This window comes from Thermodesulfobium acidiphilum (assembly GCF_003057965.1).
Taxonomy (GTDB): Bacteria; Thermodesulfobiota; Thermodesulfobiia; order Thermodesulfobiales; family Thermodesulfobiaceae; genus Thermodesulfobium; species Thermodesulfobium acidiphilum.
On sequence record NZ_CP020921.1, the window covers coordinates 312,501 to 370,171 of the forward strand.

The window sequence follows — 57,671 nt, forward strand, 5'->3', positions numbered from 1 at the left end:
AGGTGGCTTGACTGTGAGAGAGACATCTCGAGCAGGGACGAAAGTCGGGCTTAGTGATCCGACGGTTCAGTATGGAATGGCCGTCGCTTAACGGATAAAAGTTACTCTGGGGATAACAGGCTTATCTCCCCCAAGAGTCCACATCGACGGGGAGGTTTGGCACCTCGATGTCGGCTCATCGCATCCTGGGGCTGAAGTAGGTCCCAAGGGTTAGGCTGTTCGCCTATTAAAGCGGTACGTGAGCTGGGTTCAGAACGTCGTGAGACAGTTTGGTCCCTATCTTTTGCAAGCGCAAGAAACTTGAGGAGGTCTATCCCTAGTACGAGAGGACCGGGATGGCGGAGCCTCCAGTGCATCGGCTGTGGTGCCAACTGCAAGGTCGAGTAGCTGTGCTCCGTGTGGATAAGCGCTGAAAGCATATAAGCGCGAAGCCCTCTCCAAGATTAGGTTTCTCATCCAGCAATGGAGTAAGACCCCTGGGAGACTACCAGGTTGATAGGCCAGAGGTGTAAGCATGGCAACATGTTCAGCTGACTGGTACTAATAGGTCGAGGACTTGACGGTAACTATTCCTCTAGAAGAAGAGAGGAGAAATCTTCTTCTCCCGGTGACCATAGCAAAGGTGCCCCACCCGTTCCCATTCCGAACACGGAAGTGAAAGCCTTTAGCGCCGACGATACTATTTGGGAAAATAGGACGTTGCCGGGAGATTTTTTTTGTTTTGTTGATAAAAATAAAATGCTATTTGTTTTTAAATTCTTCAATTCTTTTTATTGTTATTTCTTTAGATTGTTCGTGATGATGGTGTTTGTCTAAATACATATTGGAGTCAGCTTCTCTGAAAATTTCTATCTTATTAAATGGTCCTTCTTTAGTAGAATAGCCTATTGATATGCTCAAATAAAGGTCACTTTCTTCTTTGTTAGCTTTTATTATGTTCTCTTTTAACCTTTTTATCAGGTCTTTTACACATTCTTTTGTGCAAAAGGGTAAAAGTACCGCAAACTCGTCTCCTCCAATTCTTGCTACTGTGTCTGTGTTTCTAAAACTTGAACACAGGATCTTTGCTGCTTTTTTTATTAAGAGATCGCCCTTTTCATGACCTAGTTTATCGTTAATCAACTTTAAGTTATCTAAATCTAAGATTATTAGTGATGTTGGGCTAAACCTGCCTGAGGACAGTTTTTCAAGTTCTTCTTCAAAATAACCCCTGTTAAAGAGTCCTGTAAGGCTATCGTGAAAGCTTTGGTATCTAAGTTCTTCTTCAAGTCTTTTTATTTCACTAATGTCGTGTCCGGTGCACTGAAACTCTCTAACGTCGTCTTTATATATGATTCTAAACGTCCAGTCAAAATACCTTTTTATGTTATTCTTTTCGAAGGATAATTCTATGTTTTTATAAGGGTTTTCAACGCTTAGACTCTCTATCAGCCCCTTTATATTATCCTTATTAATACCAAAAATATCAAAAAAATTATATTCTTTTAGATTTTCTATACCGAAAAATTTTTTAAACTCTTCATTTGCAAAGCTAATGGTTCCATCTAAAGTAAACCTGCACAGTAGATCGGTTTGATCTTCTACTACAGCCCTGTATCTTGCTTCGCTTTTTTCAAGGGCTTCGGTCCTTTCGTTTAACATGGAAACATAATTTTCAATTGATGAGCTCATTTGATTGTAGAGCATCAGCAAAGGTTTAAACTCTTCAGGAGAGTTGTCTATGATATTTTTGTCCACTCTTATTTTATAATTGCCGTCCTTTATTTGTTGAGAAAGGTTCTGGAGAAAGATTATTGGTTCATTAAGTTTTTTGATTGTAATTATTGATATTATTAAAGATGTTATAAATATTATTAAGAATGTGAACAATATTATTGCAAAATCCTGCACAAACTCCCTAAGTATATATCCTTCATCAACTTGAGATGCAATAGCAAGGTTTAGATTAGGGATTTTCTTCCAGAACACAATTAAGTTGTTTCCTGAATCGCTTCTATAAGTTACCAATCCATAGCCGCTAGCAAAATTTATTTTTTTATAAAGGTCTTCGGGTATCTTTTTTGCTTTGGTGCTTAGTATCGCTAAATTGTTTGAAAAGAGAAAAGTGTATCTATTGGCAATCGAATTTTGAACGTTCAAAAGGCCTTCTAACTTTGTAAGCTTTATTATCGCCATTACTACACCAGAGATTTGATTCGAATTGTTATAAACGGGTTTTGAGAGATATAGATAACTATTTAGATTGTCAGTTTGTATTAAAAAGTCTTCATTTCCCTTTATAGCCTTTTTAAATAGGCTGTTGTTTTTAAAAGAAACGTGATGAGGGCCGCTAATTTCCACCATACTATAGCCGTTAGGATCAATAAAGAACAAATTTTCTATTTCGTCGTCTGTTGACACCTCCCTAAATAGATAGTTTATTCTCTCATAATTGTTGTTGAGAAGAGAAATATTTGCTGATAGAATATTAAGAAGGTTAGTATATTTTTTTAAATAATTTTGTAACGTAAATTGTTTTAAAGTCGTTTCTTGAATGAGTTCATTAATTGTTCTATTCCTGGTTTCATTGTATAAGTTTATGCCAACTAACGTAAGAATTATTAATGGAGTAATGATTAAAAAAATTATTATTATTTTAAGATAGTTTTTTATGCTCAAACTTTATCTCCATTAAGATTTTTAGTCTATAATACTATAATATATTAAGATCTGTAAAATAAGGGGGATCTAATGCTTCGATCTCTTGAGCCTTCTAATATTGTAATTGAACGGAAGGGTTCTCATATAATCTCTTCCGATGGGAGGGCTTATGCTCTTAAGGACAATATTTCTCATATAGAATGGGTCGAAGAGATATTTGAAAGGGAGAAGCATTTTCTGCCATTTTTGAAAAAGAACATTAAGACCTTTGTGTTTAGGGTTTACTTCCTGGATCAAACAAGTATGCTCCTTCAGGCTGATGAGAAATCTTATCTAGACATACTTGCCTTTGCGCCGTATGTAACTAAATCAGGCATAGATATTTCTGAAATAAAGAAAGTTAATGAGAACTTAGAAGAAAAAGCGTCGTTTATCGAAACGCCACAAACTGTCGTAGAAAAAAGTGCTGAAGAAGATGCATCAGAGAAGCTGGCCAGTGAAGAAAAGATTTTAGAGACAAAATCAGAGCCCTCTCAAATTGAAAGCGAACTTCATGAAGAAGTGAAAAAGAGATCGCGCACCTGGATTAGGAAGGTTTATGAGTCAAAAATTATTATAAGACTTCCTGCTTTATTCCAAAAGTTTAAAGAAATTCCTGGATCTTTTAGGAAGATTAATCCTTTAAGTCTTCTTTCATTTCTAAAATTTAAGAAAGTTAAATCTAAAGAGCCAAAGATTGAAAGCCTTCACCCATCAAAGGCTGTTAGTTATGTAATACCTCTTGGGGCCTTTTTTGTTTCTCTAATGTTAACCTTTGGAACATTTGTGTTCTTTCAGATTACCACAGCCCATGAACCACCTGATACTACTCCTCCAAGGGTTACAATTCTGAGTCCACCAAATAACACTTTAATAAAAGGTTTAAATAATCCTATTGAAATAAGAGTTGAGGCAGTTGATAAAGGGGGCCTGGATAAGGTAAGACTCCTTTTGAATAACCTTACTCTGAGGGTATGGTATCCCGGAGAAGACACTGTTTATAGATGGTATCCAGAAAAGATTGGAACTTTTATATTTCAGGCAATTGCAATAAATAAAGCAGGAAATTATGCCGAGTCTACTCCTGTAAAAGTGATTGTTGAACCAGGGAATTCAAGCGAAAAGCCAGGTGACAATCAAGACAATATAGATACGTATGGGAAGGCTTTTGTAATAAGATATCAGGTGCATCTGAAAAAAGCTCCTTATGAATCGGCAAGAAATGTTTCTAATTTGTCATATGGGGATGAGGTTGAAGTTTTAGAAAAGATAGACCCATCACAGGTCAAAGAGGGAGTAATTATGAGAGATACTACTGTTAAGAGCGTCGATGGGAGCAAAGAAATAAGGGTTTATGCAGGTGATGGGTTTTCAATTAAGGATAGCGTAGGATTGATGTACCAAGCAAAGCTTAATAGAGAAAATGTAGAAGTTTATATACCTAAATCAGATACGCGTCTTGCTAATGATAGCGTTTGGTACAAAGTAAAGACCCAGGATGGTGTTGAGGGATATATTTCATCGCAGTATATAAGGTTCTATTAGATATTTACCACTTCTCCAATTTTGTTCAACCAGTATCTTACTTCCTCATTTGCCCCAAATTTGGTGATAAGAGATCTTGTTTCTGTTAGAATCTGGGTTATAGAATTATGATTTTTGCCTGATGCAAGGGTGGTTATTATTATATAGTAAATTAATCTCATATGTGTGCCTAAAATCTTTGAGTTATCTGAATTCAGTAATTCTCTAGACTTTGAAAGTGCTACGTTAAAGTTGTATGCGGATTCGAAGAATTTTTCTTCTTCCATTAGAAAAAGTCCCTTTTCGATTAAGGCATTAATAAGCGCAAAAGCATGTTTTGGGCTGTTTTCTTTGTTTAGCTGGGAAATTGCGCTGTTTATATCTTCTAGTGATTTATTCTTTAGGCCTTGTTTTTTAAACAAAACGCTTCTGTTCAAAAAAGTTTGAGATAGCTTGATTGATTTATCATCGCTTTGTAAATTTTGTAAGATCTCAATGGCTGAGTTAAAGTCTTTTAAGGAAGAGTCAAAGTTTTCAAGATAAAAATAATTTAATCCTCTGTGAATTAAAAGTTTAGCCATTTGATCGTCATTGTTGGTTGATGTGCTGTTTTTTTCTTCAATAGCTCTATTTATGTTTTCCAGTGCCTCTGCATTTCTCCCCATGACAGTTAGTATAAAACTTTTTGTATCTAGTAGGTCTATCAGAAAATTTGAAGTAACTTCGATCTGATTAGCATCTATTAGATTAAAGATATAGTTAATTTTGTCCAGCGCTTCTTGAAATTTGCTGGATTCAATGTCTTTACTAATTTCCTTGAAGGAATCTTCTAAATTGAATTCCATTTTAAACCTCAGTTAAGAATAAATATAGTCAACCACCATCCAGGCACATAACCTTTCATCATCTGACGAGGATATTAAAAATCTGTCGTCTTCTGATATATATACCTTTCTAATAATATCGTAATGTCCATTAAAAATTTTTACGATCTTGTTCTTTCTAAGGTCTAGAACATATATCTTTTCATTAGATCCGCCAAAGAAGAGATGTGTGCCGTTTGAGCTTATGCACATATCGTTTATGTCAACAAATTCTGTTTGATATGAAAATACAAGATTTCCAGTATCAATTGAGTATGCTCTTATTACAGGGTCCTTTTTTGTTGATCCCACGAACAAGAATTTGCTATTCGGAGAAAATATCAGAGAATTTATGTAATTTAAGTCTTCAAACTTTCTCTTTATTTCTTTCGAATCTATATCCATCACTTTTAATATCAGGCTATCTTTAACTCTTTGAGTGAACGCTATTAATTTGCTATTAGGAGATAGTGCAACGCGATCTACAATCAATTCGGGCGAAACTGACTTTACAAATGACTGTTTATCAATTGACCATAGTTTCAAAGTATTACCGCCCAATACAAGATATCTTTGATCTGGTGAGATGGCAAGAGTATTAATCGAATCGTCTTTAATTGCGAATTCCTGTATTAAACTATTAGATTGTGTGTTAATAATTTTTATTTTATTTCTATCCTTTAAGATAGCTAAAAGTTTAGAATTGGTTGATAGTGTTCCAGAATTTATCAAGGACTCTTTAAAGGTGTTTTCATAAGTTATGCTCATTCTGTTATATAAATCAAACTTTATTAACTTTGACTCCCATCTTGGCTTTACAAGCAGACAAACTGCTTCATTTTTTTCTGTAAAAGAAACAGAACTTAGAGAATATCCGTTATGTGAGAAAGAATCTTTTTCATCTGATTTGAAGCTTGTAGAAATATTAATTCTATCCGGCTTGGAGACAGGAAGCCAGATTTTTAAAAAGCTGTTCTTATATGTGATTAAAGAAGAGACGTTTCCGTTGTTGCTAAAAGTTAGATTAGCTAAACTTCCACAAATTTTTTGCTTGAAAATAGGTTCATTGCTTGCGTTAAGCTCTTTGTTTGTCCACCAAAAACTTATGTATTCGTCGAGGTCTTCTATTACTAGAAGAGTCTTATCTTTGGAAAAGAAAGCACTTTTGGCTTTCGAATCTATGAGAGGTATGTTGCAGGACTTTGATGGATCCAGTGTATTTATTATTCCAACTCCTAAGTTTTCGAATCTAAGAGCTAAATATTCTAGATCGTCAGAAGAGCCTATAATCTTGCTGTTTGCAGGGAGAATCTTGGGAGATGGTAGAGCGTTTGAATAAAATGAAAATATCATAAAACAAGGACGATCTTCTAATTTGCCTGCTAAAAGAACGTCATTTTTTAATATGATATCTTCTAAGATAAAATTTTCTGGAAGAGGTATATCTAAAGCTGTATCTTTCTTTTCAAGACTAAAGATCGATAATTTGTTTGAAAAATAATTACTAACCATAAATTTATCGTTAAATTCAGCTAAATTTATGTCAGATGCAATAGTTATTGGGATTGATTTATCAAAATCGATAATTTTTACTTGATTGGATAGGGTTTTGTAAATAACAAAATTTTTAGAACTAATGTATATTTTTGTAGAAGGACTATCTTGCCATGTTTTTAACGTTGTTTCTTCATATGTGGAAAATATACTATAATAACTCTTTAACGAAAAACAAACAAACCTGTTGTCTTCGGAGCAGGATAATGAATCTACTTTACCAATGTCAAATTTACTGGATAGAAACAGAGATCTTTGATTTGATAGTTTCAAAAAATATGAAGCTGCGTCCATAAATAATTACTCGATAAAAAATCTTGCCTGCTCTTTGAACTTTTTCCATTGCTTTTCCAGGTCGCTTTTCAGGCTTTGATCGCTATGAAGTCTGTAACCTAATAACCAGCCACTTTCTTTGTGTATTTCAGGCTCGTCTGAGGATGAGATAAGGTTTTCTAAATAAACAGAGAAGGTTTGGGTGTCATGAATGTAGCCTAAAATATCCTGAATCCTTTTTAACCTTGAAATCATCTCTTTTGTACTGGGTTTTAATGTAAAAGAAAAGGTTTCAAGAGAGTATCTTAGATCTTTTGACGCTATTCTTAATTTGTGTAGGTCATTTTCATTATTAAAATCAGTTTTCTTCAGTCTTTTTAGAGTCTTTCTAAGCCATGTACTCAATCTTTCTTTTACAAATTTTTTCAACTTTAAATTTACCGAATCGTCTACCAGGAAGGCTCCTTCTAACAACCAATACCAAAAACCTAAAAATAAACTGGTAAATTTGCCTTCTGAGAAAAATGGATATATTTGATTTAATTTATTTTGTCTTTCTTCGAGAAGTTTTAGAGTAAGGGTTGAACTTTTTAAATTCTCCTGTTTCGTTGTGGAGAGAAAACTTCTCCACTCTTCTATTAATACATCTGTCTCTCTAAGAGAATTGGTAAGTTCTGTAATGTGATCGAATTCATCCAGCCAATGATCCAGATGTTCTTGCTCTATTAAAGGTTTGCCAAACTTTAACAAGGTCCTTATTTTTCTAAGAGACACCCTAAAGTCGTGAAGGTTGTCAAAGTTTTCAGGATTCTCGACGAATTTATTGTGATATGAGATTAGAGTTTGAAGTTTCTCTATTAATTCGTTTTGCAATCCTTCTTCGGCTATTATATCTGGATCTCTTTCTTTTTGAAATTCGAATTTTGGTTCAAGATTTGCAAGCATTATTCCTCTATAAAATTTGCTTCTTGGTTCCAATAAGAAATTAAATGATTTTGATAATTCTTCTGCGAGTTTTAAAATACAGGATATATTCCCTTCTTTAAGTTCTATTTCCACTTCACAGAAATCTTCTGTCTTTTCTTTCGCAATAATCTTGCCTACATCAACTGCTACCTCAAGTACGCTTCTTTTTTCATAGGGATAAATGAGCAAGCTCCTGTCAAAAATTGTCTCAAAGATTGGCAGTAATTCAAATTTCGATTTTGTATCCTTGATAAAACTTTTTAAATGTGAGTCTTTAAGAACTGCAAGATCTGGTTTTTCGTTTTGTAGCTCAACGTTATATTCTTTTCTTCTTGAAAAACCTCCATTGGAGTTTCCTGTTATTTTTACTGTCTGAACCCAAACTCCATTTTCCGATCTTATTCTAAAAATTATTCCTGAATTTAGGAAAGTATTATCTTTAGTATCGTAATATATTGAGTGAATTCTCTTTTTCTGCCATTCGTTTTTCAGAGAACTAAATATTGGGAGGGAATATATTTCATCTAATTTTTCTGGGAAAATGCATCTTAACTTCAACTCAATTTCTATGTTTGTATTCATTTTTCCTCCTTTTGAACTCAGTATTAAACTATCGGCACAATTAATTGACATTTAAAAGTTTGACTAATCATTTTATTATACATTATCGAAAGTTGGTTAAGCTTATATTGCTATTTTAAGTTCCTTTCCAAATAGTTTTTTAAATAATTTTGCAGATTTTAAGAGCTCTATTATTTCGGTTTCTAAATTGTAATTCTGATCGTTACTAATTATTTTAAAAGTTACATCACTATTTTTTATTTTTATTTTTACAGAATCTATAGCAAAACACTCACAGGTTTCTAACTGTTCGGCCAGTCTTAAAAACATCGAAAGCTTTATTAAATCCTTGAATTGCTTATTGGTTATAAAGGATTCATTTGGTAGTTGTTGGAACTTTACTTTGTTTTCGTGAAAGAGACAGATGTACGAACATCTTACAAGGTCTTTTGGGGTTACCCCGTATATTGGTAAATTCTGAATTAGATATGCACCGTGTTTGGCGTGGTTATATGGATCCACATACTTTCCAATATCGTGTAAAAACGAGGCAATTTCTAATATTTTTCTGTCTTTGTCTTCAAAGTTATGGAGAACCCTTAGTTGATCGAATATTGAAAGGCTGTGCTCAGTTACTTTTTTTGCGTGATTTACATCTAAAAAGTACAGGTTTGCAATATTTTCTAAGCTAGCCTTTAAAATGTCATCATATATTAGGGGAAAGGCTTTGAAATCGTTGTGCAGTGAACTAAATATTATACCTTCTTTCAGGCCATTTCCGCTGACTATAAACTTATTAGAATCTGTAATTTCAAAAAGAACCTTTAAAGGAGTCATACCAGCTAAAATTATGTCAGATCTTTGTTTCGAAAGTCCTTCAATATTTTTTCTACTTTTTGAACTTAAGCCTGATATATATGCGTAAATCTGAAAGACTTCATTTTTAGTAAGCTCGTAGTGGTGTAGTTTTAGTGAAAACCATTTGTGAAGAGCTCTGTGTACTTTTGCAAAGGTTCTGTTTGAACCGCCAATACCTACGATAGGCAGCTTAGACGTTTTAAGGTTGGTAAGCCAAGGAATATTTTGAAATTCCTTTTTTAGAAAGTTTTCTATTTTTTTTGTATCGCAAATTTCCTTCGTTTCAGGAAAGATGTCTGTAAGGTTTACGCTTCCATATGGAAGTGAAACAAAGTTTTCGATCTTTCTATCTAAAACGTAGGTTATTTCTGTACTTGCTCCTCCTGTGTCTATAAGGATAAAATTCTTCAAGTCTACTGTATTTAGAACTCCAAGATAACCGTAATATGACTCTTCTCTTTCAGATATAGTCTTGAAGGGTATAAGGGTTTCTTTAAAGATCAGATCCAGAACCTCTTTGCCATTTTTAGAGTTTCTTATACAAGCGGTAGCTACAGCTATAATTCTCTTTACTTTATAAAATTCTATAATCTTTTTAAAGGTTTTAAGAGTTTGAATAGCTCTTTTTATAGGTTTTTCCTGTATTATATTGTTTTTATTAAAGCCTTCTGATAGCCTGACCTGTTCCTTTTTTTCTTCGATTATCCTAAAGCTTCTGTTTTCGTTAACTTCTATAATTCCAAGCCTTATAGAGTTTGATCCAAGGTCTATGACAGATAATTTTTCACCCATTTTTATATTGCTATTTCATCGTCAAAATTCTGAATCGGGACAAATTCTAGATTCTTTATTGCTTTAATCTCTTTATTTTTTAATTCAGCACTCTTTAATATGGTTTCGTATAGAAGTATCTGGCTGTCAATTTTATTTTGTGAACTTTGTGTAACTCTTACGTATGTTCCATCTTCCCTGAGTTCTCTGGCTTTTGTGTTATCTTTGAGCATAATGTTTAGACATCTTTTTATTCGCTCTTTTATTCGCTCGTTTTCAATAGGAAATATTATTTCAATTCTCCTATCAAGATTTCTGGGCATCCAATCAGCACTGGAAAGATACACCTCTTCGTTCGAATTGTTTTTGAAATAAAATATTCTGCTGTGTTCTAAAAATCTTCCCACTATACTGATTACCCTTATGTTTTCGCTAATGCCCTTAATGCCTGGCCTTAAGCAACATATTCCTCTTATAATGAGGTCTATTTTAACGCCCTTTGAGGAAGCATCATATAATTCATCTATAATTTCGTCGTCTACTAAAGCGTTCATTTTGGCAATAATATGACCGTTTGATTTGTGTTTTGCCTCTCTTCTTATCAGTCTAACTAGCTTTTCTCTTAAATTAATGGGGGATACACCTATTTTGTACCAATGGCTTGGTTGCGAAAGACCTGTCAAGGTGTTAAAGAGGTTTGATACGTCTGTTCCAAAGTAGACGTTACTGGTAAATAGGCTGATATCTGTATATAGTCTTGCAGTATTTTCGTTATAGTTTCCGGTTGAAAGGTGCACATATCTTCTTATTGTACCCTCCTCTTTTCTTACTACAAGTATTGCCTTTGAGTGGACTTTTAGATGAACCAGTCCATATACCACATGACATCCCGCTTTTTCCAATTTTTTTGCCCAATTAATATTGTTTTCTTCGTCAAAACGTGCCTTTAGTTCAATTACTACAGTGACCTGTTTGCCGTTGTCTGCAGCTTCTTCTAAGGCCTTTACTATAGGAGAGTTTTTTGTAACCCTGTATAAAGTCATCTTTATTGCTAAGACGTCCGGATCTGTAGCTGCACTGCGGACAAATTCTATGATCTTTTCAAAACTTTCAAATGGTGTATGTATTAAAATGTCTTTTTCTTTAATAAGGTCAAATATTGATTTTTCTTCAGCGACTAAAAAATCAGCGGGTTTTACCGGTGGCAGAGGTCTGTCTTTTAGGTGCTTAAAGGCAGGATTTTCTTGACTGACAAATTTCATTAAGAAAGTATAGTCTAAAGGCCCGTCTATCTTGTACACGTCTTCTTCGTCAAGCTCAAAATTTTCTTTTAAAAAATCTTCTAAAATTTCTGGACAATCTTTGCTGATTTCAAGCCTTACCACTTCACCGTATCTTCTTCTTTTTAAAGATTTTTCTATTTCCTCTAAGATATCTTCAGCTATTTGTTCGTCAATAGTCAAATCTGCATCCCTTGTAATCCTGAACACAGAACTGTGGATTATTTCTTGATTGTTAAATAGATTGCTTAAGTGATGAATTATAATATCTTCCAACATTATGAAGCAATATTTATCTCTTTCAGATGGCAAAGCGATAAATCTTTCTAAGACACCAGGAACCTGGATTATTGCAAAAACGTCATCTTTTTTTATTCTTTGATTTTTATTTTTTACTAAATAATTAGCATTTGTTCTTAGTAGAACAAATATATTTAGCGTTCTATTCTGAATAAAAGGGAAAGGTCTTGAATTATCTACTGCCATAGGGGTAAGAACTGGATAGATAATGTTTTTATAATACTTTTGGACAAAGTTTAGCTGATTTGAATTTAGTTCGTTAATTTTTAGTATGTGTATATTGTTTTGTTTTAAAAGCGGCATAAGCTCTTCTAAAAAGAGTTTTTGTTGTTCTTTTGAAATCGTGTGTGCCTTTAGAGTTATCTCCTTATAAAGTTCTTTTGGCGTTAGCCCTGATGAATCCTGAAATACAAAGTCATCCAGTACCTTGTCTATAATTGAACTGACCCTGATCATAAAGAATTCATCCATATTAGAGCTAACTATGGAAAGAAATTTTAACCTTTCAAAAAGCTTGTTGCTAGGATCCTGTGCCTCTTCTAAAACTCTTCTGTTGAATTCTAAAAGAGACAACTCACGATTTATATTATAAATTCTTTCTCTAACCAATTTCTAAACCACCTTAAGGATAGGGATGAGACCAAAAATTCTTCTAAAGAATATTGCTTCATTATTGAAATGCCACTTTTCAAGTAATATATCGTCCTGAGTTATGGCTCTAAATATTAAATAATGGTCCTCAATGTCAAGTTTTATGTCTTGAATCTTTCCTTTTTGTGAAGAATCGAGGGCGTTTGAAAGTTTCAAGATGGCAGCGATCTTAGTAATTGTTAGTCTATCTTTAATTGTTTTACAATTAAACGAACAATCCTTTTCATCCGGGTCCTTCTTTTGGTATATTTTTACTGAATTTGCAATGATATCTCTTTCTTCTATGCTTAATCCTGGAATTTTTACAGAATTTATAATGCTGTATGAATGTTCTCCTGGATCGTTTACGTCAATTACCTTGCCCACATCGTGCAAGATACATGCTACCTTTAAAAGAATTTTTTCTTTTTTCCCCATTGCATGGTAACATTTAGTGTGATCAAATATTGATATAGCAAACTTTAACATCCTTTTTGATATATTAATATTTCTTGAATATTTTTTTGCAATGCTTTCTGAAACGCTTAAGATATCGTCTTCATATAGATCGTCTTCATCTATTAATATTGAATATGCTACTGCGCTTCTGAAAGAAAACCCCATTATTCCAACTTCTTCAAGGTCTAAGATGTCGATTATCTTTTTGAATATTATTGTTGAGGGTAAGAGCACATTTGCTACAGGGGGTATCAGGTTATAATCCTCTACAAGATTAATTGTAGTTTTATCTTTTATTTCGTCATAAAACTTTAAAAGTTTATCCTTGCTTATGTTGCTGATATCTCTTGGTGGTTCCTCTTTGAAAATTAAATTGTAAATTACTTTGCTTTCTCCTCCAAGTCCAATAGCAAAGTCTATCTTGAAGTTTTTGATTTCCTGAGAAATTGTGTGCATCTTGCTTTCAATGAATTCATCCAATATATCAGCAAAATCGAGTGTCTCTCTTTCGAGATTGGAAAGCAACGCTCTTAGTTTAAGAGATCCGATTTCAAGATTAGAGGCATATTTTAACCTGTCTCCTTCAACTATCATCAAAGACAAACCGCCAGAACCAATATCGAAAATTAAAACTGATTTATTCCCAAATAGCCTTAGATAACAGTCATGCCTTTTCATATACTGATATTTATAAAAGGATTCTTCGATTGTTTCGACTAATTTGATGTCTAAATCTGTGGCTATTTTAATTCTTTCAATTACCAGATCACAATTTTTTGCCTCCCTTATAGCTGTGGAAGCAAAGACCAGTGTATCCTGTACTTCATAGGTTTTAAATACTTCTTTTAATTCTTTGAGAATTTTTGCTAATTGAAGCAGTATTGTGTTGGAGATTCTGCCTATTGAGAACGTATCTTTCCCGATTGGAAGAGGCTTCTTTATATCTTCTATAGTTTCAAAAAATCTGTCTTCTTTTCTTTGAGCTATATGTGCCTTAACAAAGTTTGCTCCTATGTCAATAACTCCAATTATCCTTTTTTCTCTTTTCGATTCTTCTGCAAGACATAAATGGCTGTTATCATTGTTGTACATAAGATTATAGTTTTTCTTTTTCAAGTTCCTTTAATTTTGAATCAATATTTTTCAGTAAATCCTGTGGATCTTTGTTCTTTTTGGTTATCTTTTCAAGCGCTACATTTGCATTAAATTGTTCAGGATAAAGCATATAAAAGATGATTAAGAAAGCTAAGCTCCCTGTAAGAGTTCCTAATAAAAAATATCCAATGCTTTTACTCTGTTTCAAGAACAACACCTCTTGTTATATTTTTTGGCGGAGAGGGTGGGATTCGAACCCACGAGCCAAAATTAATCAGCTAACCGCTTTCGAGGCGGTCTCCTTCGGCCACTCGGACACCTCTCCAAAATTAGATTTAAAAGGTAAAAAACAAGAATCTCTTTTTCTTCTTATTGGACTTCTTTGGTATGGGTACAAGATCAAATGAGTCAATCTGATTATAAGTTCCTGCTTTAACCTCGATAGTCCTTTTCTGCGGCTTATATCCAGGTGCGCTCACATAGAGCTTGTATTTGCCAGGCTTAATACCCTGTATAGTGAAAAAACCTCTATCCGAAGAGAATATCTCTTCGTTATCAAATTTTATAGTTGCGTTTGGTATAGGGTCAAAGGTTTCCTTACTAAGAACAAAACCGAAAAACCCGGTTTCAGAAAGTTGAGCGGGCGTGATCTTTTCTACCTTTTTATGGCTCTTTTTAAAAAAGGGCAATTCAAATGCTCTTACATCAGATATAAATAAAGAAGAAAGGAATATAAATATCATTGCTATTGAAATTAATTTTTTCATTAAATTTCCTCCTAAAAAAATTCGGATTTATGGTTTAGTTTACACTAGTTCCAGTATAACAGTCACATTATAACATTAAGATATAGCAAAATATGATTCACCTGTTTTTTATAATTGTATCATCTTTTTATTATCAGTATTTTACCAATTGTTTTTAAAAAAAGGTTTAAGAGAATGTTAGAGGATAAAAACCTAGATATAAGAAATGATGTAATTGGGAGAGTTACAAAAAGAGCTATTATTGCCACAAAAGATCTTGCAATTTCTGTGGCCACTACTTCAAGACTAAAAACCCTAAACCATGAAAGAGTTGGTCCCTGTATGGATACTAAAAGTATCAAGGGCAAGTAACAGCCGATATATGCAAAATAAAGAGTTTGTAATAATTCTGGCAGGTTTTCTTTGCCAGAATTAAAGGAAGAGCTAAAGATCTCTTTCCAGCCTGAAGTAGGAAAGAGCATTTTATATTGTTGTGCTGTTGACACTATGCTTGTTGACAATTTTATTGCGGCTCCAGTAGAACCAATTAACATTGCGGATGATAGAAGGTCTGTGAAATTGATATTTAAGTTTATGTCTTTTAAGAATAATCCTTCCTCGTTTATTATGCCTGTAACGTTTAAGAAGCTGTTAAGATAGTAAGAACATATAGATGCGATTATGATACCGGACAATGTGCCTATAATTGCGGCTAAAGCTTTTTGTGAGAAGCCGCACATTAGAACTGTTTGAATTATAACTCCTATAAACAAAACTACAATTGTTATAAAAAGGATGTTTAAGTTTGTTATTAAAGCAGGGATAAGCCACAGCCATAAAAAGAAGATAAAGACCATAAGGCCCAGCATCAAATATATTCCTCTTAGCCCGCTTGCAATAAAAATTAACAGAAAGAATGCCAGCAAAAGCCATGGGTATTTGTTGCATCTTGCTATATCTGAAATGAAAAAAGTTGGTTCTTTGTTTGGGGTTATTTGTTGGTAGACTATGACATTTTCTCCAGGAGAGAGCTTCAAATCGTAAGGGGAGTTGATCTGGTGGATGTAGTTAGTTATAAACTCTTTGTCTTTAAATATTCCTGTTAACAGTCTGATTTTAGTTTTTAAGATCTCAATATTGGGATTTTCCTTGCTTGTTTCCTTTGAAACAGAAATTATTTTTGCTTCTTCGTAAGATTGATTTTGTGGATCGGACATGGCATTGCTAACAAAAAATATTGAAAGACAAAAAAACATAAAACAAAAAATTAATAAGGTCTTTTTCATTGGAAGTTATAAAATTTTATTTATATTTCTTGAAGAAAATGTTTTTGTTATATCTTTCATTCTCATAAGGCAGTTTACAATTTGATGTGCTCTGATTTTCCCAACTCCTTCAATTTTATCTAATTCTTCTTCTTTAGCTCCCAAAAGTTCATTTAGGTTCTTATAATTTCCAACTATCTTTTCTACTATAGGAGAGGGTAGTCTTGGTATGTTATCCAACACCCTGTAACCTCTTGGTACGAGGGGTTGGTCGGGATTATTGAATCCAAGGTATTTCATAACAATAATCTGATCTAATATCTCTTGTTCTGATTTGAGCTGTTTTAGGTTTTCGAGCAATTTTGGTATATCTCTTAACTTTTCTTCGCTAAGATAGTCTTTTAAAATTAGAGCCTCTATTTCTTCTACTCCAGACATAAGTTCTAAAAGCTGCCACTTCGTTAGCAGGCCGTCCTTACCAAGCTGGATGATGTATGTGTTTATTTCTTCTTCTATGAACTTAAGCATCTCAGCTCTTGTAATAATATTTGCAATATCTGATGCAGTAACGCTGTCAGTAAATTCTAAAACAGATAAATGTTCAAGAGATCTATTGAACACCTGTTTGTAACTATCAAGGGTGGTCAGAGCTTGATTAGCTCGACTCATAATGGATGCGCTACTTTTCAAAAGATAGGAAAGATCACCTTTATAAAGCGTTACTGCGCCTCTCCTCTCTGAAATTGCAATTATCAATTCTCCAGTTTGTTTTGCAAATCTTTCGGCTGCCTGATGTCTTGAGCCTGTGTTTACAGTGGGTATATTTGGATTGGGTATTAATAGCGCATTCGCTCTTAATATTGTTTTTGCATCGGCATTTAATATTATTGCACCATCCATCTTTGATAGTTCAAACAATCTTGCTGGTGTAAATTCTATATCAAGGGGAAACCCTCCTACTGTAATTGGAAGAGTTTTGTCAGGATTTCCTACAACAATAAGCGCTCCACCTCTTGCGTCTAAAATTAGGTCAACGCCATCTCTAAGCGGATTCCCAGGAGAAATTAATTTTAAGCATTTTATCCAATCTTTTCTTTTGAATATTGAATTTTCCATTTTTTTATCCAATCCATTAAATTTTTTAGATTTTTAATCTTATAAAGATTAATATTCTTAAAATTCATCTCTACACTACTAATAAAGGCATTTTCTATGCCAAGTTTTACTGCTTCGTTAAGACGTTTTTCGATTTGATAAACGTTTCTGATTTCACCAGACAAAGAGCATTCGCCTATAAAAATAGTACTCTTAGGTATCATAATATCATAATAAGACGAAATTAACGAAGCTGCAATTGCAAGATCAATTCCTCTATCTTCAGTGGTTATGCCACCTGTAATGTTTAAATAAATATCTTTATCATACATTTTTATGCTCAGGTGTTTTTCTAATATTGCAATTATAAGCATAAAGTGATTAAAGTTAATTCCATGAGAGAGCCTGGTAGGGCTCGTTTTGAAGGATTGATTGACCAGGGATTCAACCTGTACCAGAAGAGGCCTTGACCCCTCGATTGTAATACAAAAGGTTGTGCCAGATAGATCGCTATTTTGTAAAATTAGTTGTGATAGGTTTTTAGGTTTTATTAAGCCCTCTTCTTTCATTTCGAAGATAACTAACTCGTTTGTAGATCCGAATCGATTTTTTAGAGATCTTAGGGTTCTAATTGCACTAGATCTATCTCCCTGGAAAAATAAGACGCTATCAACCAGATGTTCTATAAATTTTGGTCCAGCAATTGAGCCTTCTTTATTTATGTGACCAATTAACAAAAAGGGTATATTTGATTCTTTGGAAAATAGATTTATTTTTGATGCACATTGTTTTATCTGTGATAAGGAACCTAAAGTAGAGTTACCTTCGGAATCGTAAAGCATTTGTATTGAGTCTATTACGATCATAGAAAAATTATGATTCTTTAGAGCTTTAAGGATTTTTTTTAGGTCTGAACAGGATATGATTTTGATCTTTTTTTCGTTGAGTTTTAATCTTTTTGCTCTTGATGCCACTTGGTTTGCAGATTCTTCGCTCGAAATGTATAAGACATCCTGATATTTGCTAGCTATTTGATCTGCCATTTGAAGGGCTAATGTCGATTTTCCTATGCCTGGCTCTCCAGAAAGCAAGGTGACAGAGCCTTTTACGACTCCGCCACCAAAAATATCATTCAGGTCTTTAAGATCGAACAGTAGCCTTTCTTCTTCAACATAAGTTAAGTTTTCTAGATCTAAAATATCCTTTTTTTCTAAAATATCCTTTTTGCTCTGGAAACTGTTCCAGGAGTTACAATTCGGACACTGCCCTCTCCAGACAGAGCTTTCATACCCACACTCTATACATATAAAGTTATCCTTACTTTTATTTGCTATTGCTACTCCTCGTTGATACAAGCTCTTGAGTATTTTTGAATACAAATTCACATGAATCGTAATCAACTTCTATAGAATCGCACTGCTTGATTGAACCCTCTATAATTTTGTCAGCGATTGGGTCCTCTATTTTCTTTTGAATCAATCTTTTTAGAGGTCTAGCACCGAACTTTGGATCATATCCTTCCTTTGCCAGTTGATTAATAACTCTTTCGGAGAACGTTATATCTATCAGGTTGGATTTTAGTTTTTCTTTTACGTTTTCTAACATCTTTTTTGTAATGTTCACCATGTCTTCTTGTGTTAAAGAATTGAAAATAATTATCTCGTCTATCCTGTTTAAGAATTCTGGCCTGAAGGTATCTTTTAATTCTCTTTGAATCTGGCTTTTTAGTTTTTCATAGTCAAGCGAATTTGAGCTTGCTAGAAAACCAGGAGAACCTTCCTTTAGCATGTGCGTTCCTAAATTTGAAGTCATTATAAGTATGGTATTCTTGAAGTTTACCGTTCTGCCCTTACCGTCAGTTAATCTTCCGTCGTCCAAAATTTGTAACAAGAGATTAAAAACATCTGGATGTGCCTTTTCTATTTCATCAAACAATATAACTGACGAAGGTCTCCTTCTGACGGCATCTGTTAGCTGGCCTCCCTCCGTATATCCTACATAACCAGGAGGTGCGCCAATTAATCTTGATACGGTATGCTTTTCCATATATTCAGACATATCGAATCTCAAAAGAGATTCTTCGCTACCAAATAAATATTCTGCCAGCGTTTTTGCAAGTTCTGTTTTTCCAACGCCCGTTGGTCCTAAAAACAAGAAAGAACCGAGTGGCTTTTTGGGATCTTGAAGCCCAGCTCTTGTTCTTCTTAACGTCTTTGCAATTGAGACTACAGCCTCATCTTGTGAAACAATTCTTGTGTGCAAGGCTGCCTCCAGGTTTAATAACTTTTTCATTTCTGATTCTGTAAGTTTTTTTAACTCGATGCCAGTCCACTCGCTAACCACTTCAGCTATGTCCTCTTCTGTTACTACTTTGACCTCAAGAGCGTTAACTTCTTCTTGATTGGTAAAATCAGATATTTCGTTTCTTATCTTTTGTTCATTATCTCTCAGGGTTGCGGCTTTCTCAAAATCTTGCATCTTTATAACATTTTCTTTTTCTTCAATAACGTTTTCCAACTTTTTATAAAGCTCTTTCCATGATTCTGATGTCACTGGTTCTTTGAGTTTAACCTTTGCTGAGGCCTCATCAAGAATGTCAATTGCCTTATCCGGGAGAAACCTATCGGAGATGTATCTTTTGGCAAGCTTAACGGACGAAGTAATTGCATCCTCAGTAATTTTTACTCCATGGTGTGCTTCATACTTTTCTTTTAAGCCAAAGAGTATCTGAATAGCCTCTTCTTGGGTGGGTTCTTCTACGTGTATGGGATGAAATCTTCTTTCAAGACCTGCATCCTTTTCAAGATGCTTTCTGTAGTCCTCTACCGTGGTTGCTCCAATACACTGGATTTCACCTCTCGCAAGGGCGGGTTTAAGTATATTTGCTGCATCTACCGCACCTTCTGCTGCTCCTGCTCCAACAATTGTGTGTAATTCGTCTATAAAGAGTATTATATTTCCAGCATTTTTTATCTCTTCAGTTATCTTTTTTAATCTATCTTCAAATTCACCGCGATACTTTGTGCCGGCTATTAATAATCCTAAATCAAGAGAAATCAGACGCTTCTTCCTTAATATTGGTGGAACGCTGTTGTCTACAATTGCTTGTGCAAGCCCCTCTACTATAGCTGTTTTTCCTACGCCTGGATCTCCTATTAGAACAGGATTATTTTTTGTCCTTCTGCACATTATCTGGATTAGCCTTCTTATCTCTTTATTTCTACCTATTACGGGATCAAGCTTTTTTTCACGAGCTAATGCTGTAAGATCTCTTCCGAATTCATTCAAAAGTGGAGTTCGCCCTGATTCTTTGCTCTTTATTACAGAACCTCCAGATATTATTTGAATAATCTGGCTTCTAACCTTTCCAATGTCCATGTTAAAAGATTTTAAAACTCTTGCGCCTATTCCTTCTCCTTCTCGAAGCAACCCCAGAAGGATATGTTCAGTACCGATGTGATTGTGCCCCAGGAGCCTTGCCTCTTCCCAGGAGAGTTCAAGTACTCTTTTTGCCCTTGGCGTGAAAGGAATTTCTGATATAAGCGTGCCGCCGCCACGGCCTATAAGCCTTTCTACTTCACGTCTTATATCTTGAGGTTCAATGTCCATTGAAGTAATAACTTTGTTAGCTATTCCTGTACCTTCAGCCAAGAGACCTAAAAGTATATGTTCAGTACCGACAAAATTATGGCCTAAGCGCTTGGCTTCTTCCTGGGCAAGGATTATAGCCTTGGCTGCCTTTTCGGTAAACTTTTCAAACATTTTAGACCTCCAGAGTGAAATTAAATTTTTCTTAATATATCATATATTATACTATGTTTATTAACATTTAGTTAGAAAATTGCCTTTATTTTTATTAGATAATTTTAAAATTTTGCCAACAATTTTTATTTTTTATTTTGAGGCTAACTTTAATTGCAGGTTTTTTATGATATATAATATTCTTTAAAAAATTAAATTTTTACTAAAAAATTGAAAAGAGGTTGATACTTTGAGAATTTTAGTTACTGGAGCAGCGGGCTTTATAGGTTCTAATTTAGTTAAGGCTCTTGAAAATCACTTTCCTACTTATGAAATATATGCTTTAGATGACTTTTCTTCTGGAGGTCATTTTAAAAATCTTCTGGGTTTTAAAGGAGAAGTGATAACTGCCGACATTTCTCTCAAAGAAGTCTGGGAAAGGTTAAAGAGCTATAGATTTGACGTTATTTTCCACGAAGGTGCTATATCTGACACAAGGGTCTTAGATCAAGGTTTAGTTATGAGAGTAAATGCAGAGTCATTTAAATATTTGCTTGATCTAGCAAAGTGTTCTAAATCAAAGGTGATCTATGCATCAAGCGCTGCAGTTTATGGAAATTCACCTGCGCCGCAAAAAGAAGATGAAGGCCTGGTGCCAGAAAACGTTTATGGTTTTTCAAAATATGCAATGGATATGATTGCGCTTAAGTTTATGAAAATAAATCCTGATATCCAGGTTTGCGGTATGAGGTACTTTAACGTGTATGGTCCAGGTGAGGATTTTAAAGGTGAATATGCAAGTATGATAAGGCAAATGTTTATGAGAATTAAAAAGGGGCAAAACCCAAGATTGTTTAAATATGGTGAGCAAAAAAGGGATTTTGTGTATATAAAAGACGTAGTAAATGCAAACATAAAAGCCATGGAAAGTGACGTATCTGGTATATTTAATATAGCTACAGGAATAGCAAGGTCATTTAACGATATTGTAAAGATTATTTCTGATGTTACGAAAAAGGATATCAATGTAGAATATTTTGATTGCCCATATGACTTTTATCAGAATTTGACCCAGGCTGATATTTCAAGAGCAAGGTCTTTTCTTGGGTATATTCCAGAATATGATCTTGAGACAGGCATAAAAGAATATATAAATTATCTAGATAAATTCTAAGCTTTTAAAGGCTTAAAACACAACTTAGTCAAGTTTTTAGAAAGTGATTCTGGGTTTGAATAAAGTGATATTTTACTTGTAAAGTATATTAATTCTATTTATTCCGGATATAAAAGCTCAAGTATTATAAAAAGAAAAAATATTTGAATTATCTGAATTTATAAAAAATTCAAATTTTGTTATATAATATCTAATCAAGGTAATTACTCTTGGGTAAGTCTTATGAAGGGATTTGCCTTACAGGATTTTATCAACAACTCTCATAAAAAGAGAGGAGGGGTAACAGGAAAACAACGTTTTTGTTATTTGCTCCAAGAATTTTTACCTTCATGAAGGGGGTGTTGTTTTTTGTTATCTAATTTGGCTAAGAATAAGGTTAGTAGAAGGGATTTTATGAAAGCCTGTGCGGCGATGGCCGTATATTTAGGTTTGAGTGAATCTTTTGCTCCAAAGATTGCTGATGCAGTCGAAAACGCAAGTAAAAAAGCTCCTGTAATATGGTTAGAGGCTCAAGACTGTGCTGGTTGTTCAGAAGCTTTCCTTAATTTAACAGAACCTACTCCTGCACAGATTATTCTTGATACCATAAGTTTGAAGTATCACGAGACCCTTATGTTTGGTAGTGGATATGTTGCCGACAAGGCTTTGGATGAAGCTATGAAGACTCCAGGATACGTTTTGGTGGTTGAGGGTTCGATACCAACTGCAGATCCTCTTTTTTGCACGGCAGGGACTATGAGCGATACTAATCCTGCCAGAAGGCCAGTAGTCGAGACACTTAAAGAAGCTTATAAAAACGCTGCCGTAGTCATAGCGCTAGGCTCCTGTGCTAGCTGGGGCGGTGTAGTGCAAGCAACTCCTTCAAAGGGCAGAGGAGTAAGCGATATTGTTGGAAAGGAAAAGGTTATAAACCTTCCAATGTGCCCATGTAATCCAGATCATCTTGCGGGGACCCTTGTTTATTATCTTACTTTTAAGAAAGCTCCGCCGCTTGACATTCACCAGAGACCTCTAATGTTTTTCGGGACCCTCATTCATGACAATTGTCCAAGAAGGGGACACTTTGAGAGAGGCGAATTCGTAACTAATTATGGTGATCCAAGTCAGGCTGAATACTGTTTGTATCTAAAGGGTTGTAAGGGACCATTCACTTTTAGCGATTGTCCCTCAAGAGGTTTTAATGACAACGTAAACTGGTGTATAAAAGCTGGTGCTCCTTGTGCTGGATGTTCTCAGCCCGAATTTTATGCTGGGTTCTCTCCTCTTTATGAGAAGTCAAATGACGTTAATTTGCCAGGTATTGGTGGAGTGCCATCTGAAACAGTAGGCACGGTAGCTGCAGCTGTGACTGCGCTAGGAGTTGCTGCCCACCTTGTTGGCCGCTCTGTATTTGGCAAGAAGAAGGAGGGAGATAAGTAACTATGGCGAACAAAATTGTTATAGATCCAGTTACAAGAATTGAAGGGCATTTGAGGATAGAAGTTGAGGTTGAAAATGGCGTAGTTAAGGACGCATGGTCGTCAGGCACAATGGCAAGAGGGTTTGAAGCCATGCTTATTGGTAGACAGCCAATGGATGCTATTTACGTCACAGAGAGATCTTGTGGCGTTTGCACTATGGTACATGGGCTATGTTCTTCAAGGGCTTTAGATATGGCATATGGCTGTAAAGTTCCAGAGGCAGGTATACTTCTTAGGAATCTTATGCTTGCAGCTTTATATATGGGAGATCATATCCAGATCTTTTATAACCTAAATGCACCTGATTATATCGATATTACAGCAGTTGCAGGTTATAAAGGGAATGATCCAAAGCTACTGGCTATAAAGGATAAGATTGTAGCGCTTGTCAAGGCGAACGATACTTCGCCATTTACGCCTACATATAAAAACGATCAATATACTCTTACAGATCCAGAAATAGTTACAACGCTTGTTCACCACTACCTGCAGGCTATTGAGGCAAGAGCTATTGCCCAAAAGTGCATAGCAATATTTGGCGGGAAATCACCTCACCAAGCAGGAGTAATCCAGGGCGGAGTTACATATCATCCGAATCTTGAAGATCTGGTAAAGTATAAAGAGTATATTGCAAAGGTAATTGATTTCGTGCAAAACGTTTACTGGAAAGACATACTCTTCCTTGGATCAGGACCTCTTCTTCCTGTAGGTCAGGCAGGACTTGGAGGTGGATATAACAATTATCTTTCAGGACCAGAATTTCCTCTAGACAATAGCGGTAAGGATTTCTTGTGGAAGGGCGGCGTAGTTACAGATGGCAATCTAGGTGCAGTACAACCTCTTGATGGTCAGAAGATTGCTGAATCAGTAGCCCACTCCTGGTATGATTATTCGAATAATCAACCACTTCTCCAACCATTTGAGGGCGAGACCAAGTTCAACCTCAAGAAAGAGGGTGCATACAGCTTCTTAAAGGCTCCACGTTACGACGGAAAGCCTTATGAAGTGGGCCCACTTGCCTGGGCTATGACGGTTCAGCCGAAAGAGTTTATGGATATTGTTACAAAACTAAATATCAAACCAGGATTTTTAGCTCGCCATGCTGCAAGAGCTTATCAAGCCGTAGACGTGTCAAAGAACGTTATGAAGTGGGTAGATCAACTTGCCTCGTTAATGGGTAAGGGACCACTGATTGTTAATGATGACAAGCCCACACCAGATAATGCGAGGGGTTTTGGCTTTGTTGAGGCACCAAGGGGATTTTTGAGTCACTGGGCGATAATTGAGGGGAAGAAGTTAAAGAATTATCAGCAGGTAGTTCCTACTACATGGAACGCTTCTCCCAGAGATGCCAACAACGTTCGTGGCCAATATGAGCAATCCCTGATAGGAATTCCCGTGCCAGACCCAGAAAACCCAATAAATGTTGTAAGAAACATCAGGTCATTTGACCCGTGTCTTGCATGTGCAGTTCACATTATCCATCCAGAGAGTAACCGCATCTTGAAGTTTGTTGTGGAGTAGGGAGGTATACTATGGCGCGTTTAGAAGATCATCCACTGCCACAAAGAGTTATGCACTGGATTAATTTGCTGTGCATGTTAGGCCTTATTATATCTGGATGGTATATTCATAGCCCATTTGCACCAGGATGGATGGGCGCTCTTAGATGGCTTCACTTTTCGCTGGCATATATTTGGATCTTAAATGCAATATTTAGGATTTACTTTGCTTTTGCTGGTTCAGATAGGGATTGGAGAGAGTTTGCGTATACGAAGGAAGATTTTAAAAACATCATTCCACAAATCAAGTATTATCTTTTCTTAGGTCCTCATCCCCATACAGGAAAGTATAACCCACTTCAGAAAGTAGCTTATAGTTGGCTTTTGATTGTACTTTTTATTTTCCAGGCAACTACTGGCTTTGCTCTTTTGTGGCCAACAGGCGCTTTTTCTGGTGTAGTACACTTCTTTGGAGGTTTGTATTATTTAAGACTGTGGCACTATTTTGGTATGTTTGCGTTCATTATATTTATAATTGGTCACGTTTATCTTTCTGTTACAGAAGCATGGGATCAGGTACCGCTCATGTTTTTTGGTATTGCTAAAAAGGATTAAGTTTAAATTTAGTTTTTTGCCCCGGATGTGTTTTATAAATCCGGGGCTTTTTAGTATAATATAATTAGTTTTTAGGTATGATACTCACTTCTTTGGAGGAGTAAGATGTCGGAGGCGAGTAACGTTTCAATGCCTGGTGTTATTAGTTCCTCTGGAAATAGCAGTGTATCTAACATAGCTAATTTGAATAATAGTTCAGGTTCCAGTCTGGTCTCGTCGCTAAAACAGAAATTTTCTGCCCAGGTTGAACTAGAAATAGAGCAATTGAGAAAAAGGGATCAAGAAGTTAGGGCTCATGAACAAGCCCACATTGCTGCTTCTGGAGGGTTAGCTGCATCTGGCCCTAATTACGTGTACGTTACTGGACCTGATGGCAAGCTGTATGCTGTTGGCGGCGATGTGACAATTGACGTTTCTCCCGTGCCAAACAATCCAGATGCTACAATACAAAAGATGCAAACGGTTATTAGAGCTGCCCTAGCACCTGCTGAGCCTTCTAGTCAGGATTATACTGTGGCATCTCAAGCACAGATGATTATTATGCAGGCCCAGGAACAAAAGGCTATTATAGAGAGTCATAAATTGCAATCAGCTATTTCAGGAAATCACAATAAAAAAAATATAAATGCCATTTTATAAGTACCAAGCACACAATATATTCGAACTTATTTATAATTTTTTTTACATTTAATTAAAGCTGTTAATTTAATTTATTTGACAAAAATAAAAAACCAATTCATAATAAATTTGTTTTCATTTATTAGGGGTTAAATCTTGATTTGAGGGGAATGTATGAAAATATTGGTAATAGGAATTGGAAATGAGTTGCAGGGAGATGATGGATTAGGAGTACATGTGATAAAAGAATTAAAAAAGGTTTCTTTGCCAGATGAGGTTGATCTTTTGGCAGGAGGTACAAGCGGTCCTGATTTGATAGTTTATTTTGAAGGGGTAGATTTCGCAATATTTGTTGATGCCGTTAGGGGAGGGAATAAACCTGGCACAATTTATAAGTATAAACCTGAAGAGATGAAATATCAAAAGAGTATTGCGTTGTCTCCTCACCAAATAGGGATTCCAGAAACGCTGAGTTTAGCTGAGTTCGTTGGCAAAAAGCCAAAAAGGAGCATATTTTTCGGTATGGAGCCAATGAACCTGGAGTTTTCAATGGAGCTTAGTGAACCAGTAAAAGAAAAACTACCAAGATTAGTTAAGCTTATTGTAGAGGAAATCGATAACTTTTTAGCTTCTAACAAAGATCAAAATTCACTGTAAGAGAGGAAGTGAACGCTTTAGTGTACCCATCAAGTGAAAACATAGAGAAAAACTTAGAACTTGATTTTTTCTTTAATCCAAGAAATGTAGCTGTATTGGGGGCTTCAAGGAAGCCTGGATCGGTAGGTTACACTATCCTTGAAAATCTTCTGGACTTTAAGGGTCAGGTTTTTCCAATCAATCCCAATGCAACAGAAATTTTGGGAATGAGAACTTATGCTAGTCTTCAAGATCTGTTTGAACCCATAGATCTTGCAATAATTTCTGTGCCAAGAGACATTGTACCAATCGTTCTAGAAGATGCTGGTAGGGCTGGCTGTTTAGGTGTTGTTATTGTAACCTCGGGCTTTAAAGAAGTCGGGAGGAAGGATTTAGAAGATAAATTATTGGAAATTGCAAGAAAATATTCGATGAGAATTATTGGCCCAAATTGTCTGGGCATTTATGATGCCAAATCCAGACTTGACACTTCATTTCTTTCTAAACAGAAACAGGCAAGACCTGGTCCAGGAAGTATAGCTTTTTTGTCACAAAGCGGTGCTTTTCTTGCAGCTATAATGGACTGGGCTGCGTCAGAAAAGATTGGCATTTCTAAAGGCGTTTCCTATGGAAATAAGGTAGACGTAAACGAACTTGACCTGATTGACTATCTTATTGAAGATGACGATACAGAGGTAATTTGTCTTTATATAGAAGGTGTAGATAATCCTAGAGCTTTTTTTGAAAAGGCAAGTAAGGCATCTAAGAGAAAGCCAATTTTAATTATGAAATCAGGCCTTACTGAAGAGGGAACAAAGGCTGCAGCGTCTCATACTGGAAGCATGGCAGGAAGTGGTCTGCTTTTCAAGAGCGCCTGCAAACAAGCAGGATTGATTTTGGTTAAAGACTATAGAGAACTATTTAACGCAGCTAAAGCTTTAGTAAAGTCTGGTCCTGTAACGGGTAACAGAATAGCTATTTTAACAAATGGCGGCGGTGCAGGTGTTATGACAACGGACTATGCTATTGAAAAATCCTTTAAGATGGCTAATTTGTCAGATTCCACGAAAAAAAAATTAAAAAGCTTTTTGCCAGCTTTTGCCAGTGTCAACAATCCAGTAGATATTACAGGTTCGGGAACAGAAGATGATTTCGTTAAATCTCTAAAGATTATTCAAGCAGATGAAAATGTTGATGCTGTATTGGGGATAAATCTCATACAGGTTCCTGGTATGGACGAAAAGATAGTAAATGTTCTTCCGGCGGAAATCATAACAAGTTCCAAACCTTATTATTCAATTATGATTGGTGGAAATTATACCAATAGAGTAAAGTTAAAGTTAGAAAAAAAAGGGATGTTGGTTTATAACAATATTATTGATTGTGTTGATTCGTTGTACATATCTTCGTTATATACAAAGTTGAAGGAAAAGGACAGTTGGAACGCTTCGGATTTATCTTTAAAAGTTTCCAGGAAGGCAAATGTTATAATTTCAAAAGCTCTAAAGTCGAAAAAAATTTCTTTAATAGAACCTAACCTTTCTGAATTTTTAAATAATTATAAAATGCCTTTATCTAAGAGTTATTTTTTTGCCAGTATTGATGATATTCTTAATTCTAAAAACATTGTATTTCCTGGCGTTGCCAAAGTAGTATCTCATGAGATAATCCACAAAACTGATGCTGGAGGAGTAATTCTAGGGATAAAATCAAAAGATGAATTAGTTGATGCATACAAAAAAATTGTTGAGAATGCAAAAAAATACGATCCGGCTGCAAAGGTGATGGGAATATCGTACCAAAAGATGGAAAAGAAAGGCATAGAGCTTATTGTTGGCGGCTTTAATGATAAATACTTTGGTCCTGTAGTAATGTTTGGTTTAGGCGGCATTTATGTTGAAGTCTTAAAAGACGTGGTTTTTGCAATCGCTCCGATAACAAAACAAATTGCTATGTCTATGATAAAAGAGTTGAAATCGTATAATATTTTAACTGGCTTTAGAGGGGAGGATCCTGTTGATCAGGAAAAGATAGCTGAATTACTTGTAAGGTTTTCACAAATAATGTATTTACATCCTGAAATCAAAGAGATGGAATTTAACCCGGTGTTTGCGTATAAAGACTCTGTGGTTATAGTGGATTCCAGAATGCTTTTGTCAAAATGAACGATTACCCTATTTACGTTCTTTGTGGCGAGGCCGGATCTGGTAAATCAGAAATCGTTTTGAAATTAGGCGAGATTTTTTCAAAGGACAGGCCAGTTTCAGTTATAGACCTTGATAACGTTAAGATTATGAGAACGATTAGACATGTAAGATTCGAAAAGAGACTTGAACTACCTTTTGAGATAATCAGCATTCCTGATGAATTTATCAATATAGATATGCCCATTGTTGCTTATAAAATTAGAAGTATAATTGAAGAAAAAAACAGGTTTTTGGTTATAGATATCGGAGGAAATAGTGATGGAGCTATTGTACTTGGGTCATTGAACGATATTTTAATGAGAAGAAATACTGTTCCTATTTTTGTCTTGAACCCCTTCAGACCCTTTTCGAACTCTTATGAAGCAGTAAAAGAAACTATTAACTCTATTCAGAAATCCAGTAAGCTTATTTTTAAAAAATTGATAATAAATCTTTATTTAGGTGAAGGTTCTACCCTGGAGGAGATGCTTTTAGGAGAGAAGCTAGCAAATGAAATTGCTGAAAAACTGGAATTTGATGTACTTTTTAGGTTTGTTCAAGAAGATTTTATAAAATATTTCAAAGACTATATTCCAATAAGTCCTTTGTTACTTTATCCGTGGGAAGAAGGGAGGTTCTAAATAATGGCAAGGGTGATAATTGACGAGGAGAGATGTAAAGGCTGTGGTCTATGTGTAGCAGCTTGTAATTTTGGAAACTTGAGAATTGGTGAAAAGTTTAATTCAAAGAGCTATAGAGTAAGCGAGTTCGTTGGAGAAGAGTGTAAAGGCTGTGGCTTTTGTTATATGGTATGTCCTGATATTGCAATTACAGTCTATAGAGATGAGAAAGTAGAGGTAGAAAAATAATTTGTTTTGTAAAGGAGGGATATTATGAGAGTTTTAATGAAAGGAACAGAAGCTATGGCTGAGGCTGCAATAAGGGCTGGATGCTACGCTTATTTTGGATATCCTATTACTCCTCAAACAGAGTTAATACACTATATGTCCAGGAGAATGCCAGAAGTTAAAGGAGTCTTTTTGCAAGCTGAAAGTGAAGTATCAGTTATAAATATGGTTTATGGAGCTGCGGCTGCAGGAGTGAGGGTTATGACTTCATCTTCCAGTCCCGGAGTTAGTCTGATGCAAGAAGGTATATCTTATTTAGTAGGAGCTCAACTTCCTGCTGTTTTGATAAACGTGATGAGAGGGGGGCCTGGTCTTGGGAATATCCAGCCTTCTCAGAGTGATTATTTTCAGTCTACAAAGGGTGGAGGGCATGGTGATTATAAATTAATTACCTTTGCTCCTTCGTCTGTTTCGGAGGCTGCATCTTTGGTTTATGGCGCCTTTGATATAGCTGAAAAGTATAGGCATCCGGTGATGATTCTGGCAGATGGAGCGCTTGGGCAGATTATGGAACCGGTAAGTCTTCCAGAGCATGGCTTAAGTAAACCCTCTGTTAAAAGCTGGGCACTTACAGGAGCCAAAGGTAGGAGCGCAAATAAGGTGCTTTCATTTTACCTTGACCCCAAGACCCTGGAGGAACATAATTTAATTTTGCAGGAAAAATTTAAGAATGTTAATGAGGAAATAAAATTTGAAGAGGATATATTTGATGATATGGATGTTCTAGCAGTAGCTTATGGCACTGTGGCAAGGATATTAAGAAGTGCTGTTCAGAGGTTAAGAAATGAAGGGAAAAAAATAGGCTTTTTCAGGCCGATTTCTCTTTGGCCGTTTCCTGAAGATGCCTTGAAGAGTGCGTCCAGGAAGTCAAAACTGGTGTTTGTTAGTGAAATGAGTTATGGTCAGATGCTTGAAGACGTAAGGCGCGTGGTGCCAGATGATATTGAAGTAAAGTTTTATGGAAGGGCTGGTGGAGTAGTCCCATCGCCAAATGAGCTTTATCTTAAACTAAAATCCCTTCTGGAAGGGGGCATGTAGAAATGTCCAATCAAATCCTTGAGAGACCCAGATCTTTAACGGGAAAACAGTTTCACTATTGTCCCGGATGTCACCATGGTATAATTCACAGGTTAATAGCGGAGACAATTGATGAATTTGACCTAAGAGAGAAGACAATTGTTGTACAACCAGTAGGCTGCGCTGTTTATATTTATGAGTATTTTGATACAGACGTTTCAGAAGCTGCACATGGCAGGGCTCCTGCTGTAGCAACGGCAATAAAAAGGGTGTCGAAGGACAAATTTGTTCTTACTTATCAAGGGGATGGGGACCTTGCAGCTATTGGTACAGCTGAAATAGTTCATGCTGCTGCAAGGGGCGAAAATATATGTGTATTTTTTGTTAACAACGCAATTTACGGGATGACTGGAGGCCAGATGGCGCCAACTACCTTGCCTGGAATGAAAACTGCTACTACTCCGTTTGGAAGGGATGTAAAAAAACAGGGTTATCCTATAAGGGTTTCTGAAATGCTTGCGCCTTTTGATGGCGTAGCTTATGTGGAAAGAGTGATGGTATCTTCTTCAAAACACGTTATTAAGGCAAAGAATGCTGTAAGAAAAGCCTTCAAATATCAGCTTCAAGAAAAGGGCTTTTCTCTGGTAGAATTCTTGAGTGCCTGTCCAACGGGTTGGGGGATGCCACCGGTAGAGGCTGCAAAGTGGGTAGAAGAGAACATGGCGAAGCAATTTCCGCTGGGAGTTTATAAGGAGGTAGGTCTGGATGACTGAGGAATTAATCATCGCAGGTTTTGGCGGACAAGGGGTTATGACTATGGGTCAGGTTCTCGCGTATGCAGGGCTCAATTTCGGTAAAGAAGTAAGCTATCTTCCCAGTTATGGGCCTGAGCAAAGAGGCGGTACTGCAAACTGTATGGTAGTCATATCTGACGAAGCAGTATCTTCGCCATATATAGATGAACCTACTTCTTTGATTATTATGAATCAGCCTTCGCTTGAGAAATTTTCTCCAATGTTAAAAGAAAACGGTATATTGATGTATAACGCTTCTTTGATAAAAGAAAAGGTAGTTTCTGATAGGGCTTCGAAGGTAGTTGGGATTGAAATAAACCATCTTGCAAACCAGTTGGGGAAGCCTCAGTTAGCAAATATGATTATGCTTGGAGCTTATATAGGAGTGTCAAACATTATGCCTGTAGATAGTATAAAGGAAGTGCTTCCAAAAGTTTTCTCCAGCAAATATCATCACCTCTTGCCGCTAAATTACCAGGCACTAGATCTTGGAGTGAAAACTGTAAAGGGTTAAAAATTTTGAGCGGCTAAAAACGTTTATTTTGGCCGCTTCTTTTTTCTATAAGCATTCCTACGTTCAACGTTCTTATAAGCCTTTTTGTAGCAGATTTTAGTAGATTTTCTCCTTTTAGTATGCACTCTTCCAGCGAGATTGGTCCTGCTGATATGCTTATTATTGCATCAATGCCACTTTCATAAACTGATTCGTAGCCCTCTGAAAGTCCTCCCGAGATACATATTACTGGTATATTGTACTTTTTAGCTGCTTTTGCAACTCCCACTGGCGCTTTTCCAAAGGCGGTTTGGAAATCTGTATTGCCCTCTCCAGTTATGACAAGATCTGCATCCTTTACAATGTTGTCAAAATGAGTAATTTCCAGAACTAACTTTACTCCAGGGACAAGGGAAGCTCCGGCAAATAACATTAAACCTGCACCAAGTCCTCCTGCTGCTCCCGAACCAGGGACGTCTTTGACGTCTTTTCCTGTTACTTTTCGAGCAATTTTGGCAAAGTTTGAAAGAGCAATGTCTAACTCCTTTACCATTTCAGGAGTTGCACCTTTTTGTGGGCCGTATACAGCCGATGCCCCTCGAGGTCCGCACAGGGGATTATCAACGTCACATGCTACAAGAATCTCAGTATTTTTTATGCGTGGATCTATCTTTGAAATATCTATATTTGATAATTTTTGCAGTGCATATCCCCCTTCTTCTAATTCATTTCCAGAGATGTCGTAGAATTTTACTCCCAGTGCCTTTGCCATTCCAGCCCCGGCATCGTTTGTAGCGCTACCACCTATGCCAATAACAATTTTTTTACAATTTGCATCTAAAGCTGATAATATAAGTTGTCCTGTGCCAAAAGTAGAAGTGATATAAGGATTTCTCTTTTCCCTTGGGAGCAGTGGAAGCCCTGAGGCTGAAGCCATCTCGATAATAGCAGTGGTACCATCTCCTAATATCCCCCATTTTGCAACTATTTTTTGGCCTAAAGGATCTAAAACCTCGCTATACATAAACTTTCCATTCGTAGCAGTTACCAATGCATCGACAGTGCCCTCTCCCCCGTCTGCGATTGGAACTTTAACTATATTTATTTTTGGGTAAAATTCCAGAAAAGCACTTTCAATTGCTTTAGAAACTTCAAGTGCGTTAAGACAACCTTTGTATGAGTCAGGAGCAATTACAATTTTATTCATGCTCTATAAAGAGAAAAAAATTCTCTTTCCTCCCTAATTATAAAGTTTTAATTTTTGTTTAAATAAATCATAACACATGTATTTAACTATGTCCTATTTTGAGTTTGGGTATTTACAGCAGTATTTTTGGTCTGTAGAATAAATTTTATGTTTTTGTGTGCGGATGAATTTATCAGACAGGTTAATTTTTTATCCTTAAAATCAATCCCATTTTTTTTTATTGTGGATTTTGAGGTAGATGATTTCAAACTTTTTTATGGGGATAGACTTTTCTCAAAAGAGATTTATTTTAATATCAATGACTTTAAGAATTATGAAGAATGCTATCAAAACAAACGAAGCAACAAGGAAATAGTATTTGAAAGTAAGCCAATTTCTTTGACAGAATACAAGAAAGCTTTTGAATCAGTTCAAAAGTATGAAATAGATGGGCACTCATACTTGGTAAATCTAACTTTTCAAACTGAGATTAGTACGAATCTTAGCCTATTTGAAATATTTTTGATGAGTAGATCCGCGTTTAAGCTATACGTTGACGATTTATTTACATGTTTCTCGCCTGAGATATTTATTAAAATCAGAGATGGGTTTATATTTGCCTATCCAATGAAGGGGACGATAGATGCAAGGATGCCAAATGCAAGAAAAATTTTAAAGAGTGATGAAAAGGAGCTTGCAGAACATGCTACGATTGTAGATCTGATCAGAAACGATCTGGGAATGGTTGCTGACGAAATCAAGGTTAAAAGATTTAGATTCTTTTCAAAAATAAAAACTATTAAAGGAGAAATTTATCAAACCAGTTCTGAAATACGTGGCTATTTAGGAGATGACTATAAAAAAAGGTTGGGCAATATAATAGTCTCTTTGCTCCCCGCAGGTTCAATCAGTGGGGCTCCAAAAGAGGCTACTGTGAAAAAGATAAAAGAAGTAGAAACATATAAAAGAGGGTATTATACAGGAGTTGGAGGATATTTCGATGGTAGTAATTTAGAAAGTTATGTATTAATAAGGTTTATAGAAAAAACAGAAAATAAGTTGTTTTTTAAGAGTGGCGGTGGAATAACTATATATAGTGACGTTAACAAAGAGTATAAAGAATTGATTGAGAAAATATATGTGCCAATTTATTGAAACAATAAAATTACATAATTCTGATTACTTTAATCTTGAATATCATCAGAGGAGAATTGATATAACACAGAAAAAATTTTTTGGAACTTCTAATATAGATCTTAAAAGAACACTGCCTGATCCAGAAGATTTTGGTAGAGGTATTTATAAGTGTAGGATTATTTATGGTGAAAAAGTGGAAAGTATAGACATTAGCAGGTATAGCGTTAAAAGGCTGGAATCTTTGAGGTTAATATTTTCTAATCAGATAGACTATAGCTATAAATTTTCTGACAGAAGAATCTTTGATAATTTAAAAAAGTGTTGTAAAGGTTTTGAAGAGATCTTGATAGTTAAAAATAATTTTGTAACTGATACCTCCTATTCTAATATTGCATTTTACAAAAATGGTGTATGGTATACGCCTGAAAGCTACTTACTAAATGGGACTAAAAGACAGTTTTATTTAGACAAAGGTATTTTGAAGGAAGCTGAAATTACAGTTGACAAAATTTTTTTCTTTGAAAAGATTTCTTTGCTAAACTCAATGCTTGATTTAGGAGAGATTTGTATGAATGTGAAAAGCATAACAGTATAGGCTTTGGCGCATATAGAACTGTATTTTGCAGGTTGTTTTTTTAAACTTTTAAATTTGTGTTAAAATGCCTATTATATTCAAAAGATTGTGGGAGAATAGATGCAGCAGATATTACTAATTTTATTTTATGTAAATATAGCGATACTGATTTTTTCTAGATTAAAACTTAGACCTTTTCTTTCACTTGCCCTGTTTGCTTGTATCGTGCTTGCTACTAGAAGCTATCAGGTTCTGCCAATATATTATTTGTTTGATCTAAATTTTTTGCTAGCACTTCTATCCCTGTCCTTTGTGAGAACATGTGTTGAAAATATTGCAAACGGCAAAGAAAATATTCTCTTTTTTGCTAAAATATTTTTAGATATGGGGGAGTCTGATGGTAAAATAACCAGTTTGTTTTCAAAATGGTTATTTCCTTTTTCTTCTATTCCTATTCTGTACTTTTTTTGTGTATCTGGGGTGGATTACCTTTCGTATCTTTATTTCTTCTATCCCTTGATGATTGCAAGTTTGATTTTCTATTTAGTCTACATTTTAAAAGAACATAGATTTGAAGTAATGAAGGCTTTAAAAGAAGGGGAATTCTTGTTTTATATGTTTATTTTTACTACTCTCTCGATTACTTACACCTACGTTGATCAAGTGATTGGTGTGGCAGCTCTAATTTTTGTTATTATTGGATTTTTGAGGTTTAAAATTGATATAAATGCTGTGAAAATTGATATGTATTCTACAAATAGTGGGGTGTTTTATTTCTTACTTCTTTGTGTACTTCTTGGGTATGTGGCACATTATGGCTATATAGAAATGTTTTCTGATTTTGTTATGAATGTGACGGGCGCTTATTATCCATATTTATACATAGCCTTTTCAATTATTTCATTTTTTGTCGGAATTTTTTTTGGAGATTTGTTTTTTTCTGTATCTACCTATCTTATATTTAAATATATTGGAGAAATGTATTTCTTTGATTTTAGGACAGTTTTAGTTTTTTGTTTTCTATTTTACTTTATAGGGGATCTTGTCTATAAAAGATATCTCTATGGAATGAGGTTTATTTGGAAAGAGAAGCTGTTTTAAATTTTCTTCCAATATTCGCTCTTATACTGTTTCTCTCAAAATTGTCTGGAAATATAAGTGCAAGATTTGGTCAGCCTGCAGTGTTTGGTGAGCTTCTGGCAGGACTTATTTTTGGTCCTTCAATGTTAAATATTGTTCATATGAACAATTTTATAGCTTTGTTTTCTGAAATAGGGGTAATATTCTTAATGTTTTTTGCAGGCTTACAGACTGAGTTAAAAGAATTTAGAAGTATTGGGTGGGCTGCGTTTTCTTCTGCAAGTTTTGGGGTTATACTGCCTCTTGTTGCTGGAACTATTTTTTCTTTATATTCGGGTTTTAAGCTTTCGGAATCAATTTTTGTAGGGGCGGTTTTGACTGCTACTTCGGTAAGTATTTCTGCACAGACATTGATGGAGCTTGGAAAATTAAGAAGCAAGGTTGGTATGACGATATTGGGCGCAGCTATCATTGACGATATTTTAGGGATAATTATTTTGTCTTTAGTAATAGCATTTGAACTTGGGAGGGGGAATATTTACTTTTTGCTCTTCAGAATTTTTAGCTATTTATTTGTAGCCACACTTTTAGCAAAACTTTTCCTTAAGCGCTATTTAGATTTTTTTTCAAAACTAAAGGTTTCAAGACCCTTGATTGCTGGTACAATTGTTCTAATAATACTGTATTCCTGGACCGCTGAAGTTTTTGGTTCGCTTGCTGCTATTACAGGATCGTATTTGCTTGGTGTTATGGTTTCTTTTACAGAGTATAACGAGAGGATTTCTGATAGGATTAGCACACTAGCTTATTCAATTTTTGCGCCTATATTTTTTTTCAGTGTAGGCTTATATGTAGAAAGAGGTAGTATGGAAATTGGGCTTTACTTTTATGCTTTTGTAATATTTTTGATTGCTATTTTAACGAAGATAATTGGTTGTGGTTTTGGAGCACTTGTTGCGAGATTTAGCTTTATGGATTCCTTAAGAGTTGGTGTGGGTATGATTTCGAGAGGAGAAGTTGCTATAATAATCGCAACAATTGGCTTAATGAGTGGTGTTCTTTCGAAGTCGGTTTTTTCTGTGTTAATTGTAGTTGCGATACTTACTACCGTAGTAACTCCTATACTATTAAAGGCTTTCTATAGAACAGGATAAAGTTATAATTTATTTAGTAAAACCAAAATAATTTGGAGGTAAAGTTGAGTAAAGTTGCCATGTTTATGGTAGTTGATAATAAAGATTTATTGCCTGACTTCTTAAAAGTTCTTTCAAGATTTGAAATACTGTACGTCACCCTTTTTGATTGTAGTGGTTCTGGAAGAACAACCCTTCTTTCTGAGGAGTCAGCTTTTCAATCAATTGAAAAGATTATGTTTGCAAATGAGATTAAAGAGAAAACATTTTTATTTTTTGTGTCAGATGACTCAAAGCTTGAAGAGATTAAAGATATAGCTGAAAAGATTTTTGGTGAGGCAAATAAACCTGATACCTTTTTTGCTTTTGCTACAGATATAAAGTGGATGGCTTAAATTTTGGAAAAGCGTTTTTGTAGTTCTGGAATTTCTGATCTGATTAGAAGCTATAAAATTGGCATAGTTCCTACAGATACTCTTTTTGCTCTGACTGGGGATGCAAGATCTGAAGAGGTTGCTTCGCGCATCTTTGATGTGAAAAGAAGATTGCCAGATAAAAGTTTTCCAATCTTTATTCCCTCCCTGACCTGGTTGCTTGAAAAGGGTAATTTTAAATATGTTGATATAGAAACGTTTTTAAGGCTTTCTACTATTTTTTGGCCTGGTCCTTTGACCATAGTATCAAGAATTGTTTTTAACTTTAATCTTTCTGAAAAAGTTATACTTGACGGCTTTCTAGCCTTAAGAGTGGTCTCTCATCCAGTAATAACAAAAATTTTTGAAGATATAAATTTTCCTATTATAGGGACAAGTGCGAATATTAGTGGTAAAATCGATCCATTATTACCAAATGAGTTTGATAAAACGCTGTTAAAGAGAATAGACTTTTTTGCAAAGGGAGAACTTATCTACTATGCTCCTTCTACAGTAATAAAGTTAGACAACAAGGTTGAGATTTTAAGAGAAGGGGTTATAAAAAAGCGTGTTTTAGAGAGAGTTCTTTCGAAGAAATAATTTTTAATGGGAGGTTGTTGAGTTGCTTAATTTTTTAAGGATGACAGATGAAGAAGTCTTTAAAGCAGTAATGTGTGAGCTGGGAAGGCAAAGGAACGGTTTAGAGTTAATTGCTTCAGAGAACTTTACTTCAATTGCAGTGCTTGAGGCTATGGGTACTGTTTTGACAAACAAATATGCTGAGGGTCTTCCAGGAAAAAGATATTATGGCGGTTGTGAGTGTGTGGATATTGTTGAGGATCTCGCAAGGGAAAGAGTTAAGAAACTCTTTGGCGCACAGCATGCAAACGTTCAACCTCATTCTGGAACTCAGGCAAACCTTGCGGTATATTTTGCACTTTTAAATCCTGGAGATACATATATGGGTATGAGGCTCGATCAGGGTGGGCACCTTTCCCACGGGAGTCAGGTAACAGTTTCTGGAAAGTGGTTTAACGTAGTTCACTATGGTGTAAGGGAGGATACTGAGACTATTGATTATGACGAGGTTTTGGACCTTGCAAAGAAAAGCAAGCCCAAACTTATTGTTGCAGGTGCAAGCGCCTATCCTCGTATTATTGATTTTGAAAAATTCTCCTATATAGCAAAAGAAGTAGGAGCTTTCCTTATGGTTGATATGGCACACATTGCAGGACTGATTGCAACAGGCTTTCACCCTTCTCCAGTACCATATGCAGATGTGGTGACGTCTACAACCCACAAGACATTAAGAGGGCCCAGATCAGGTTTTATTCTTTGTAAAGAAGAACTTAAAGATAAAATTGATAAATCAGTTTTTCCAGGGAATCAAGGAGGCCCTTTGATGCACATAATAGCTGCTAAGGCTGTGGCTTTCAAAGAAGCTATGACTCCAGAATTTAAAAAATATGGCGAACAAATAGTAAAAAATGCTAAGGCTTTGGCTGAGACTCTTAATTCAAGAGGGTTGAGATTGGTAAGTGGGGGAACAGACAACCATCTAATATTAATTGACATGAGGGCTTCGAATATTTCTGGAAAGGATGCTGAAGCGCTCTTTGCAAGAATTGGTATTACTGTGAACAAAAACAGCATACCTTTTGATCCCGAACCTCCATGGAAGGCAAGTGGAATTAGAATTGGCACGCCAGCTTTGACTACTAGAGGGATGAAAGAGGCCGAAATGGTAGAAATTGGCAATATAATGTCCGATGCTTTGGATTTTAGAGGTGATGAGAAAAAAATAGACGAGCTTAAGAAGAGGGTGAGTGAACTTTGTCTAAAATTCCCACTTTATCCGGAGCTTGACAGATGAGTGAACGCAATAGAAATATTGAACTATTAAAGAAATATCTTAAAAAGGATTATATGATAAAGCACTCCATTGCGGTTGAAGCTGTAATGGAGGCTATTGCCATAGAATTTGATAAGGATGCAAATCTGTATGCAACTGCAGGTCTAATGCACGATATTGACTACGAGATTACACAAAATGATCCAGAAAATCATGCAATAGTTGGTGCAAAAATATTAAGAGAAAACGGATTTGACGAAGAAGTTTGCAAAATAGTTCAAGCTCACAGGAAAAGTAGGATTGAGGATATAGAATCGTTTGATGAAGCAGCCATCGTTTGTTCGGATGCAATAAGCGGCCTTGTGGTTGCTAGCGCCCTGATACACCCAGATAAGAAACTAAGTTCTATTGACGCTGAGTTTATTTGTAGGAGATTTTATGAGAAAGGTTTTGCAAAGGGTGCAAATAGAGAGAAAATATTAATTTGTAAATATCTACCTCTTGAATTGGAACAATTTGCACAATTAGCACATTCTGGAATGCTAAAGCATTCAGAAGAATTGGGGTTATAAAAAGGGCAGGATAACCTGCCCTGAAATTTATTTTGAGACCTTCTTACTTATGACTTTGTTTAATTCTTCTACCAGAGCATCTGCGTTTATTCCATGGCCATTTGCTCCCTGTTCAACTGTTTCATATTTAGCAACAGCACATCCTATACAACCTAAACCAAACGACATAAAAACCGGGATAGTTTCGGGAAATTCTTTTACGACCTGTAAAAGATTAGAATCTTTTGTTATCTGATCCAAGATAATTCCTCCTTAAAAATTTAATTGGTTGCTAATTATTATAGCATATAAATATACTATTTGATGAAGAAGCACTATCAAAGAATACTAAATTATTCTTTGCTTTGATAATCGCTTATATGATATAAATAAAAATATAAAATTTAAAAAATTATCTTTATATGATAAAATCTAACTATTTTAGCAAAGGGTTCAAAGCCAAGAAAGGATGAACGAATTGAGGATAAAAGAAAGGTATAAAAGCGAAAGAACAGGTTTTTCTCTTGAATTCTTTCCTCCTAAGGAAAGAGATCAAGAAGAGAAGTTTAAGGAAACAATTAAAAAATACATTGAACTTAACCCGCTTTATGTCTCAATAACGTATGGGGCAGGAGGGACTACACAAGACAAAACCTTTGAAATAGTAAAGTTTGTCAATTCTTTTAAAGCTTTTGCCGTTATGCCACATTTGACCTGTATTGGTGCAACTAAAGATTCTGTAAACTTTTTGATAAAAAAATATGATGATCTTGGAGTTTGTAATATTTTGGCTCTGAGAGGCGATCCACCGAAGAATGTTGAAAATTTTGATATTAGTAAAGGTGAGTTTAAACACGCTATTGATTTGGTAAAGTACGTTAGGGAGTATTTTAATCACTTTTCAATAGGAGTAGCTTTCTATCCTGAGGGACACGCTCAGGCAAGTAGCTTTGAAGAGGATTTTGAACACTGCATTGAAAAGATGAGGCTTGCTGATTTTGCAATAAGTCAGATGTTTTTTGAAAATTCATATTTTTTGAGATATAGAGACCTTGTTGCTAAAAGAGGAGTTGATATTACACTTGTTCCGGGTATAATACCTATTGGAAACTTTGAAAAGATAAAGGAATTTTCCAAATTTTGTAAAGTTGAAATTCCAAAAAAATTAGAAGATATAATGTCAAAAGCTTCTTCTCAACTTGACATGAAGAAAGCTGGTATTGATTATGCTACTCAGCAGTGTGCTGAATTGATAAAGGAAGGAGTTAAATTTTTTCACTTTTACACGTTGAACCAATTTGATTTGTGCTCTAAGGTTATAGAGAACTTTTGGTAATCTTTAAAAAGTGATAAAGTAATATGATTAAAGGCATTGAATAGGTCACAAGGAGGTCTTGAATTTGATTGAAATTAGAGAAAGAGACCTTGTCAGAGATATATCGAATGAAGAAGAAATTGGCATTTCAAAAGTAAGAAGGATTATAGCTACCTTTTTAACTTCTATAAAAAATCAGGTTTTGCTTGGCAAAAGAGTTCGAATAAAGGGGCTTGGGACATTTTATTTGCAGCAGGGTTTCGAAGGAAGGCCAAAGATTTTTTTTGTTGATACATCTGATGAATTTGATTTAGATATAGAGCTTTTAAGGTCCGATCTGGTTAATCTTGTATCCCTTAAAGAAAACCTTTCTAAAAACATAGTTGATAGGGTAATAAAATCCTTTATTTACAAACTTCATAAAATTGACAGCTCAAATGAAACCAGGATATCCTTTAAGGATTTTGGATTTTTTATAATTAAAGATCACCATATTCAATACGTGCCTTTTGATCAAAGGTAAAAAATTTTAAATTTGGAGGCAATAGATGTTTCCTCTCTGGGATAACGTTTATTCTTGGTCTTTTCCATGGGTTACGTATATTTTGATTATGATTAACTGTATAGTTTTTGTTATTGATAATATAACCAATCATCAGTTAAACAGCTTATTTTCATATAATCTGGCAAGTGAATCAATAAGTATAAATTTGATTACTTATCAGTTTCTGCACGTTAATTTTTTGCACATCTTTGGAAATATGTGGTTTTTGCACGTGTTTGGCAATAACGTTGAGGACAAGATGGGTCACCTTAAGTTTTTGTTTTTTTACCTTTTGTTTGGTGTCTTTGCTGCTCTTGGCCAGGCTGAAGTTACGAGCACTAATTCAGCTTTAATTGGCGCATCTGGCTCTATTTCTGGAGTTCTAGGCGCTTACTTTGTCTTTTTCCCTCGCGCTAAAATAAAAACTCTTTTGCTATTGGGGATCTTTCCATTTATATTTTCTATGCCTGCATTTATATGGCTTATTCTATGGTTTTTTGGCCAATATATTTCAGCATTATTTGGGCTTTTTGTCCAATCGACAAACGTAGCCTTTTTTGCACACCTTACAGGTTTTTCTTTTGGGATCATTGTTGGTCTTATGTTTAGGAACTTTGAACCTAAAAGAATTAGTAGGGTAGTATAAGCCGTATTTAGAAATTTTTTATGTATGATGGTAAGTGAAGCCAAACTACGTTAATTTTTAATCGCCAAGGTAAGATTTATATATTTGGCCAATCATATTGGCAAGTTCTTTTGAAGAGTGTTTTTCAGGGTAAATTGGTTTTTCAACTATTATCTCAACTGTTCCAGAATTTGGGAAAACGCTTTTTTTTGGATAAATTTTATAACCGTCCTTTATAATTACAGGCACAATAGGAATATTCGAATTCTTTGCTAAGATTATACCCCCCCTCTTTATTGTCCCGATCTTGCCATCAACAGTTCTGGTGCCCTCTGGAAAGATTACAACGTTTACGTTGTTTTTTAATAATTTAGCAGTTTCTTTTAGAGATTCTAGAGCATTTTTCGCATCCTCACGCTTTATTGGGATTGAGCCTATGGTGTCTAAAATAATATTTAAGATTGGCACAGAAAAGAGTTCTTCTTTTGACAGATATGTTACTCCGCCTGGAAGAGAATATGATAGAAGAGGTATGTCCAGATTTCCTCTATGCGTAGCAAAAAATAATACTGGGGCAGGAGGAATTTTTTCTTTTATTACCATTTTAACTTTTATTCCAAGAATTAAAAAAAGAGGCTTGAACCAATATTTTGGTACGCCAATTGCATAAGAAACCATCTTTATTTTTGGGTATCTGTGCAGATACAGAGCGTACAATATTACTAAGAAAGTGCTAATTATCATGTATAAAAATGCAAATATTCCTCTTATGTATTTCATAATAATGAATTATAATATATATCTATAAACCTTGAAAGGAGGTTTTAAAATGAAACGTTCTGACAACGTTGTTAGTTTTTCTTTGGGAATGATTTTTGGTGCTTTAATAGGCTCAGTGGCTATGCTATTTGTTGCTCCAAAATCAGGAGAAGAAACCAGAGCTTATATTGTTGAAGAACTTACAAAGCTAAGAGATCAGGCAGAAGAGGTTATGTCTGACCTTTCTGGAATTTCTGAACAATGGGCTACAAAGGCAAAACAGGTAATTCAGGAGAAAATAGATTCAATAAACGATATTCTTAAGAGTGCAAGAGAAGCACAGGAGGAGCTAAGTTCTGAAATTGATGAGGACTACAGCGAATTTTTAGGAGAAGAAACTACATCTGGTGAAACAAAAGAAGATAAAGCTGAAGAGAAGAAAGAAGATGCTTCTAATCCTCAAGAAGAAAACGCGCCGAAGGTTGAATGATGAGTTTGTTTGAATTCTTTATCTTTCTTCTTGCAGCGATACTTGTAGGCCTGATAGGTTGGTGGATTTATAACGTTGTAGACTTAATTAAAGAGCTGAAAAAGTCGGTTATAACTCTTGATCAGGTTCTGGTTGAAACAAAGGATACTATTGGCTCTTTTAGAAAATTTTCTGATGAGATGTACCCTGAAATCAAAAAGTCTATGGAAGGTTTTTCAGACAATTTTGTATCAATTTTAAAAAAAATAGACAATATTATGGGGGTTTTTTCCGACTTTCTGAACGCCTCTAAAAAATTTACCGACGAGTTAAATAGATATAAGCTTAAGATAGCTCTTTTATCAAAAATTATTGATGCTGTTTTTAGTAAAGGCAGTTCTTCAGAAGCTGATAGTAAACGTTCTAAAGCGAGGAAGGCTGCCTCTCTTATAAACAGTTTATTAAAAAAGCTTGTTTGAAGGCTGCCATATAAAGAGTTAGCTTTTGAAGATTTGTGGGAGCGCATACCTGTGTGTTCCCACAATCACTTCAACACCTGATTTTTCTTTTGCTGTAGCTATTATTTCATCTCTATGCGGGCAGAAGTTCATTATGCATGTAGCTATAAAGAGCGTATCAATGTTTTCCTTTAATGCGTCAAGCTGCATTTTTAATAGAGTAAGCGCACATACTACTCTATCCCCACTGCAACCTCCGCAATCCATTATTCCAAGAAGGTGAACTTCTTCGCCTTTGTACCTGTCAAACCAGCCCTCTCTTCTCATAAGGGCTGTTAGGCACTTTGCATCGGCAGGACAAAGATTTTGACTTCTAATCATTTGACATGATAGGATAGCTATTTTTTTCATTTCCTTTCCTCCCACATAATGTTTTACCATAAAACATTAATGTTTTAGGGTAAATTATAACATGCATTAAAGTCAATTAAAAATAAATGTTTTATAAAATAATTATTTGTTTTTGCACAGTAAAATCTTTTAAGATAATATAATAATGGCATTGATTAGAAAGCTCTAAAATTAGTTGTCCAGAATTTTGTGATAGAATCTTATAATGTAGAAGTTAAGGGGGCTTAATTTTGAAACTGACAAATATTTTGTTATACATAGTGGTCTTTTTATTATCCGTTGTGCTTGCCTTTTTCCTTTATCAGGTTAATTCAGTCAGAAACTCTGCTAACGAATTTTTTGCTGTTACGAGAAGCGAATACGATAGGTGTCTGATGGGGTGTCATCTTCACTGGAATTGCAGAACAATCTGCAGCTTCGCGCCTATTGATGAGCGCGAAAGCTGCAAGAGTGATTGTGAATTAGAGCTTTCAAACTGCCTGAGAAGGTGTAACGAGAGATATGGTAGGTAGTTTATTCTGGTAAAGGTCTCCCCTTTGTTTCAGGAGCAAACAGAAGCGTTATTATGCCGATTACATAAACGCTCATTATAGTAGCTGCTGCATAAGAGAAGTTTCCATGATAAACTCCAATGAGTAATCCTGTAAAAAGAGGACTAAGTATTGTTACCAATCTTGCTCCATTGTAACAGGTTGTTTGGGCTGTGGCCCTCATCCTGGTAGGGAAAAGCTCTGGAAGATATATAGGGAAACCTGAAAATACCCCGTTACCTATAAATCCTATTATAGGTACCAGCATAAGAAACAGATTAAAATCTTTGGCGTTTATGTAAATAGGCGGTATTAAGATTAACCCTGTGAGAAAGTAAAACAAGAATGCACCCTTTCTGCCTAATTTGTTTGCGATTGGCCAGAAACATAAAGCTCCAATTATTGCTCCGATATTTAACAGGGTAATTGCGAAAAGTATTCTTCCGTGTATTGCGTTCTCTGAAATGCCTGCAGATCTCGCAAGGGTTTCAACAATTGCTGGTATCCAATAAGTAGCGCCCCACACGCCAAAGAGTGCGACTGCTGAAAGGAGAAAACCTATAATAGTGTATTTTATGTATTTTGGACTGAAAAGAAGTCTGAAGGTAAAATGACAATATTCTTTATCTTCTTCCGTTTCGTACTTGTTAGTAAGCTTTAGTTCACATCTTCTAGTATGATCTTTTACCCATTTTTCTGGTTCTTTAAGTTGAGTTCTCAAGAACACCGTTAAAAGAGCAGGAAAGGCTCCCACAAAGAAGACGATTCGCCAGCCGTGTGTGCCTACTAAAAAATTTATGGCAGCAGCAAGAAAGAAACCAACTGGCCAACCCATTTGCATAAAGCTACCAGCAAACGTCCTTCTTAAATCTGGCCACGTTTCAGCAAGCAAAACTGCACCTACTGCCCATTCTCCTCCTATTCCAAAACCGGTAAGACACCTATAAAGTGCCAACTCTTGCCAACTGTGTGCAAATCCTGAAAGTCCTGTCATAAGCGAATAGGTAAGAATGGTGATCAGCAACACCCTTACCCTCCCAATGTAGTCGGCAAGTATGCCAAATAAGATACCTCCCAAGGCTGCGCCTAAGAGAGTACATGACATTACCAGTCCACCATAGTAACCAATCTCTGCTTTTGTAGCGCTAGCTCCCAAAAGATCGTGGATTGCTGGAAACATCACAATGTTGTAAAGCATCGCATCCATTCCGTCGAAAACCCACCCTAACCAGGCAGCAATAAGAACAAGATACAGATAACTGCTTTTTTGTTCTAATACTTTTTCCATTAATTTCCCCCTTTTCTTGTAAGAATTTTTTATGACATCTAAATTATATATTTATCAGGGTGAATAGTTAAATAAGATAAATTTATATACTATATAAATATAATTTAATTAGGAAAAGCGTAATTTTGCTTAATTATCAAATTATCAATATAAATTTTTTTAGCTTTTTTGAAATAAATTTTTTATCTTTCTGCTTTATTCAGAGAAAATATTATGAAATCTTGTCTGGCTTTACAAAAACACTTGCAAAACATAATATTTTGTGCTTAAATATTAATGTGTTGACGCGGGGTAGAGCAGTTTGGAAGCTCGTCGGGCTCATAACCCGAAGGTCGGAGGTTCAAATCCTCCCCCCGCAACCATTTTATTTTGTATTTTTTTACTTTATCTTTTTATATGAACTCTTTAACCTGAACTTATTTAATGTGGAAAATTTTAAAGCCATATATCTGCTAGAAAACCTCTTTATATCAAGTTTTATTGTATTTGAGTTTTGAACCTTTAGGGCAGATTATAAAATTCAATCAATCTATAAAATAATAAATTAAAATTACTGCTGATGTTTGCTTTGTTATCAAATGGATTTCAATTAAGTTTAAGTAAAACAGTTTTGTAGTGCACCTTATATGTAAAGTTTATAATTAAGATTAAAAATTACTTTGTGCTTTAGCTTAGATAACTATTGACATCGTAAATAAATAGTCATAAAGTTATAAAGAGGAAATTAAATATTTGGAGGTTTTTTAATGAAGCGTATTTTCTTTTTGTGTTTTGTTATTTTGTTTGCGGTAATGGCTCGCCCATCATTTGCAGATGACAAGGTTTTAGCTACTGTTAATGGAACGAGCATTACTCAGAGCCAGGTGGATGCAGTTTATAACAATTTGCCTCCTAACGTGGACAAGACAAACCCAGATCTTAAAAAAGAGATTCTAAATCGTTTGATTGATAATCTCGTGCTCCTCGATGAAGCAAAGAAAGAGGGTTTAGAGAAAGATCCTAATGTAATTGAGGCTATTAATAACGCAAAAAATATGATTTTGATTAACTATCTTTTACAGAAGCACTTCGCAGGTCAGAACTTTGAAGTAACTGATGCTGATGTTACGAACTTTTACAATCAAAACTCTGATAAGTTTAAGGATAAAAATGGAAATCTTGTACCAATAGATAAAGTAAAGGATTACGTTAAACAATATCTTATAAGTCAGAAAGAACAACAGGCATATCAGGCTTATGTAGATTCTTTAAAGAAGCAAGATAATATAGTAATTAATCAATAATAGTTAATTCGCGTTGCTTAAACAAAACAAACTCACAGATGCCGAGGGGTGCTGTGAGTTTTAAGTTATAAGGCTAAGCTGTGATGTTTTCTTAATTGTTCTATCAAATAATTTGGCTGAAATGAGGTGATTTTGATATGGATCTTATTAATTACCTGCTTCACAGCCATATAGAACTAACATTACCTATGATAATTTTCTTTTCTTTTGTTCTGGGAGTAATTCACGGCTTTACTCCAGATGAACACACGTGGCCAATTACTTTTAGTTATGCTGTTGGGAGTTATTCAGCGAAGAAGGGGTTGGTTATAGGCTTTGCCTTTTCCCTTGCTTTTACTGTCCAAAGAGCTTTAGCGAGTGAGCTGGCCAACTTAGCACTCTTTCCGCTGACATCTTCTGATTTATTTGAATATGGAACATATGTTCTAGTAGGGTTGGCTATGGTGTTTGGTGGATTCTATGTCTTTAGAACAAAAAATGTATTTCACATTCACTTTGGAAAGATTGACAAGGATCATCATAGAATGGCATTAAGAGGCGCGATAGATAGAGAGCATAAACTTTCTGTGAGAATAGCTCTGTTACACGGCTTTATTGCGGGATGGGGTTTTGGAGCCTTTGCTTTGGTACTGTATACCGTGTTAGCTCCCCAGATACAGTCTCATCTTTTAGGCTGGGTTCCTGGAGCCTTTTTTGGCCTCGGTACTATGATTACACAGGTTATTCTTGGAGCATTTTTTGGTTTTATTACGACAAAAATTGGCCTTCCAATAGATGTTGCACGTTTTGCAGCGCAAAGAACTGCTGCTAGGACTTTGATTTTTGGTGGAGCAGCCTTTTTCCTGGTAGGCTTGTTAGGGCTTTTTGATATGGTATACAATCCGCCATATTTGAACGTTACTAAGTATGACCTGGGATTCGTACTTGTAGTGTTTTCTGTTTTTGTAGTAGGCTTGTTGAGTTTGTTTTACGAATATTATTACTATAAAATTCACTTTAGATAGTTTTTAGTACTTAAAATATTTGTTATGGAGGACTTTATGGTTAAGAAGTTTAATACTTTAGAGAGAGTAAAGCGTCTTGATCCTATTGGTGGTAAAGGTGAACTTGAGAGCATAGCTCTTTTGAGTCCTGAAGAATTTAAAGGAAAGGGAAGGATGTTTGCTCACAATTTTCTAAAGCCTGGTTCTACTATAGGGCTTCATACTCACAAAGGAGATTTTGAGATATATTACATATTGAGCGGTGAAGGAATATTTGTAGACAATGACAGAGAGGTTCAGGTTTCAAAGGGAGACGTTTTAATTACCTACGATGGAGAAAGCCATTCTTTGAAAAATACCGGCGATAAAGACATAGAGTTTTTGGCCTGTATTATTTATAGTTAGGAGGATTTTATGGAAAAGATACATCCAAGGGCAATAGAACAAAGAGATGGAAGTTGGGGTATAAAATTAAAGTCTACTACTGGTCTTGTTACACCTGAATATTTAGAAGAAATTGCTAGAATTGCAAAGAAATACAATGTCAGCCAGTTAAAGATCCTGACGGGACAAAGGTTTTTTTTAATTGGGATTAAGTCAGAGAACGTTAACAAGATTATAGAAGAGATATCAACAGATATGGGCTTCAACGTTGAGCCGTCACTACACTACGTTCAGGCATGTGTGGGAAATACTACCTGTAAATACGGAACGCTTGACAGCTTGAGCCTTGGGAAGAAGATAGAAGACCTTGTATATTTTGAAAAATTTCCTGCAAAGTTAAAAATTGGGGTGTCAGGATGCACTCTAAATTGCGGCGAGGCTTTTGTGAGGGATATAGGAGTATTTTCTGGGGGGAAAGGTTGGGTTTTGGTAATTGGCGGAAATTCTGGCAGAAAACCCAGAATTGGTGACATTATAGCAGACGAGCTGGATGACGATCAGGTTCTTGACATCATAAAGAAATTTCTTAAGCTCTATAAAGAAAAGGGAGATTATAGAGTCGAAGGAAGATACGGCATGAGCGAGAGAGTTGCTAGATTCGTTGAGAGATTAGGTATAGATGCTATTAAAAACGAAATATTAGCATAGTTTTTTATAAAAGCTGCCCCATTTCAAAGTCTTGTGAGAAGGCAGCTTTTATTTTTCAACGGGTACAAGGGTAGCATTCTCCAAATTAAATCCTGTGCTAAATTCTGAAAATAGCCACTGTCTTATTCCTTTTAGCTTCCTATTGCCAAGTATTATATTAGAGGCGTTTAATTGCTTTGCCAGCTCGGAAACTCTCTCAGATGGCTTTCCTACTCTTATGGCTTTTGTTGCTTCTATTCCATTTTTCTTTGCGATTTCAATTGCTTCTTCAAGCATACTTTCTGCCTTGAATACTAAAGCCGCTTCGGCTGTAGGGTTAAAAACTCCAAGGTCTTCAGATCTGTTTATTACGTGACAGATTACAAGTTTTGCTTCCTCATCTCTTGCCAGATCTATAGCCATATTTAAGACGCTCCTGTCAGATACACTATCCCTTATAGCTGCCAAAATTGTTTTTGCCATTTTAATCCCTCCTTAGTATTGAGCATATCTTTATATGTATAAATTGTAATTAGACGATAAAAATAATGAAAGTCAGGAATAAATAGTCCTTATGTAGGGGCAATTACTTATTTTAAGGGCATAAATGATTACAAGAAAAAATTCATGCAGCTAAATATTTTTTAATTTTAAAAATAGATACTTTATTAATCATATAAGCAATATTCTATAATATTCATAAAATATTTTAATTTTACATATTATTTAATTAAGATATAATATAATTATAAACTTTTTATTTTCTATTAATTTTTATTGGGAGGTGTTTATGTGAGCTACCGCAGCGATTTTTCGTTAAAAGAAGCAGATGACGATGCTAACCAAGAACGTCTATCAGCTAATTTTATGTCTTGGTTGGTCAAAAGCATCGCATTGGGTCTGGGTGGTCTATTTGCTTTAAGTATACTCAATTCATCAGATAGCGCAGATGCTGCAGAAAAAAATAATGCTAATTTGCCTACCGGTCCAATTAATAATCACAGATGGATGGGATGGGAAAATCCCGTTCTTGATGACAAAGATGGCTGGAATGATTGGGATAAGTTATTAAATCCCAAAAATTTACCTGTTTGGTATGACAATTTTCACGAAATTGACAAAACTAAACCAAAACACCACTGGGTAATGGTAATTGATACTAGAAAGTGCGTGGGTTGCCAGGCCTGTGTAATTGCTTGTAAGAGTGAGAACAACGTCCCATTAGGGGTGTTCAGGACGGTTGTGCAAGTAATGGAAACTGGTTCAATGGAAAGCTCCCCAAACGGTATGGTTGTTACAGATGATGGAAACTATGAACCTAATGTTAAGAAATTTATGCTCCCTAGGCTTTGCAATCACTGTGATGAACCACCCTGTGTGGAGGTCTGTCCTGTAAAAGCAACTTTTAAGAGGCAAGACGGAATAGTTCTAGTAGACTATGAAAAGTGTATTGGGTGCGGCACTTGTATACAGGCATGTCCATATAATATGAGATTTTTTAATCCTGTTACAAAAACTGCTGATAAGTGTACTTTGTGCGTTCATAGAATTGATGCAGGTCTTGAGCCGGCATGCGTTACCAGCTGCGTGGGCAGGGCAAGAATTTTTGGTGATTTAAACGATCCAAAGAGCGAAGTGTCCAGGCTTATTAGCCAGTACCCTACTGCCAGATTAAAAATGTCTCAGGGGACAGAGCCTCAAGTCTTTTATATTGATCTGAACGGAAATCTTGAGGGTAATACGAGTATGGACAAGGTTTTTATGGAATATACATACACTATAGGTTTTAATACTACAGCTTATAAAAAGCTTGGCGGTGAAGTTGATTTGCCAAAAATTGAAGAGCACAAGAATCCGTTTAAAGAATTCGAAAAATAGGAGGAAGTTATGCTAGGAGGACAATTTTTAGAAACTGCAGTTTGGGGACTGCCAATAGTTATCTACCCATTTTTGTCGGGTTTGATGGCTGGGGCCTTTGTAATTGACTCTCTTGCCCACCTATTTGGGTTTAAACAGTTTGAGCCAGTTGCGAAGTTAGCTGCTACCTCAAGCTTTGCTATGGTTTTGATAGCTGCTCTTGCCCCATTGGTAGATAGTTTGCAACCAGCAAAAGCGCCATTGGAACTTTATTTTAGAGATCACTTTCCATATTCTCCACTGAGTGTGTTTATAATAATATGGACACTGTATGTAATATTAATGTTTTTTGAAATGTACTTTGACTATAGGGTCGAAAATATTGAGAAATCCAAGCTAAGCGGTATTAGGGGGTCTATAGCAAGGTTTTTGACTTTTGGCAACAATAATATTTCAAAAGAATCTCTGTTAAAAGACAGAAAGGCTCTTTTTATAATCTCTGTAATAGGCGTTCCTCTCGCATTCGCTTTTCACGGATACATTGGTTTTGTATTTGGCGCTATAAAAGCCAGGGCTTTGTGGACAAGTTCTGTTATGATGCTTATGTTTATAACCTCTGCCATTGTCTCAGGCGCAGCTCTTGTTACCTTGCTTTATGTCATTGGATATTCATATTACTCTAAGAAAAACGTTGTAAATATAGAAACGCTAAATGCCTTGGGAATATTTATGATATTTGCAATTGCATTTGATTTGTTTTTAGATTTTATTGATAAACTTTATTCATTTAGGGCATACACCGAAGCAGACGTATTCCACGGTTGGACTTTGGTTTATAATGCAGGTGGTGTTTTGTTCTTTAATTACTTTGTCGTTCAAATACTTCTTGGTCTAATAATACCGCTTATCTTGTTGATATTTAAACCCGTAAGGACGTCTAAGCTTATGATGGTAATAATCTCAATATTTGTTCAGGTAGGAGTTTTCGCAATGAGGTTCAATACAGTCATAGGCGGACAGCTACTGCCGAAGATTTCTCAAGGTACCATTATTCCTGAATTTCCATGGCTTGGTTTTGATGGAATATTATCTTCAATTGGCTTGATTTGTTTGTCAATAGTAATATTTTTTATCCTTGGATGGCTGTTTGGTTGGGAAGATTCGAATAAGAATGGCTTTGAAAATCAAACAAATTCAGTAGACAATTAAAGGTGGTTTAATATGAACATGAATAGAAGAGATTTCTTAAAGTATTTGACATTTGGAGTTTGTGCTGCTGGAGTCGGTGTGGGAGCGAGTCAGCAAGATCTGCCTAGATATTTTGGGTATGATGGTAAGCTGATTTATCCGGGTCGAGTAGAGAATTGGCCAGGAGTTGAGGTAAAGTTCTCAACATGTAAACAGTGTCACAGCGATTGTGCTCTGATGGCAAGAGTGTATAAGGGTACAATATTAAAGTTAGACGGTAGCCCTTATGACATTCACGATACAGAACCTCAAATTAAATACTCTGATTCACCAAAAGAGGCTATTATGTATGTGGGTTCTACCTTTGACACATCTAAACCTTATGCAAACGGCTCGCACTCGCTGTGTGCAAGAGGACAGGCTGGCAGGCAGACTGTTTACGATCCTTATAGGATATACAAACCATTGAAAAGAGTTGGACCAAGGGGTTCAAAAAAATTTAAAACAATATCTTATGAACAATTGCTTGATGAAATTTACAATGGCGGCTATCTGTTTAAAGATGTCCCAGGTGAAGAGAATAGATTTGTGGAAGGTTTTAAACAGCTCTGGAACGATGGTAAAAATAGATTTGTGCCAGCAAATGAACAATATCCTGATTTTGGTCCAAAAACTAATCAATTTGTGGCCTATTGGGGTAGGGCTGAAGGCGGGCAAAATAACTTCATTACCAGGTTCGCAAATGCCTTTGGGTCTGTAAACGCCCTGCCTCACGTTGCTGTTTGTGAGCTGACGCACCATGTGGCGACCCATTCAGTAGTTCCCTCTAACATGCTAAAGCCTGATCTGCCAAATTGTGAGTTGGTTTTAGTTTTTGGCTCTAATTATTATCAGGCTAACTTTCCGATGCAAACTCTGGCAAGAAGATCTGCTGAGGCCACGTCAAGCGGGAAAAAGGTAGTATATATTGACCCAACAGGAGGTAATCAAATATCACATGCTGATTTTGTGCCTATAAAACCTGGCGGCGACGGTGCTTTTGCAATGGGGATGATTAGATGGATTATAGAAAATAAAAGGTATAACGAAAAATACTTAGAAGTTCCTAATTTTGATGCAGCCACAAAGCAGGGAGAACCAAACTTTTCTAATGCAAGTTATTTGGTCATAGTTGATAAGGGCAATCCAAATTATGGTGCTTTTGTAGACAAGGGTATGGTCATAGATAAACAATCTGGCTCTCCAACTAAGGCATCTGATTGCACGAAAGCTAACTTGTGGCCTACAGGATATTTGTCTCTTGAACCTGTGACGGTAAATGGTGTGCAGTGTATGACGGCTATGCAATATCTATGGCAAGAAGTTTCATCACACAGTTATGATGAATATCAAAAAGAATGCGGCATTTCAAAAGAGACCTTTATAAAACTTGCAGATGAATTTACTTCACATGGAAGAAAGGCTGTTGCTGATATGTATAGGGGTGCAGCAATGCATGCAAATGGCTATTACAATGCAAGGGCTGTCATGCTTCTAAATGTCCTGATAGGGAACATTGACTGGAAGGGAGGCTATATCAATGGCGCTCCTTCAGCAAATTATATGAATGGCCCATACGACCTTACGAAATGGCCGAATTTTGTTGCGCCAAAGGGCGTAAAAATTTCGAGAGAGGGCAGCTTTTACGAGAAAACGAGTGAATACAAGAAGAGGTCTGAAAATGGCGGCAATCCCTTTCCTGCTGAAAGACCATGGTTTCCATTCGGATTTGGGATATGGCATGAGATATGGGGTGGAACTTATTTCCAGTATCCATACCCTGTAAAGATACTCTTTCAGCACATGGCAAACCCTGCATGGGCACAGCCAGGTATGGGCGGAGCTGATGATGAGTCTTTGATGTGGATAAGGATGATAAAAGATTTAAATAAAGTACCATTGTTTATTGCAAGCGATATTGTCATAGCTGAGAGCTCTAGCTATGCCGATTACATAATTCCTGATGCAACGTATTTGGAAACATGGGGTATGCTGCCAGGATTTCCAACATATCCTACTTCAAGAATATCTGTAAGACAGCCTGTAATTGAGCCCATGACAGAGAAGACCAAAGATGGTAAGCCTATTACAATGGAAAACTTCTTAATAGATCTTGCGATAAAAATTGGTTTGCCAGGCTTTGGTAAGAACGCCTTTTTGGACGGTTCTCAGCTGACTATTCGTGAAGAGTATTATTTAAAGATGTTGGTAAACATAGCAATGGATGACAAGACCCTATTAAAGCTTGATGGTAACAAGATTGTAAAACAAGGACCCGTTCCTGATGGGGATGCCTATGATATGAAAAGCGTTGAAGAATATATGAAAAAATATCCAAATGCTTTGAAGGGAAATGAATGGAAAAAGGCTGCTTATGTATTAGCCAGAGGCGGACGCTATGAAGATTATGATGTTGGATATCTGCCATTTGGTGAACCCGAATGGGTAACACACAGGCTGGGCAACAGCAAAAATGTCATTAAACTCTACAACGAAACGGTCGCGCTTACACACAACGCTATTACTGGAGAACGATTCGATGGATGTGTGAGACTTGAGCCGCCAAAGAATATGATGGGACAGCCTATATATGAGATTTACTCAAGGAAAGAATATCCATTTATGCTTTCTACTTACAAGGTTCCTATACATTCAAAGTCGAGGACTATTTCAGATCCGTGGTTGTTAGAGCTGTTGCCTGGAAACTTCCTTGAGATAAGTGAGGTTGACGCAAAAAAATTAAAATTAGATAATGGAGATACCGTAAGACTGATCTCTCCTTCCTACTCAAAGGGTATTGTTTGCAGGGTGAGAATAAAATTTGCACTTAGGCCGGGAGTAGTTACTTATTCTCAAGCTTTTGGAAGATGGCTTTATGGTTCTGGAGAATGGTATATCGACGGTAAAAAATATGTTGGAGATCCGGCAAGAAATGTAGGCATTCATCCAAACCACTTGATGCTCTTAGATCCTTCTATAGCGGCAAAAGATGGATGGACCACGGTACTTCAAAGCGATGTTGCGGGCGGTATGGTTTATTATGATACTCCTGTAAAGATTGAAAAGGTATAAGTAATTGATAAACAACCTCGATGACTTTAACCTTGAAAGAAAAACTATATACAATATTATCTCTGATATTTTTATACTTAATCCTGATAAAGAACTTTGTAACAGACTATCAAGTTTAGAGTTATGGGATTTTCTTGGAGAGTATTTAGAAGATAAAAATACTTCTGAGAAATGTATGAATCACATATTGCTTGCTCTGGGTGACGAAAAAGAAATGTCGAGATTAAATCAGATATTCGAAATGTCTTTTGTGATACCTGTTGCGAATTATTTTATTCCACCCTTTGCAAGCGCTTATATTAGTTATAAGGAATTTCGGGATAATAACGAATTTTACTCATTGCCAGAGGAGCTGAACACTATATATGGTAATTATGGGATAGATTTTTCTAGCATTCATAGAAGCGACCATATTTCTATAATCTGCGCATTTATGTCTATTTTAATTGTCTCAGAAAGTAAGGATAAAAATAGTGCTCTGCTTTATGAAAAAAACTTTTTTAACAGATTTATTTTAAATTGGGCTCATATATTTTTTGAAGAAATATCTCGTAAGTTGGAAGAATCTTTTTATAAACACTTTGCCACATTGTGTAAAAGATTCTTAGAAAAGGAAAAAACTTTTTTTAGCACCCTATCTTAATGTTATAAGTTTTAAGCTGTCTGAGAGAAAAAAGGTTTTGATCTGATTCTTTCAGGCAGCTTTTTATGTTATGTAGTTTTATAGTAGAATTAGTTAATACTAACTTAGGAGATTTTATTGTGAATAAAGTTATTTCTTTATATTTGATCTGCTTATTATTTTTGCTCTTTTCAAGCGATATCTCTTTTGCAAACGAAGCCGCCGTGCATGCTCAAAGCGACATATCGAATAGGTTATCTCTTTATCTGCCTCTTAACAAAATCTTGAATGTATATCCTGTTAACAATAGCGATGGCAATAAGTGCTGGATTGTGGTATCTATCGATGAGAACAATCTTACCGATCTTGATCTTTTTTCTACTGTGGGTGAGGGAATAATATTTAAAAATTTAGATCGCCTTGTTTTAAATTATCAAAATCCAACCTTTAAAGTTTTTCCTCTTGATAACAATAATCCAAGCGCACTATTAGTCTGGGATAGGGAAGGAAGCGGAGCGTTTCTTAACTATAAAATATTTTTGGTAAAGGATGGCAGGCTTGTCGATATAGCAGAAGGAGAATCTTTGTTCCAGGGAAGTATCAAGACTTTTGATGGGGGATATGAACTTACATCCTCTGATAAGAGGTGGTTTTTTGTATGGAACTCAGATAAATTTGAAAAAAATATAGAAGGGGATTTTTTAAGTTATCCTGATAACTTTGTTTCAGATGCCAACTTGCCTGATGGGAATACCCTTTTGGTAACGTATAGGGTTGAAAAAAAAGAGGTATCGTGGCTTTCCAACGATAGGGTTAGCCTAAAGGTTGGTCAGAAACTATTTTTGAGAAGACTTAATCCCTTAGAAGATACTACCTGCAGAATTATATACGGCTATGGCAATATATCCTACCAGGGCAATGGCCTGTTTCTGGCAAAAAAACAGGGAACAGCTACCATCACCCTTGTCCCAGGAGGATATGATTGGAGTAAAGCCAAAACCATAACAGTTACTATATCAGCTTCTTAGCAAGCCAGGCGATGTTGTGAGCCAGATCGATCATGGTCCTTATGCCCTCTTCGTCCTTTTCTACTTCGCCTTTGTTTCTACCAATACCTATGTTCCAGTAGCTTGACCCAACCACGATCATCTGCTCAATTAAAAAAAAG

Annotated in this window: 56 protein-coding genes, 2 tRNA genes and 2 rRNA genes (2 of these 60 cut by a window edge); 39 read left to right on the plus strand and 21 right to left on the minus strand. The window is 35.6% G+C overall.

The window, feature by feature from the left end; genetic code table 11:
* Both TDSAC_RS01540 and rrf read left to right on the plus strand, forming a co-directional pair.
* Window positions 1-564 (plus strand): 23S ribosomal RNA (locus TDSAC_RS01540) (it extends 2,444 nt beyond the left edge of the window).
* Between the two features lie 39 nt (window positions 565-603).
* Window positions 604-708: ribosomal RNA gene (rrf, locus tag TDSAC_RS01545) — 5S ribosomal RNA — on the plus strand.
* A 33-nt stretch (window positions 709-741) separates the two neighbouring features.
* Here the strand turns inward: rrf and TDSAC_RS01550 are convergent.
* A complete protein-coding gene (locus TDSAC_RS01550; protein ID WP_108308339.1) occupies window positions 742-2,658 on the minus strand; it encodes a diguanylate cyclase domain-containing protein in 1,917 nt (638 codons plus the stop codon).
* 72 nt (window positions 2,659-2,730) lie between these two features.
* On the opposite strand from TDSAC_RS01550, the gene TDSAC_RS01555 reads away from it, so the two are divergent.
* Window positions 2,731-4,224: an SH3 domain-containing protein gene (locus TDSAC_RS01555; RefSeq protein ID WP_108308342.1), complete on the plus strand. Its 1,494-nt coding sequence runs from the start codon at window positions 2,731-2,733 to the stop codon at window positions 4,222-4,224.
* On the opposite strand, the gene TDSAC_RS01560 is transcribed toward TDSAC_RS01555, so the two are convergent.
* The 13 genes from TDSAC_RS01560 to TDSAC_RS01620 form a co-directional block, all read right to left on the minus strand.
* Window positions 4,221-5,048 (minus strand): tetratricopeptide repeat protein, encoded by an 828-nt coding sequence (locus TDSAC_RS01560; RefSeq protein ID WP_108308344.1) that lies wholly within the window; start codon window positions 5,046-5,048, stop codon window positions 4,221-4,223. The genes TDSAC_RS01555 and TDSAC_RS01560 overlap by 4 nt on opposite strands.
* Window positions 5,049-5,060: 12 nt before the next feature.
* Window positions 5,061-6,914 carry a WD40 repeat domain-containing protein gene (locus tag TDSAC_RS01565; protein ID WP_108308346.1) on the minus strand — a complete coding sequence of 618 codons (1,854 nt, stop codon included), beginning with the start codon at window positions 6,912-6,914 and terminating at the stop codon, window positions 5,061-5,063.
* A 6-nt stretch (window positions 6,915-6,920) separates the two neighbouring features.
* The gene (locus tag TDSAC_RS01570; RefSeq protein ID WP_199919845.1) at window positions 6,921-8,441 is read right to left on the minus strand and encodes a CYTH and CHAD domain-containing protein; all 1,521 of its coding nucleotides are present in this window, start codon (window positions 8,439-8,441) and stop codon (window positions 6,921-6,923) included.
* A gap of 102 nt (window positions 8,442-8,543) precedes the next feature.
* On the minus strand, window positions 8,544-10,070 hold the full coding sequence (locus tag TDSAC_RS01575; RefSeq protein ID WP_108308352.1) for a Ppx/GppA phosphatase family protein: 1,527 nt from the start codon (window positions 10,068-10,070) through the stop codon (window positions 8,544-8,546).
* A gap of 2 nt (window positions 10,071-10,072) precedes the next feature.
* Window positions 10,073-12,238 carry an RNA degradosome polyphosphate kinase gene (locus tag TDSAC_RS01580; RefSeq protein ID WP_108308354.1) on the minus strand — a complete coding sequence of 722 codons (2,166 nt, stop codon included), beginning with the start codon at window positions 12,236-12,238 and terminating at the stop codon, window positions 10,073-10,075.
* A gap of 3 nt (window positions 12,239-12,241) precedes the next feature.
* Entirely contained in the window at window positions 12,242-13,810 is a 1,569-nt protein-coding gene (locus tag TDSAC_RS01585; RefSeq protein ID WP_150130274.1) for a Ppx/GppA phosphatase family protein, read from the minus strand.
* A gap of 4 nt (window positions 13,811-13,814) precedes the next feature.
* Entirely contained in the window at window positions 13,815-14,021 is a 207-nt protein-coding gene (locus TDSAC_RS01590; protein WP_108308359.1) for a hypothetical protein, read from the minus strand.
* A 25-nt stretch (window positions 14,022-14,046) separates the two neighbouring features.
* Window positions 14,047-14,138 (minus strand) — tRNA-Ser (locus tag TDSAC_RS01595).
* 10 nt (window positions 14,139-14,148) lie between these two features.
* On the minus strand, window positions 14,149-14,580 hold the full coding sequence (locus tag TDSAC_RS01600; RefSeq protein WP_108308361.1) for a carboxypeptidase-like regulatory domain-containing protein: 432 nt from the start codon (window positions 14,578-14,580) through the stop codon (window positions 14,149-14,151).
* Between the two features lie 119 nt (window positions 14,581-14,699).
* Complete coding sequence (locus tag TDSAC_RS01605) at window positions 14,700-15,845, minus strand: YibE/F family protein (RefSeq protein WP_108308363.1); 1,146 nt, start codon at window positions 15,843-15,845, stop codon at window positions 14,700-14,702.
* A 6-nt stretch (window positions 15,846-15,851) separates the two neighbouring features.
* Complete coding sequence (gene disA, locus TDSAC_RS01610) at window positions 15,852-16,940, minus strand: DNA integrity scanning diadenylate cyclase DisA (protein WP_108308366.1); 1,089 nt, start codon at window positions 16,938-16,940, stop codon at window positions 15,852-15,854.
* Window positions 16,904-18,274, minus strand: coding sequence for a DNA repair protein RadA (gene radA, locus TDSAC_RS01615; protein WP_199919846.1), 1,371 nt, complete (start codon window positions 18,272-18,274; stop codon window positions 16,904-16,906). Before radA ends, disA begins: the two co-directional genes overlap by 37 nt.
* Window positions 18,243-20,681, minus strand: a complete 2,439-nt coding sequence (locus TDSAC_RS01620) for an ATP-dependent Clp protease ATP-binding subunit (protein ID WP_108308370.1) — start codon at window positions 20,679-20,681, stop codon at window positions 18,243-18,245. Before TDSAC_RS01620 ends, radA begins: the two co-directional genes overlap by 32 nt.
* Window positions 20,682-20,910: 229 nt before the next feature.
* On the opposite strand from TDSAC_RS01620, the gene rfaD reads away from it, so the two are divergent.
* The 12 genes from rfaD to TDSAC_RS01680 all read left to right on the plus strand — a co-directional run bounded on the left by rfaD (window position 20,911) and on the right by TDSAC_RS01680 (window position 32,084).
* Window positions 20,911-21,834 (plus strand): ADP-glyceromanno-heptose 6-epimerase, encoded by a 924-nt coding sequence (gene rfaD, locus TDSAC_RS01625; RefSeq protein ID WP_108308372.1) that lies wholly within the window; start codon window positions 20,911-20,913, stop codon window positions 21,832-21,834.
* Between the two features lie 348 nt (window positions 21,835-22,182).
* Window positions 22,183-23,253, plus strand: coding sequence for a hydrogenase small subunit (locus TDSAC_RS01630; RefSeq protein WP_108308375.1), 1,071 nt, complete (start codon window positions 22,183-22,185; stop codon window positions 23,251-23,253).
* Between the two features lie 2 nt (window positions 23,254-23,255).
* Complete coding sequence (locus TDSAC_RS01635; protein WP_108308377.1) at window positions 23,256-24,818, plus strand: nickel-dependent hydrogenase large subunit; 1,563 nt, start codon at window positions 23,256-23,258, stop codon at window positions 24,816-24,818.
* A gap of 11 nt (window positions 24,819-24,829) precedes the next feature.
* Window positions 24,830-25,411, plus strand: a complete 582-nt coding sequence (gene cybH / locus TDSAC_RS01640; RefSeq protein ID WP_108308379.1) for a Ni/Fe-hydrogenase, b-type cytochrome subunit — start codon at window positions 24,830-24,832, stop codon at window positions 25,409-25,411.
* A 105-nt stretch (window positions 25,412-25,516) separates the two neighbouring features.
* Window positions 25,517-26,050, plus strand: a complete 534-nt coding sequence (locus tag TDSAC_RS01645) for a putative metalloprotease CJM1_0395 family protein (RefSeq protein ID WP_108308383.1) — start codon at window positions 25,517-25,519, stop codon at window positions 26,048-26,050.
* A 153-nt stretch (window positions 26,051-26,203) separates the two neighbouring features.
* A complete protein-coding gene (locus tag TDSAC_RS01650) occupies window positions 26,204-26,686 on the plus strand; it encodes a HyaD/HybD family hydrogenase maturation endopeptidase (RefSeq protein WP_108308385.1) in 483 nt (160 codons plus the stop codon).
* 8 nt (window positions 26,687-26,694) lie between these two features.
* Window positions 26,695-28,830: an acetate--CoA ligase family protein gene (locus tag TDSAC_RS01655; RefSeq protein WP_108308389.1), complete on the plus strand. Its 2,136-nt coding sequence runs from the start codon at window positions 26,695-26,697 to the stop codon at window positions 28,828-28,830.
* Window positions 28,827-29,492 (plus strand): hypothetical protein, encoded by a 666-nt coding sequence (locus tag TDSAC_RS01660; RefSeq protein WP_108308391.1) that lies wholly within the window; start codon window positions 28,827-28,829, stop codon window positions 29,490-29,492. Before TDSAC_RS01655 ends, TDSAC_RS01660 begins: the two co-directional genes overlap by 4 nt.
* 3 nt (window positions 29,493-29,495) lie before the next feature.
* Entirely contained in the window at window positions 29,496-29,720 is a 225-nt protein-coding gene (locus TDSAC_RS01665; protein WP_108308393.1) for a 4Fe-4S dicluster domain-containing protein, read from the plus strand.
* 24 nt (window positions 29,721-29,744) lie between these two features.
* Entirely contained in the window at window positions 29,745-30,797 is a 1,053-nt protein-coding gene (vorB, locus tag TDSAC_RS01670; protein ID WP_108308395.1) for a 3-methyl-2-oxobutanoate dehydrogenase subunit VorB, read from the plus strand.
* Window positions 30,798-30,799: 2 nt separating this feature from the next.
* Window positions 30,800-31,549, plus strand: coding sequence for a thiamine pyrophosphate-dependent enzyme (locus TDSAC_RS01675; protein WP_108308398.1), 750 nt, complete (start codon window positions 30,800-30,802; stop codon window positions 31,547-31,549).
* Complete coding sequence (locus TDSAC_RS01680; protein WP_108308400.1) at window positions 31,542-32,084, plus strand: 2-oxoacid:acceptor oxidoreductase family protein; 543 nt, start codon at window positions 31,542-31,544, stop codon at window positions 32,082-32,084. Before TDSAC_RS01675 ends, TDSAC_RS01680 begins: the two co-directional genes overlap by 8 nt.
* A gap of 13 nt (window positions 32,085-32,097) precedes the next feature.
* On the opposite strand, the gene TDSAC_RS01685 is transcribed toward TDSAC_RS01680, so the two are convergent.
* Window positions 32,098-33,270, minus strand: coding sequence for a glycerate kinase (locus TDSAC_RS01685; protein ID WP_108308403.1), 1,173 nt, complete (start codon window positions 33,268-33,270; stop codon window positions 32,098-32,100).
* Window positions 33,271-33,396: 126 nt separating this feature from the next.
* Here TDSAC_RS01685 and TDSAC_RS01690 point away from each other — a divergent pair, with 126 nt between their 5' ends.
* The 8 genes from TDSAC_RS01690 (at window position 33,397) to TDSAC_RS01725 (ending at window position 40,010) form a co-directional block, all read left to right on the plus strand.
* Window positions 33,397-34,404: an aminodeoxychorismate synthase component I gene (locus TDSAC_RS01690; protein WP_234405750.1), complete on the plus strand. Its 1,008-nt coding sequence runs from the start codon at window positions 33,397-33,399 to the stop codon at window positions 34,402-34,404.
* Window positions 34,388-34,981, plus strand: coding sequence for an aminotransferase class IV (locus tag TDSAC_RS01695; protein WP_199919847.1), 594 nt, complete (start codon window positions 34,388-34,390; stop codon window positions 34,979-34,981). The genes TDSAC_RS01690 and TDSAC_RS01695 overlap by 17 nt, the downstream gene beginning before the upstream one ends.
* A 99-nt stretch (window positions 34,982-35,080) precedes the next feature.
* Entirely contained in the window at window positions 35,081-36,061 is a 981-nt protein-coding gene (locus tag TDSAC_RS01700) for a hypothetical protein (RefSeq protein ID WP_108308408.1), read from the plus strand.
* Window positions 36,040-37,194, plus strand: a complete 1,155-nt coding sequence (locus TDSAC_RS01705) for a cation:proton antiporter (RefSeq protein ID WP_199919848.1) — start codon at window positions 36,040-36,042, stop codon at window positions 37,192-37,194. Before TDSAC_RS01700 ends, TDSAC_RS01705 begins: the two co-directional genes overlap by 22 nt.
* A 44-nt stretch (window positions 37,195-37,238) precedes the next feature.
* Window positions 37,239-37,568: a hypothetical protein gene (locus tag TDSAC_RS01710; RefSeq protein ID WP_108308414.1), complete on the plus strand. Its 330-nt coding sequence runs from the start codon at window positions 37,239-37,241 to the stop codon at window positions 37,566-37,568.
* 3 nt (window positions 37,569-37,571) lie between these two features.
* Window positions 37,572-38,186 carry an L-threonylcarbamoyladenylate synthase gene (locus TDSAC_RS01715; RefSeq protein WP_199919849.1) on the plus strand — a complete coding sequence of 205 codons (615 nt, stop codon included), beginning with the start codon at window positions 37,572-37,574 and terminating at the stop codon, window positions 38,184-38,186.
* A gap of 40 nt (window positions 38,187-38,226) precedes the next feature.
* Window positions 38,227-39,459, plus strand: a complete 1,233-nt coding sequence (locus tag TDSAC_RS01720; RefSeq protein WP_108310280.1) for a serine hydroxymethyltransferase — start codon at window positions 38,227-38,229, stop codon at window positions 39,457-39,459.
* Window positions 39,456-40,010, plus strand: coding sequence for an HDIG domain-containing metalloprotein (locus tag TDSAC_RS01725; RefSeq protein WP_108308419.1), 555 nt, complete (start codon window positions 39,456-39,458; stop codon window positions 40,008-40,010). The genes TDSAC_RS01720 and TDSAC_RS01725 overlap by 4 nt, the downstream gene beginning before the upstream one ends.
* Before the next feature lie 27 nt (window positions 40,011-40,037).
* Here TDSAC_RS01725 and TDSAC_RS01730 read toward each other — a convergent pair whose 3' ends face one another.
* A complete protein-coding gene (locus tag TDSAC_RS01730) occupies window positions 40,038-40,250 on the minus strand; it encodes a DUF1858 domain-containing protein (RefSeq protein ID WP_013755731.1) in 213 nt (70 codons plus the stop codon).
* 217 nt (window positions 40,251-40,467) lie between these two features.
* On the opposite strand from TDSAC_RS01730, the gene metF reads away from it, so the two are divergent.
* The 3 genes from metF to TDSAC_RS01745 all read left to right on the plus strand — a co-directional run bounded on the left by metF (window position 40,468) and on the right by TDSAC_RS01745 (window position 42,494).
* The gene (gene metF / locus TDSAC_RS01735; protein WP_199919850.1) at window positions 40,468-41,325 is read left to right on the plus strand and encodes a methylenetetrahydrofolate reductase [NAD(P)H]; all 858 of its coding nucleotides are present in this window, start codon (window positions 40,468-40,470) and stop codon (window positions 41,323-41,325) included.
* A 64-nt stretch (window positions 41,326-41,389) separates the two neighbouring features.
* Window positions 41,390-41,827, plus strand: a complete 438-nt coding sequence (locus tag TDSAC_RS01740; RefSeq protein ID WP_199919851.1) for an HU family DNA-binding protein — start codon at window positions 41,390-41,392, stop codon at window positions 41,825-41,827.
* Between the two features lie 25 nt (window positions 41,828-41,852).
* Window positions 41,853-42,494 (plus strand): rhomboid family intramembrane serine protease, encoded by a 642-nt coding sequence (locus TDSAC_RS01745; protein ID WP_108308427.1) that lies wholly within the window; start codon window positions 41,853-41,855, stop codon window positions 42,492-42,494.
* Window positions 42,495-42,551: 57 nt separating this feature from the next.
* Here the strand turns inward: TDSAC_RS01745 and TDSAC_RS01750 are convergent, their stop codons facing one another.
* Window positions 42,552-43,253: a lysophospholipid acyltransferase family protein gene (locus TDSAC_RS01750; protein ID WP_108308430.1), complete on the minus strand. Its 702-nt coding sequence runs from the start codon at window positions 43,251-43,253 to the stop codon at window positions 42,552-42,554.
* Between the two features lie 49 nt (window positions 43,254-43,302).
* Between TDSAC_RS01750 and TDSAC_RS01755 the strand changes: the two genes are divergently transcribed.
* Both TDSAC_RS01755 and TDSAC_RS01760 read left to right on the plus strand, forming a co-directional pair.
* Window positions 43,303-43,722: a YtxH domain-containing protein gene (locus TDSAC_RS01755; RefSeq protein WP_108308433.1), complete on the plus strand. Its 420-nt coding sequence runs from the start codon at window positions 43,303-43,305 to the stop codon at window positions 43,720-43,722.
* Window positions 43,719-44,180, plus strand: a complete 462-nt coding sequence (locus tag TDSAC_RS01760) for a hypothetical protein (protein ID WP_150130276.1) — start codon at window positions 43,719-43,721, stop codon at window positions 44,178-44,180. Before TDSAC_RS01755 ends, TDSAC_RS01760 begins: the two co-directional genes overlap by 4 nt.
* An 18-nt stretch (window positions 44,181-44,198) precedes the next feature.
* Here the strand turns inward: TDSAC_RS01760 and TDSAC_RS01765 are convergent, their stop codons facing one another.
* Window positions 44,199-44,570: a CGGC domain-containing protein gene (locus TDSAC_RS01765; protein ID WP_108308439.1), complete on the minus strand. Its 372-nt coding sequence runs from the start codon at window positions 44,568-44,570 to the stop codon at window positions 44,199-44,201.
* A 230-nt stretch (window positions 44,571-44,800) separates the two neighbouring features.
* On the opposite strand from TDSAC_RS01765, the gene TDSAC_RS01770 reads away from it, so the two are divergent.
* Window positions 44,801-45,082 (plus strand): hypothetical protein, encoded by a 282-nt coding sequence (locus tag TDSAC_RS01770; protein ID WP_108308441.1) that lies wholly within the window; start codon window positions 44,801-44,803, stop codon window positions 45,080-45,082.
* A gap of 1 nt (window position 45,083) precedes the next feature.
* Here TDSAC_RS01770 and TDSAC_RS01775 read toward each other — a convergent pair whose 3' ends face one another.
* Window positions 45,084-46,388 (minus strand): MFS transporter, encoded by a 1,305-nt coding sequence (locus tag TDSAC_RS01775; RefSeq protein WP_108308444.1) that lies wholly within the window; start codon window positions 46,386-46,388, stop codon window positions 45,084-45,086.
* Window positions 46,389-46,673: 285 nt separating this feature from the next.
* Between TDSAC_RS01775 and TDSAC_RS01780 the strand changes: the two genes are divergently transcribed.
* The 5 genes from TDSAC_RS01780 to TDSAC_RS01800 all read left to right on the plus strand — a co-directional run bounded on the left by TDSAC_RS01780 (window position 46,674) and on the right by TDSAC_RS01800 (window position 49,746).
* Window positions 46,674-46,750, plus strand: a tRNA-Met gene (locus TDSAC_RS01780).
* A 384-nt stretch (window positions 46,751-47,134) separates the two neighbouring features.
* A complete protein-coding gene (locus TDSAC_RS01785) occupies window positions 47,135-47,671 on the plus strand; it encodes a SurA N-terminal domain-containing protein (RefSeq protein ID WP_108308446.1) in 537 nt (178 codons plus the stop codon).
* 137 nt (window positions 47,672-47,808) lie between these two features.
* Entirely contained in the window at window positions 47,809-48,675 is an 867-nt protein-coding gene (locus TDSAC_RS01790) for a hypothetical protein (RefSeq protein ID WP_199919853.1), read from the plus strand.
* A gap of 36 nt (window positions 48,676-48,711) precedes the next feature.
* Window positions 48,712-49,059: a cupin domain-containing protein gene (locus TDSAC_RS01795; protein ID WP_108308449.1), complete on the plus strand. Its 348-nt coding sequence runs from the start codon at window positions 48,712-48,714 to the stop codon at window positions 49,057-49,059.
* Between the two features lie 9 nt (window positions 49,060-49,068).
* On the plus strand, window positions 49,069-49,746 hold the full coding sequence (locus TDSAC_RS01800) for a nitrite/sulfite reductase domain-containing protein (protein ID WP_108308452.1): 678 nt from the start codon (window positions 49,069-49,071) through the stop codon (window positions 49,744-49,746).
* Window positions 49,747-49,794: 48 nt separating this feature from the next.
* Here the strand turns inward: TDSAC_RS01800 and TDSAC_RS01805 are convergent, their stop codons facing one another.
* Window positions 49,795-50,208, minus strand: coding sequence for a universal stress protein (locus TDSAC_RS01805; RefSeq protein WP_108308455.1), 414 nt, complete (start codon window positions 50,206-50,208; stop codon window positions 49,795-49,797).
* 309 nt (window positions 50,209-50,517) lie between these two features.
* Here TDSAC_RS01805 and dsrO point away from each other — a divergent pair, with 309 nt between their 5' ends.
* The 5 genes from dsrO (at window position 50,518) to TDSAC_RS01830 (ending at window position 57,531) form a co-directional block, all read left to right on the plus strand.
* Complete coding sequence (gene dsrO / locus TDSAC_RS01810) at window positions 50,518-51,603, plus strand: sulfate reduction electron transfer complex DsrMKJOP subunit DsrO (RefSeq protein ID WP_234405751.1); 1,086 nt, start codon at window positions 50,518-50,520, stop codon at window positions 51,601-51,603.
* 9 nt (window positions 51,604-51,612) lie between these two features.
* Window positions 51,613-52,791: an NrfD/PsrC family molybdoenzyme membrane anchor subunit gene (nrfD, locus tag TDSAC_RS01815; protein ID WP_108308457.1), complete on the plus strand. Its 1,179-nt coding sequence runs from the start codon at window positions 51,613-51,615 to the stop codon at window positions 52,789-52,791.
* 12 nt (window positions 52,792-52,803) lie between these two features.
* Window positions 52,804-55,881 (plus strand): molybdopterin-dependent oxidoreductase, encoded by a 3,078-nt coding sequence (locus tag TDSAC_RS01820; protein ID WP_108308459.1) that lies wholly within the window; start codon window positions 52,804-52,806, stop codon window positions 55,879-55,881.
* A 4-nt stretch (window positions 55,882-55,885) separates the two neighbouring features.
* The gene (locus tag TDSAC_RS01825) at window positions 55,886-56,524 is read left to right on the plus strand and encodes a TorD/DmsD family molecular chaperone (protein ID WP_108308461.1); all 639 of its coding nucleotides are present in this window, start codon (window positions 55,886-55,888) and stop codon (window positions 56,522-56,524) included.
* A 119-nt stretch (window positions 56,525-56,643) separates the two neighbouring features.
* Window positions 56,644-57,531 carry a hypothetical protein gene (locus tag TDSAC_RS01830; protein ID WP_108308463.1) on the plus strand — a complete coding sequence of 296 codons (888 nt, stop codon included), beginning with the start codon at window positions 56,644-56,646 and terminating at the stop codon, window positions 57,529-57,531.
* Here the strand turns inward: TDSAC_RS01830 and TDSAC_RS01835 are convergent.
* On the minus strand, window positions 57,515-57,671 hold the 3' portion of the coding sequence (locus TDSAC_RS01835; RefSeq protein ID WP_108308466.1) for a flavodoxin family protein. 416 nt of this gene lie beyond the right edge of the window; 157 of the gene's 573 nt are visible here — the last part of the coding sequence; its start codon lies off the right edge, out of view; the stop codon is at window positions 57,515-57,517. The genes TDSAC_RS01830 and TDSAC_RS01835 overlap by 17 nt on opposite strands.

What these genes read in the sequence shown, in the direction of transcription:
- TDSAC_RS01555 (WP_108308342.1), top strand. Translation starts at nt 2,731, where the DNA reads ATGCTTCGATCTCTTGAGCCTTCTAATATTGTAATTGAACGGAAGGGT.
- TDSAC_RS01560 (WP_108308344.1), bottom strand. Translation starts at nt 5,048, where the DNA reads ATGGAATTCAATTTAGAAGATTCCTTCAAGGAAATTAGTAAAGACATT.
- TDSAC_RS01565 (WP_108308346.1), bottom strand. Translation starts at nt 6,914, where the DNA reads ATGGACGCAGCTTCATATTTTTTGAAACTATCAAATCAAAGATCTCTG.
- TDSAC_RS01570 (WP_199919845.1), bottom strand. Translation starts at nt 8,441, where the DNA reads ATGAATACAAACATAGAAATTGAGTTGAAGTTAAGATGCATTTTCCCA.
- TDSAC_RS01575 (WP_108308352.1), bottom strand. Translation starts at nt 10,070, where the DNA reads ATGGGTGAAAAATTATCTGTCATAGACCTTGGATCAAACTCTATAAGG.
- TDSAC_RS01585 (WP_150130274.1), bottom strand. Translation starts at nt 13,810, where the DNA reads ATGTACAACAATGATAACAGCCATTTATGTCTTGCAGAAGAATCGAAA.
- TDSAC_RS01600 (WP_108308361.1), bottom strand. Translation starts at nt 14,580, where the DNA reads ATGAAAAAATTAATTTCAATAGCAATGATATTTATATTCCTTTCTTCT.
- TDSAC_RS01605 (WP_108308363.1), bottom strand. Translation starts at nt 15,845, where the DNA reads ATGAAAAAGACCTTATTAATTTTTTGTTTTATGTTTTTTTGTCTTTCA.
- disA (WP_108308366.1), bottom strand. Translation starts at nt 16,940, where the DNA reads ATGGAAAATTCAATATTCAAAAGAAAAGATTGGATAAAATGCTTAAAA.
- TDSAC_RS01620 (WP_108308370.1), bottom strand. Translation starts at nt 20,681, where the DNA reads ATGTTTGAAAAGTTTACCGAAAAGGCAGCCAAGGCTATAATCCTTGCC.
- TDSAC_RS01635 (WP_108308377.1), top strand. Translation starts at nt 23,256, where the DNA reads ATGGCGAACAAAATTGTTATAGATCCAGTTACAAGAATTGAAGGGCAT.
- cybH (WP_108308379.1), top strand. Translation starts at nt 24,830, where the DNA reads ATGGCGCGTTTAGAAGATCATCCACTGCCACAAAGAGTTATGCACTGG.
- TDSAC_RS01645 (WP_108308383.1), top strand. Translation starts at nt 25,517, where the DNA reads ATGTCGGAGGCGAGTAACGTTTCAATGCCTGGTGTTATTAGTTCCTCT.
- TDSAC_RS01650 (WP_108308385.1), top strand. Translation starts at nt 26,204, where the DNA reads ATGAAAATATTGGTAATAGGAATTGGAAATGAGTTGCAGGGAGATGAT.
- TDSAC_RS01660 (WP_108308391.1), top strand. Translation starts at nt 28,827, where the DNA reads ATGAACGATTACCCTATTTACGTTCTTTGTGGCGAGGCCGGATCTGGT.
- TDSAC_RS01665 (WP_108308393.1), top strand. Translation starts at nt 29,496, where the DNA reads ATGGCAAGGGTGATAATTGACGAGGAGAGATGTAAAGGCTGTGGTCTA.
- vorB (WP_108308395.1), top strand. Translation starts at nt 29,745, where the DNA reads ATGAGAGTTTTAATGAAAGGAACAGAAGCTATGGCTGAGGCTGCAATA.
- TDSAC_RS01675 (WP_108308398.1), top strand. Translation starts at nt 30,800, where the DNA reads ATGTCCAATCAAATCCTTGAGAGACCCAGATCTTTAACGGGAAAACAG.
- TDSAC_RS01680 (WP_108308400.1), top strand. Translation starts at nt 31,542, where the DNA reads ATGACTGAGGAATTAATCATCGCAGGTTTTGGCGGACAAGGGGTTATG.
- TDSAC_RS01685 (WP_108308403.1), bottom strand. Translation starts at nt 33,270, where the DNA reads ATGAATAAAATTGTAATTGCTCCTGACTCATACAAAGGTTGTCTTAAC.
- TDSAC_RS01695 (WP_199919847.1), top strand. Translation starts at nt 34,388, where the DNA reads ATGTGCCAATTTATTGAAACAATAAAATTACATAATTCTGATTACTTT.
- TDSAC_RS01700 (WP_108308408.1), top strand. Translation starts at nt 35,081, where the DNA reads ATGCAGCAGATATTACTAATTTTATTTTATGTAAATATAGCGATACTG.
- TDSAC_RS01720 (WP_108310280.1), top strand. Translation starts at nt 38,227, where the DNA reads ATGACAGATGAAGAAGTCTTTAAAGCAGTAATGTGTGAGCTGGGAAGG.
- TDSAC_RS01725 (WP_108308419.1), top strand. Translation starts at nt 39,456, where the DNA reads ATGAGTGAACGCAATAGAAATATTGAACTATTAAAGAAATATCTTAAA.
- TDSAC_RS01745 (WP_108308427.1), top strand. Translation starts at nt 41,853, where the DNA reads ATGTTTCCTCTCTGGGATAACGTTTATTCTTGGTCTTTTCCATGGGTT.
- TDSAC_RS01750 (WP_108308430.1), bottom strand. Translation starts at nt 43,253, where the DNA reads ATGAAATACATAAGAGGAATATTTGCATTTTTATACATGATAATTAGC.
- TDSAC_RS01755 (WP_108308433.1), top strand. Translation starts at nt 43,303, where the DNA reads ATGAAACGTTCTGACAACGTTGTTAGTTTTTCTTTGGGAATGATTTTT.
- TDSAC_RS01760 (WP_150130276.1), top strand. Translation starts at nt 43,719, where the DNA reads ATGATGAGTTTGTTTGAATTCTTTATCTTTCTTCTTGCAGCGATACTT.
- TDSAC_RS01765 (WP_108308439.1), bottom strand. Translation starts at nt 44,570, where the DNA reads ATGAAAAAAATAGCTATCCTATCATGTCAAATGATTAGAAGTCAAAAT.
- TDSAC_RS01775 (WP_108308444.1), bottom strand. Translation starts at nt 46,388, where the DNA reads ATGGAAAAAGTATTAGAACAAAAAAGCAGTTATCTGTATCTTGTTCTT.
- TDSAC_RS01785 (WP_108308446.1), top strand. Translation starts at nt 47,135, where the DNA reads ATGAAGCGTATTTTCTTTTTGTGTTTTGTTATTTTGTTTGCGGTAATG.
- TDSAC_RS01790 (WP_199919853.1), top strand. Translation starts at nt 47,809, where the DNA reads ATGGATCTTATTAATTACCTGCTTCACAGCCATATAGAACTAACATTA.
- TDSAC_RS01795 (WP_108308449.1), top strand. Translation starts at nt 48,712, where the DNA reads ATGGTTAAGAAGTTTAATACTTTAGAGAGAGTAAAGCGTCTTGATCCT.
- TDSAC_RS01800 (WP_108308452.1), top strand. Translation starts at nt 49,069, where the DNA reads ATGGAAAAGATACATCCAAGGGCAATAGAACAAAGAGATGGAAGTTGG.
- TDSAC_RS01805 (WP_108308455.1), bottom strand. Translation starts at nt 50,208, where the DNA reads ATGGCAAAAACAATTTTGGCAGCTATAAGGGATAGTGTATCTGACAGG.
- nrfD (WP_108308457.1), top strand. Translation starts at nt 51,613, where the DNA reads ATGCTAGGAGGACAATTTTTAGAAACTGCAGTTTGGGGACTGCCAATA.
- TDSAC_RS01820 (WP_108308459.1), top strand. Translation starts at nt 52,804, where the DNA reads ATGAACATGAATAGAAGAGATTTCTTAAAGTATTTGACATTTGGAGTT.